The 49,665-nt window shown below is 72.0% G+C and carries 48 protein-coding genes, 1 tRNA gene and 1 riboswitch (1 of these 50 cut by a window edge); of the genes, 25 read left to right on the forward strand and 24 right to left on the reverse strand.

What is annotated here, in order from left to right; translation table 11 throughout:
- Both thrC and ACFP2T_RS03830 read right to left on the reverse strand, forming a co-directional pair.
- On the reverse strand, positions 1-1,179 hold the 5' portion of the coding sequence (gene thrC, locus ACFP2T_RS03825) for a threonine synthase (protein WP_377417264.1). 117 nt of this gene lie to the left of the window's left edge; only the first 1,179 of its 1,296 coding nucleotides appear in the window; it begins with the start codon at positions 1,177-1,179; its stop codon lies beyond the left edge, outside the window.
- 13 nt (positions 1,180-1,192) lie between these two features.
- Positions 1,193-1,307, reverse strand: a riboswitch (SAM riboswitch).
- A gap of 19 nt (positions 1,308-1,326) precedes the next feature.
- Positions 1,327-2,391: a hypothetical protein gene (locus tag ACFP2T_RS03830; RefSeq protein WP_377417265.1), complete on the reverse strand. Its 1,065-nt coding sequence runs from the start codon at positions 2,389-2,391 to the stop codon at positions 1,327-1,329.
- Between the two features lie 211 nt (positions 2,392-2,602).
- Between ACFP2T_RS03830 and ACFP2T_RS03835 the strand changes: the two genes are divergently transcribed.
- Positions 2,603-3,346 carry a dienelactone hydrolase family protein gene (locus ACFP2T_RS03835; protein WP_377417266.1) on the forward strand — a complete coding sequence of 248 codons (744 nt, stop codon included), beginning with the start codon at positions 2,603-2,605 and terminating at the stop codon, positions 3,344-3,346.
- A gap of 10 nt (positions 3,347-3,356) precedes the next feature.
- The gene (locus ACFP2T_RS03840) at positions 3,357-3,635 is read left to right on the forward strand and encodes a DUF6295 family protein (RefSeq protein WP_377417268.1); all 279 of its coding nucleotides are present in this window, start codon (positions 3,357-3,359) and stop codon (positions 3,633-3,635) included.
- Positions 3,636-3,665: 30 nt separating this feature from the next.
- On the opposite strand, the gene ACFP2T_RS03845 is transcribed toward ACFP2T_RS03840, so the two are convergent.
- Positions 3,666-4,562, reverse strand: a complete 897-nt coding sequence (locus ACFP2T_RS03845; RefSeq protein WP_377417270.1) for an oxidoreductase — start codon at positions 4,560-4,562, stop codon at positions 3,666-3,668.
- A 203-nt stretch (positions 4,563-4,765) separates the two neighbouring features.
- Between ACFP2T_RS03845 and ACFP2T_RS03850 the strand changes: the two genes are divergently transcribed.
- On the forward strand, positions 4,766-5,701 hold the full coding sequence (locus ACFP2T_RS03850) for a hypothetical protein (RefSeq protein ID WP_377417272.1): 936 nt from the start codon (positions 4,766-4,768) through the stop codon (positions 5,699-5,701).
- A 3-nt stretch (positions 5,702-5,704) separates the two neighbouring features.
- On the opposite strand, the gene ACFP2T_RS03855 is transcribed toward ACFP2T_RS03850, so the two are convergent.
- Genes ACFP2T_RS03855 through ACFP2T_RS03865 form a run of 3 tightly spaced genes read right to left on the reverse strand, consistent with a single transcriptional unit; the run spans position 5,705 to position 10,397 of the window.
- Positions 5,705-6,421: an endonuclease/exonuclease/phosphatase family protein gene (locus tag ACFP2T_RS03855; RefSeq protein WP_377417274.1), complete on the reverse strand. Its 717-nt coding sequence runs from the start codon at positions 6,419-6,421 to the stop codon at positions 5,705-5,707.
- A gap of 44 nt (positions 6,422-6,465) precedes the next feature.
- Positions 6,466-7,359, reverse strand: a complete 894-nt coding sequence (locus ACFP2T_RS03860; RefSeq protein ID WP_377417276.1) for an ABC transporter permease — start codon at positions 7,357-7,359, stop codon at positions 6,466-6,468.
- Complete coding sequence (locus ACFP2T_RS03865) at positions 7,359-10,397, reverse strand: alpha/beta fold hydrolase (protein WP_377417278.1); 3,039 nt, start codon at positions 10,395-10,397, stop codon at positions 7,359-7,361. The genes ACFP2T_RS03860 and ACFP2T_RS03865 overlap by 1 nt, the downstream gene beginning before the upstream one ends.
- A gap of 401 nt (positions 10,398-10,798) precedes the next feature.
- On the opposite strand from ACFP2T_RS03865, the gene ACFP2T_RS03870 reads away from it, so the two are divergent.
- The 7 genes from ACFP2T_RS03870 to ACFP2T_RS03900 all read left to right on the forward strand — a co-directional run bounded on the left by ACFP2T_RS03870 (position 10,799) and on the right by ACFP2T_RS03900 (position 19,967).
- On the forward strand, positions 10,799-12,091 hold the full coding sequence (locus tag ACFP2T_RS03870) for a hypothetical protein (RefSeq protein ID WP_377417280.1): 1,293 nt from the start codon (positions 10,799-10,801) through the stop codon (positions 12,089-12,091).
- Positions 12,078-15,182: a sensor histidine kinase gene (locus ACFP2T_RS03875; RefSeq protein WP_377417282.1), complete on the forward strand. Its 3,105-nt coding sequence runs from the start codon at positions 12,078-12,080 to the stop codon at positions 15,180-15,182. Before ACFP2T_RS03870 ends, ACFP2T_RS03875 begins: the two co-directional genes overlap by 14 nt.
- Positions 15,179-15,649, forward strand: a complete 471-nt coding sequence (locus tag ACFP2T_RS03880; RefSeq protein WP_377417284.1) for a roadblock/LC7 domain-containing protein — start codon at positions 15,179-15,181, stop codon at positions 15,647-15,649. Before ACFP2T_RS03875 ends, ACFP2T_RS03880 begins: the two co-directional genes overlap by 4 nt.
- Positions 15,650-15,876: 227 nt before the next feature.
- A complete protein-coding gene (locus ACFP2T_RS03885) occupies positions 15,877-16,386 on the forward strand; it encodes a DUF742 domain-containing protein (protein ID WP_377417286.1) in 510 nt (169 codons plus the stop codon).
- Positions 16,364-17,149, forward strand: a complete 786-nt coding sequence (locus ACFP2T_RS03890; protein ID WP_377417288.1) for a GTP-binding protein — start codon at positions 16,364-16,366, stop codon at positions 17,147-17,149. The genes ACFP2T_RS03885 and ACFP2T_RS03890 overlap by 23 nt, the downstream gene beginning before the upstream one ends.
- A gap of 53 nt (positions 17,150-17,202) precedes the next feature.
- Positions 17,203-17,622: a hypothetical protein gene (locus tag ACFP2T_RS03895; RefSeq protein WP_377417290.1), complete on the forward strand. Its 420-nt coding sequence runs from the start codon at positions 17,203-17,205 to the stop codon at positions 17,620-17,622.
- 56 nt (positions 17,623-17,678) lie between these two features.
- Positions 17,679-19,967, forward strand: coding sequence for an AAA family ATPase (locus ACFP2T_RS03900; protein WP_377417292.1), 2,289 nt, complete (start codon positions 17,679-17,681; stop codon positions 19,965-19,967).
- A gap of 173 nt (positions 19,968-20,140) precedes the next feature.
- Here ACFP2T_RS03900 and ACFP2T_RS03905 read toward each other — a convergent pair whose 3' ends face one another.
- The 3 genes from ACFP2T_RS03905 to ACFP2T_RS03915 all read right to left on the reverse strand — a co-directional run bounded on the left by ACFP2T_RS03905 (position 20,141) and on the right by ACFP2T_RS03915 (position 22,568).
- Positions 20,141-20,659: a GNAT family N-acetyltransferase gene (locus tag ACFP2T_RS03905; protein WP_377417294.1), complete on the reverse strand. Its 519-nt coding sequence runs from the start codon at positions 20,657-20,659 to the stop codon at positions 20,141-20,143.
- 315 nt (positions 20,660-20,974) lie between these two features.
- Complete coding sequence (locus tag ACFP2T_RS03910; RefSeq protein WP_377417296.1) at positions 20,975-21,571, reverse strand: DUF4291 domain-containing protein; 597 nt, start codon at positions 21,569-21,571, stop codon at positions 20,975-20,977.
- Positions 21,572-21,728: 157 nt separating this feature from the next.
- Positions 21,729-22,568: a hypothetical protein gene (locus tag ACFP2T_RS03915; protein ID WP_377417298.1), complete on the reverse strand. Its 840-nt coding sequence runs from the start codon at positions 22,566-22,568 to the stop codon at positions 21,729-21,731.
- A gap of 325 nt (positions 22,569-22,893) precedes the next feature.
- Between ACFP2T_RS03915 and ACFP2T_RS03920 the strand changes: the two genes are divergently transcribed.
- Positions 22,894-23,106, forward strand: a complete 213-nt coding sequence (locus ACFP2T_RS03920; protein ID WP_377417300.1) for a hypothetical protein — start codon at positions 22,894-22,896, stop codon at positions 23,104-23,106.
- A gap of 66 nt (positions 23,107-23,172) precedes the next feature.
- Here the strand turns inward: ACFP2T_RS03920 and ACFP2T_RS03925 are convergent, their stop codons facing one another.
- The 4 genes from ACFP2T_RS03925 to ACFP2T_RS03940 all read right to left on the reverse strand — a co-directional run bounded on the left by ACFP2T_RS03925 (position 23,173) and on the right by ACFP2T_RS03940 (position 26,797).
- Positions 23,173-23,646 carry a DUF3263 domain-containing protein gene (locus ACFP2T_RS03925; protein WP_377417302.1) on the reverse strand — a complete coding sequence of 158 codons (474 nt, stop codon included), beginning with the start codon at positions 23,644-23,646 and terminating at the stop codon, positions 23,173-23,175.
- 176 nt (positions 23,647-23,822) lie between these two features.
- Complete coding sequence (locus tag ACFP2T_RS03930; protein ID WP_377417304.1) at positions 23,823-24,839, reverse strand: ABC transporter permease subunit; 1,017 nt, start codon at positions 24,837-24,839, stop codon at positions 23,823-23,825.
- Positions 24,836-25,855 (reverse strand): ATP-binding cassette domain-containing protein, encoded by a 1,020-nt coding sequence (locus tag ACFP2T_RS03935; protein WP_377417306.1) that lies wholly within the window; start codon positions 25,853-25,855, stop codon positions 24,836-24,838. Before ACFP2T_RS03935 ends, ACFP2T_RS03930 begins: the two co-directional genes overlap by 4 nt.
- A 156-nt stretch (positions 25,856-26,011) precedes the next feature.
- On the reverse strand, positions 26,012-26,797 hold the full coding sequence (locus ACFP2T_RS03940) for a DeoR/GlpR family DNA-binding transcription regulator (protein WP_377417308.1): 786 nt from the start codon (positions 26,795-26,797) through the stop codon (positions 26,012-26,014).
- 226 nt (positions 26,798-27,023) lie between these two features.
- Here ACFP2T_RS03940 and ACFP2T_RS03945 point away from each other — a divergent pair, with 226 nt between their 5' ends.
- The 3 genes from ACFP2T_RS03945 to nagA all read left to right on the forward strand — a co-directional run bounded on the left by ACFP2T_RS03945 (position 27,024) and on the right by nagA (position 30,048).
- A complete protein-coding gene (locus ACFP2T_RS03945; protein ID WP_377417310.1) occupies positions 27,024-27,953 on the forward strand; it encodes an SIS domain-containing protein in 930 nt (309 codons plus the stop codon).
- A 68-nt stretch (positions 27,954-28,021) separates the two neighbouring features.
- Positions 28,022-28,930, forward strand: a complete 909-nt coding sequence (locus tag ACFP2T_RS03950) for an ROK family protein (RefSeq protein ID WP_377417897.1) — start codon at positions 28,022-28,024, stop codon at positions 28,928-28,930.
- Positions 28,927-30,048, forward strand: coding sequence for an N-acetylglucosamine-6-phosphate deacetylase (nagA, locus tag ACFP2T_RS03955; protein WP_377417312.1), 1,122 nt, complete (start codon positions 28,927-28,929; stop codon positions 30,046-30,048). Before ACFP2T_RS03950 ends, nagA begins: the two co-directional genes overlap by 4 nt.
- A gap of 62 nt (positions 30,049-30,110) precedes the next feature.
- Here the strand turns inward: nagA and ACFP2T_RS03960 are convergent, their stop codons facing one another.
- Positions 30,111-30,485 carry a type II toxin-antitoxin system VapC family toxin gene (locus ACFP2T_RS03960; RefSeq protein ID WP_377417314.1) on the reverse strand — a complete coding sequence of 125 codons (375 nt, stop codon included), beginning with the start codon at positions 30,483-30,485 and terminating at the stop codon, positions 30,111-30,113.
- A complete protein-coding gene (locus ACFP2T_RS03965; RefSeq protein WP_377417316.1) occupies positions 30,482-30,739 on the reverse strand; it encodes a type II toxin-antitoxin system Phd/YefM family antitoxin in 258 nt (85 codons plus the stop codon). Before ACFP2T_RS03965 ends, ACFP2T_RS03960 begins: the two co-directional genes overlap by 4 nt.
- Before the next feature lie 174 nt (positions 30,740-30,913).
- On the opposite strand from ACFP2T_RS03965, the gene ACFP2T_RS03970 reads away from it, so the two are divergent.
- Together ACFP2T_RS03970 and ACFP2T_RS03975 are read left to right on the forward strand one after the other, a co-directional pair.
- Positions 30,914-31,423 (forward strand): SigE family RNA polymerase sigma factor, encoded by a 510-nt coding sequence (locus tag ACFP2T_RS03970; RefSeq protein WP_377417899.1) that lies wholly within the window; start codon positions 30,914-30,916, stop codon positions 31,421-31,423.
- Positions 31,416-32,810 carry a sialidase family protein gene (locus ACFP2T_RS03975; RefSeq protein ID WP_377417318.1) on the forward strand — a complete coding sequence of 465 codons (1,395 nt, stop codon included), beginning with the start codon at positions 31,416-31,418 and terminating at the stop codon, positions 32,808-32,810. Before ACFP2T_RS03970 ends, ACFP2T_RS03975 begins: the two co-directional genes overlap by 8 nt.
- 229 nt (positions 32,811-33,039) lie before the next feature.
- Here the strand turns inward: ACFP2T_RS03975 and ACFP2T_RS03980 are convergent, their stop codons facing one another.
- Positions 33,040-33,171, reverse strand: a complete 132-nt coding sequence (locus ACFP2T_RS03980) for a hypothetical protein (RefSeq protein ID WP_377417320.1) — start codon at positions 33,169-33,171, stop codon at positions 33,040-33,042.
- A 16-nt stretch (positions 33,172-33,187) separates the two neighbouring features.
- On the opposite strand from ACFP2T_RS03980, the gene ACFP2T_RS03985 reads away from it, so the two are divergent.
- The gene (locus tag ACFP2T_RS03985; protein ID WP_377417322.1) at positions 33,188-34,090 is read left to right on the forward strand and encodes a type I restriction-modification enzyme R subunit C-terminal domain-containing protein; all 903 of its coding nucleotides are present in this window, start codon (positions 33,188-33,190) and stop codon (positions 34,088-34,090) included.
- A gap of 117 nt (positions 34,091-34,207) precedes the next feature.
- Here ACFP2T_RS03985 and ACFP2T_RS03990 read toward each other — a convergent pair whose 3' ends face one another.
- A complete protein-coding gene (locus ACFP2T_RS03990) occupies positions 34,208-35,362 on the reverse strand; it encodes an EI24 domain-containing protein (RefSeq protein ID WP_377417324.1) in 1,155 nt (384 codons plus the stop codon).
- A 338-nt stretch (positions 35,363-35,700) separates the two neighbouring features.
- Between ACFP2T_RS03990 and ACFP2T_RS03995 the strand changes: the two genes are divergently transcribed.
- Positions 35,701-36,480, forward strand: coding sequence for a DUF3105 domain-containing protein (locus ACFP2T_RS03995; RefSeq protein ID WP_377417326.1), 780 nt, complete (start codon positions 35,701-35,703; stop codon positions 36,478-36,480).
- Positions 36,481-36,547: 67 nt separating this feature from the next.
- On the opposite strand, the gene ACFP2T_RS04000 is transcribed toward ACFP2T_RS03995, so the two are convergent.
- The 3 genes from ACFP2T_RS04000 to ACFP2T_RS04010 form a co-directional block, all read right to left on the reverse strand.
- Positions 36,548-36,823, reverse strand: coding sequence for a hypothetical protein (locus tag ACFP2T_RS04000; protein ID WP_377417328.1), 276 nt, complete (start codon positions 36,821-36,823; stop codon positions 36,548-36,550).
- A 97-nt stretch (positions 36,824-36,920) separates the two neighbouring features.
- Positions 36,921-38,213 carry an APC family permease gene (locus ACFP2T_RS04005; RefSeq protein ID WP_377417331.1) on the reverse strand — a complete coding sequence of 431 codons (1,293 nt, stop codon included), beginning with the start codon at positions 38,211-38,213 and terminating at the stop codon, positions 36,921-36,923.
- 10 nt (positions 38,214-38,223) lie between these two features.
- Positions 38,224-38,976: a phosphatase PAP2 family protein gene (locus ACFP2T_RS04010; protein WP_377417333.1), complete on the reverse strand. Its 753-nt coding sequence runs from the start codon at positions 38,974-38,976 to the stop codon at positions 38,224-38,226.
- Between the two features lie 115 nt (positions 38,977-39,091).
- On the opposite strand from ACFP2T_RS04010, the gene ACFP2T_RS04015 reads away from it, so the two are divergent.
- On the forward strand, positions 39,092-40,345 hold the full coding sequence (locus ACFP2T_RS04015) for a DUF4032 domain-containing protein (RefSeq protein WP_377417335.1): 1,254 nt from the start codon (positions 39,092-39,094) through the stop codon (positions 40,343-40,345).
- 57 nt (positions 40,346-40,402) lie between these two features.
- On the opposite strand, the gene ACFP2T_RS04020 is transcribed toward ACFP2T_RS04015, so the two are convergent.
- The gene (locus tag ACFP2T_RS04020) at positions 40,403-42,364 is read right to left on the reverse strand and encodes an NAD-binding protein (protein WP_377417337.1); all 1,962 of its coding nucleotides are present in this window, start codon (positions 42,362-42,364) and stop codon (positions 40,403-40,405) included.
- Between the two features lie 93 nt (positions 42,365-42,457).
- Between ACFP2T_RS04020 and ACFP2T_RS04025 the strand changes: the two genes are divergently transcribed.
- Positions 42,458-42,955 (forward strand): MSMEG_6728 family protein, encoded by a 498-nt coding sequence (locus ACFP2T_RS04025; protein WP_377417339.1) that lies wholly within the window; start codon positions 42,458-42,460, stop codon positions 42,953-42,955.
- 5 nt (positions 42,956-42,960) lie between these two features.
- A complete protein-coding gene (locus tag ACFP2T_RS04030) occupies positions 42,961-44,523 on the forward strand; it encodes an FAD-dependent oxidoreductase (RefSeq protein ID WP_377417341.1) in 1,563 nt (520 codons plus the stop codon).
- Between the two features lie 76 nt (positions 44,524-44,599).
- On the opposite strand, the gene ACFP2T_RS04035 is transcribed toward ACFP2T_RS04030, so the two are convergent.
- Positions 44,600-44,839 carry a hypothetical protein gene (locus ACFP2T_RS04035; protein ID WP_377417343.1) on the reverse strand — a complete coding sequence of 80 codons (240 nt, stop codon included), beginning with the start codon at positions 44,837-44,839 and terminating at the stop codon, positions 44,600-44,602.
- Between the two features lie 66 nt (positions 44,840-44,905).
- Positions 44,906-46,105 carry an L-2-hydroxyglutarate oxidase gene (lhgO, locus tag ACFP2T_RS04040; protein ID WP_377417345.1) on the reverse strand — a complete coding sequence of 400 codons (1,200 nt, stop codon included), beginning with the start codon at positions 46,103-46,105 and terminating at the stop codon, positions 44,906-44,908.
- A 256-nt stretch (positions 46,106-46,361) separates the two neighbouring features.
- Between lhgO and ACFP2T_RS04045 the strand changes: the two genes are divergently transcribed.
- From ACFP2T_RS04045 to ACFP2T_RS04055, 3 genes are read left to right on the forward strand one after another with little or no spacing between them, the layout of a single operon-like run.
- The gene (locus ACFP2T_RS04045; protein WP_377417347.1) at positions 46,362-47,186 is read left to right on the forward strand and encodes a hypothetical protein; all 825 of its coding nucleotides are present in this window, start codon (positions 46,362-46,364) and stop codon (positions 47,184-47,186) included.
- Positions 47,187-47,189: 3 nt separating this feature from the next.
- Positions 47,190-47,498, forward strand: a complete 309-nt coding sequence (locus ACFP2T_RS04050; RefSeq protein ID WP_377417349.1) for a hypothetical protein — start codon at positions 47,190-47,192, stop codon at positions 47,496-47,498.
- Positions 47,495-48,103: a hypothetical protein gene (locus ACFP2T_RS04055; RefSeq protein ID WP_377417351.1), complete on the forward strand. Its 609-nt coding sequence runs from the start codon at positions 47,495-47,497 to the stop codon at positions 48,101-48,103. The genes ACFP2T_RS04050 and ACFP2T_RS04055 overlap by 4 nt, the downstream gene beginning before the upstream one ends.
- A 46-nt stretch (positions 48,104-48,149) precedes the next feature.
- Here the strand turns inward: ACFP2T_RS04055 and ACFP2T_RS04060 are convergent.
- Positions 48,150-48,226 (reverse strand) — tRNA-Thr (locus ACFP2T_RS04060).
- Positions 48,227-48,550: 324 nt separating this feature from the next.
- Here ACFP2T_RS04060 and ACFP2T_RS04065 point away from each other — a divergent pair.
- Positions 48,551-49,642, forward strand: a complete 1,092-nt coding sequence (locus ACFP2T_RS04065; RefSeq protein ID WP_377417353.1) for an ABC transporter ATP-binding protein — start codon at positions 48,551-48,553, stop codon at positions 49,640-49,642.
- Positions 49,643-49,665: the final 23 nt, after the last annotated feature.

Consider the following 49,665-nt stretch of genomic DNA (forward strand, 5'->3'; position numbering starts at 1 on the left):
GACCGTCTCGGCGTCCGGGTCCAGCCGACCGCTCGCCACCAGCTTGCCCAGCACGGCCACGGTGACTCCGCCGGCCGTCTCGGCGAACACTCCGGTGGTCCGGGCCAACTGTCGGATCCCCGACCGGATCTCCTCGTCGTCGGCGTACTCCATCCAGCCGCCGGTCCGGCGTACCGCCTCCAGGGCGTACAGGCCGGCGGCCGGGTCACCGATGTTGAGCGACTTCGCGATACCGGTCGGCCGGACCGGGGTGATCACGTCGGTGCCGGCGTGCAGCGCCGTGGCGATCGGGTTGCAGCCCGCCGACTGGGCGCCGAAGACCTTCCAGCCGTTGGCCGGGGCCTCGACCAGGCCGATCTCGACCAGCTCGCTGAACGCCTTGTCGATCTTGGTGAGCAGCTCACCGCTGGCCATCGGGATGACCACCTGCTCCGGGATCCGCCAACCCAACTGCTCGGCGACCTCGTACCCGAGGGTCTTGGAACCCTCGGCGTAGTACGGCCGGACGTTGACGTTGACGAACGCGGTGTCCTCGAACTCGTCGGTCTCCACCAGTTCGCCGCAGAGCCGGTTCACGTCGTCGTACGAGCCGTCGATCGCGACCACGTCCCCGCCGTAAACGGCGGTGGCGACCACCTTGCCCGGCTCCAGGTCGCCGGGAATGAAGACGATCGACGGCACACCGGCCCGGGCCGCGTGTGCGGCGACCGAGTTCGCCAGGTTGCCGGTCGAGGCGCAGGCGAACCGGGTGAAGCCGAGCCCCCGCGCGGCGGTCAGCGCCACCGAGACGACCCGGTCCTTGAACGAGTGGGTCGGGTTGGCGCTGTCGTCCTTGACCCAGAGCGGCGCCCGGATGCCCAGCTCGGCGGCGAGGCCGGCGGCCGGGACCAGCGGGGTGAGGCCGGGGTTGAGTGTGACCCGGGCGGCCGGGTCCTGGCCGGTCGGCAGCAGGGCGGCGTACCGCCACAGGTTCTGTGGACCGGCCTCGATGTCGGCCCGGGTGACCCGGGCCAGTGCCTCGGTGTCGTAGCCGACCTCCAGGGGGCCGAAACACTCGAAACAGGCGTGCTGGGCAACGAGGGGGTACTCGGATCCGCAGCCGCGACAGACCAGGGCACGGGCGGGGCTCGGGATGACCTCGGTCGTCTGGGTGGGGCTCGCGTCGATGATCGACGTCATGGCGATGGCCGTCCTCTCATCTTTCCCGGACCGCACGGCGCGGCGGGGACGGATTTGGCACCTGCTCCGCGGTGGAGTGGTTGCCGGGGCGTCATCGGGCCGTATCCCTCAGCCCCTCTGGATGAGGTATTAAGTTGTCCGGACAGTCTACGGTCCCGGCCGTCCCGCTGTCCCGGGCACCGGCCCGCTGTGACCAATATCCCGACCGGCACCGGGTGCGGGTGCGGACGCGGGTGCGGGTGCGGGTACGCACGACGGAACGGTCCGGCGCTGGTACGACACGGCCGCGACGGCGAGCGCCCAGCCGTACCCGGCGAACGCCGTCGGGGCCGCCACGCCGAGCAGCCCCCGACCGCCGTCCCAGCGCCAGTCGAGCACGCCGGCGGCGATCAGGACCAGTGCGCCGGTGCCGTACAGGGCGAGGGTCGGTGCGACCAGCCAGACCGGGGTGAGCGGCAGGAGGCGGGGCACCCGTCGACCCGCCAGCCACAGCGTCCAGCGTGGGAAGACCATCCCCCACGGCTGGACCAGACCGGACAGCAGGAAGACGGCGAGTCCGAGACCGGCCCAGAAGGCCACGGCCGCAGACCACGGTGGCCGGTAACCGTCCGGTTCGATCCCGGGTACGCCGAACGCGCCGAGCGTGTGCAGCACGGCGTACGGCAGCAGCGTGGCACAACCGGCGTAGGCGAACCGGCGTACCACGGGCGGCGCCGGGTGCGGCGCCGGATGCCGCCGGTCCGGCCGCCCCGGTGGATGGTTCCGGCCGCATCGGACGCACCCGCCGGACGTACGGCGGCGCCACGAGATCGCGGTGGCGACGAAGAGCGCCGCGACGCCGGCCAGCCCCAGCCGCTGGGCGAACGGCAGCCAGTCGGCATTGCCGTGGCGGTCCTGGACGGCACCGGTCAGGAACAGCTCGATCAGGTTGAGCAGCACCATCGCGCTGCCCGCCAGGGCCAGCCCGGTCACCGCCCAGACCCCGGTGGAGACCAGGCCGGGTGGGATCCGCCGTCCCCACGGTCGTACCGTAGCGGCCGCCATCGCCGATCCGGCGAGCAGGAGCCCCGCACCCGGCGCGGCAAGGTCCGGCAGGCCGACCAGGGAACGCCGCCCGGTCAGCACGGCCACCAGCAGCAGGCCGCCGTACCCGGCCGCGAGACCGCTCGCCGCATAACCCATCCAGTACGGCCAGCGCCGCCACCATGTCATCCCGTCACCCTCGCCGTCGGGGCGGAACGACACCTCCCCTGCCGGAGGGAGCCGCCTCCCCGCTGAAGGGGAGGCGGCGGGGTCCGGCGTCCGGGCCAGGGTAGTTGACCTAGGCTAACGATCACACTGGCACGGACCGGATCGCCGACGACACCGCGCCGATCCCGGCGCTCGGAGATCACTTGCCGGTGCAGCAGACGGGAGCACGACGTTGCAGGACGCGATGCAGGCCGGAACCGTCCGGATCACCGGGGCGGGCGGGGACGAGATCGAGGCGTACCTCGCCCAGCCGCTGGGGTCGGAGCCGCGCGGTGGGGTGGTGGTGATCCACCACATGCCCGGTTACGACGAGGCGACCAAGGAGATCACCCGGCGACTGGCCAGGTACGGGTACGCGGCCATCTGTCCCAACCTCTACAGCCGGGAGGCGCCGGGCGCCAGCCCCGACGACGCGGCGGCCACGGCGCGGGCCGCCGGCGGCGTACCCGATGACCGGCTCGTCGGCGACGTCGGCGGCGCGGCCGACCACCTGCGCGGGCTGCCCGCCTCGAACGGCAAGGTCGGGGTGATCGGGTACTGCTCCGGTGGGCGGCAGGCGTTCCTGGCGGCCTGCCGGCTGCCGCTGGACGCCGCCGTCGACTGCTACGGCGCGTTCGTCGTCGGCAACCCGCCCGAGGGCTCCCCGCTGGCCGTGACGCCGCTGCTCGACCAGGCGGGCACGCTCTCCTGCCCGCTGCTCGGCATGTTCGGCGCGGACGACCAGTACCCCTCGCCCGCCCAGGTGGAGGAGTTGGCCCAGGAGCTGACCCGGCTGGGCAAGCCGCACGAGTTCCACACCTACCCCGACGCCGGACACGGGTTCTTCGCCGTGGACCGGCCCAGCTACCGGCCGGTCGCCGCGACCGAGGGCTGGCAGCGGGTCCGCGAGTTCTTCGACCGGCAACTCGGCGCCTGAGGAGGTCGACATGTGCACGTACGTCACCGTGCGGCGTGAGGTCGAGGGGAGCGGAAAGGGCGCCGGCGGCTGGTTTCCGGTCAGCGACGCGACCGTCTACGTGGACCACCCGACGCACGCCCCGTACGCCCACACCCTCAACATCGACTTTCTGAACCCGGCCGCCGGGCCGGCGGCCCGGGTCGCGGTCGAGCTGACCGAGGAGTCGGCGCTCGCGCTGGTCGAGGCGATCCACGCGGCACTCGCCGCCGCCCCGGCCGGAATGGCCAGCCGCGACCAGAAAGTCTGACCCGGGTACGCAGCCGGTCTCCCGGAACGCTCAGCCGCTGCTCTCGGCGGCCCGGTCGAGGCGGGCGAGGTCGTCGTCAGACAACTCCAGCCTGCCGGCGGCCAGGTTGGCGATCAGGTGGTCCGGATTGCCGGTCCCCGGGATGGCCAGTACGTGCGGGCCCTGTCGCAGCGTCCAGGCGAGTCGGACCTGCGCGACGGTCGCCCCGTGGGCAGTGGCGATGGCGCGGATCTCGTCGCTCTCCTCCCCGCTCGGCCCCGCCTCCCGCCCGGACCCGGCGATCGCGAAGAACGGTACGAAGGCGATCCCCTCGGCGCCGCAGGCCCGCAGGAGGTCGTCGGTGCCGCGCCGGTAGTTGACGCCGTACGGGTTCTGCACGCAGACCACCGGCGCGATGGCCCGGGCCTCGGCGAGGTGTCCGGGCCGGACGTTCGAGATGCCCAGATGCCGGATCAGGCCGGCGTCACGCAGCTGCGCCAGCACCCCGAACCGCTCGGCGATCGGGTCGGGCCCGTGGACCCGCAGGTTCACCAGGTCGAGATGGTCCCGGCCGAGCTGGCGGAGGTTCTCCTCGACCTGGCCGCGCAACTGCTCCGGCCTGGCCAGGGGCAGCCAGGCACCCGACGGATCGCGGCCCGGCCCGACCTTGGTGGCGATGACCAGGTCGTCCGGGTACGGAGCCAGTGCCCGGTTGATCAGCTCGTTGGCGGACCGCAGGGAAGAGAAGTAGAACGCGGCGGTGTCGATGTGGTTCACCCCGTGCTCGACGGCGAGCCTGAGCACCCTGACGGCCCGGTCCCGGTCGCTCGGGCTGCCGTCGGCGTTGTGGGTCAGCCGCATCGCGCCGAATCCGAGCCGGTTGACCGGCATGTCGCCGAGCGTCCAGGTGCCGGCGGAAGCCGCGCTGACCGTCCCCGAATCCGTCACTGGCAAACGCCTCCCTGCTGGACTGCTGACCGATCCGCCGCCGTCGGTGTCGACGTGCGGCGGTGTCTCCGAGAACCACGAACGGTTCATCATGCAGTGATGGTGCTACCCGACGGGCATCGGCTCACCTCGCCGACCGGCCGCGTCCCTCCGCGAATCTGCGAGGGATTCAAGGTCGCCGTCGTCATCGTTAGGGTGGGCGCATGGGAGACACGGCCAACCTGTGGGACCTCGAGGCGGATCCGGCCACCTTGGACGCCCTCGAGAACGCCTGGAAATCTCAGGTCAAGCAGCTTTCCTGGGCGGCGGAGACGATCAGCGGCGCGGCCAACCAGGTGATCGGCTCGGAGTCGTGGACGGGCGAGACGGCCGATCGCTACGACCAGCACCGGCGGAAGCTCGTCGTCGACCTCGACAACTGCGCCGAACTGGCCGGCAAGGTCGCCCGGGCACTCGGCGAATGCGCCCAGGTGCTGCGGCACAACCAGGAGATGCTGACCGCCGAGCGGCAGAAGCTCGCGAAGATCAAGTCGAGCGAGGCCGGCGGGAAGCTCACCTTCCATCCAGCGGACGAGCAGGAGACGAAGCTGGTCAACGACGCGATCCAACTGGCCAACGACATTCGCGCCCGGGTCGACCGGGAGTTGAACCCCCAGGCGGCGACCTTCAACTCGGCCCTGGGTCAGCTGCGCGGTTGGGAGAACACCTGGTCGGCCCGGAACCTGCGGATGCTGAACTACAACATCCAGCAGGGTGGTGGCGGCAACAGCCCATGGCCGTGGAACAAGGATGTCGGCACCGATCAGGGTGACTTCGGCACGCTGGCACAGCGCATGATCGACGGCAAGGTCGACGTCGCCACGCTGCAGGAGGTCTTCGAGGACGGTGCGACCAAGCTGGAGGAGGAGCTCAACAAGCGAGCCGCCCCCGGCGAGAAATGGGAGGTCCATTTCGGCCCCGCCTCGAAGGAGTGGCAGGCCGACGACGGGTTCCCGGTCATCCGGGGAAGGGAAGACTTCGGCAATGCCGTCGTCGTACGCACCGGCAACGGCGTGTCGACCGGTTTCGTCTCAGTTCCGATGCTCAGCCCGGGCGACGAGGACCGCTCCGCGACCAAGGTGGAGATCAGGCTCGACTAGCTCCTACCAGTTCGACAGGGTCAGGTCGACGACCTGCCCGTCGTGATCGGACGGCGTCCGGTCCCAGCGGGTGGCCTCGCTCGCGCCGACACCGCGCGGCAGCACATGGTCGATCCTGCGATTGCTGGCCGAGGTGCCACCCCGACCGTCGTGGATGTCCCCGGCGTTGACGTCGAAGCCCTGCCGGCCGAAGTCACGGATGGCCTGAGCGGAGGGACTGTTGCCGGTCGACAGGGCGTTGAAGTCCCCGGCGACCACCGTGTTGCCCAGGTTCTGGTCCCCGGCCATCGTGCGCAACTCGGTGATCTGCTTGGCCTGGTCCTGCGCGTGCCCGTCGTCCGCCACGCTCAGGTGGGTACTGAACAGGTCGACCCGGTTGCGGTTCGTCTTCAGCAGTTTGTCGGCCGCCTCGGCATCGGTCGTCCGGTACAGCGCCAAGGCGAGTTCCAGCCGCTCGGCGTCCGAGTCCACCGTGGCGGCGAACGCCTTCAGCACGCCACCCATCGTCGAGCTCGCCTGCTGCTGGGCGCCCAGGCAGGCCGCACCGGCGCTCGTGTTGCCGAACGGGGTCGCCACGGGAAGGCGCCCCTGTCGTACCGAGGTCGCGGGCGACGGCGCGTTCGAAAAGCCCTGCACGCCCGCATCGAGCGCGCTCTGGGCGCGTCGTACCTCGGTGCCGAGCTTCCGCACCTCGTTGAAGTCGACCCTGCTCGTCGTCACGCCGCCGATCCTAGTTCCGGCGCGACCGTGATCGATACGTCGACTCAGGAGACGACGTCCTTGCGGGTGAAGCGCCAGAAGGCGAGGCTCCAGAAGACGGTGGCGTAGCAGATCGCCGAGATGCAGCCCTTGACGATGTCGTCGGTCTGTACCGGGGTCGACAGCAGGCCCAGCCAGGCCTGGCTGTAGTGCGTCGGCAGGAAGTCCCGGAGCACCCCGAGCGCGGTGATCTGGTCGAGGATGCTGGACAGGATCCAGAGCAGCACCGCGCCACCGACCGCGCCCAGCGCCGCGTCCGTGGTCACCGACAGCAGGAACGCCAGCCCGGCCACCACCAGCAGTACGACCGCCAGGTAGCCGAGGATGCCGAGCAGCCGTAGCAGACCCTCCCCGGCCGGGATCTGTGCCGCCACCGTGCTGCTCAGCGGCTCCCAGCCGTACCGGAGGGTGCCGGCGAGCATGGCGGTGCCGGCGAGCAGCAGCAGGGCCAGCAGCGAGTACGCCAGCGCGACCACCAGCTTCACCGTCAGCAGCCGGGCCCGGGGCACCGGGACGGCCAGCAGGTAGCGCAGGCTTCCCCAGCTCGCCTCGCTCGCGACCGTGTCGCCGCAGAACAGTGCCACCACCACGACCAGCAGGAACGACGACGAGACGAGCAGCGAGAAGAGGGTGAAGTTGAGCCCGCCGGTGGTGGCCATCTCGATGAGGCTGCCGAACTCGCCCCCGCCGTTGTCGTCGTCCCCGGAGCCCTCGAACTGGAAGGCGACGAGGATGACCAGCGGCAACAGCACCATGAACCCGAGCGCGAGCTGGGTACGCCGCCGCGAGGCCTGCCGGCGCCACTCGGCGGCGATCGCGAGCGTGGCTCCGGGCCGATAGCCGGCGGCGGCGCCCGCCGCGTCCGGCGTACCGACGGTCCCGGTCTCGATCGTCGACATCAGCGGTCCCCGCTTCCCCGAGAGTTCTCCCCGACCAGGGCGAGGAAGGCGTCCTCCAGACGGCGCCGGGGCACCACCCGGTCCACCCCGACCCCGGCCCGAACCAGCTCGGCCACCACCTCGCTCCGGGCGGTGCCGTTGGTGTCCACCACCAGGCCGCCGCCCGAGTCCGGCAGCACCCGTACCCCTTCGAGCCGGTCGAGTACCGCCCGCGCGGCGGCATCGTCGGAGACGTCGAACTGGGTGCTCGGGGACTCGCCGACGATCTCGTCCACCCGGCCGGACGCCACGATCGTCCCCCGGTGTACGACGACCGCGTGCGTACAGGTCTGCTCCACCTCGGCCAGCAGGTGGCTGGAGACCAGCACGGCCCGGCCGTCGGTCGCGTACCGGCGCAGTACGCGGCGCATCTCGGCGATCTGCGGCGGGTCGAGCCCGTCGGTCGGCTCGTCCAGCACCAGCAGCTCCGGCAGGCCGAGCATGGCCTGCGCGATCGCCAGCCGCTGCCGCATACCGTGGCTGTACTTGCGGGTCTTCCGGTGCACCGAGTCGCCGAGCCCGGCGATCTCCAGCGCCTCGTCGAAGTGCGCGTCCGCCCAGGGCCGACCCGTGGCCCGCCAGTACGCCCGCAGGTTCGCAAGGCCGCTCAGGTGCGGCAGGAAGCCCGGTCCCTCGACCAGGGAACCGATCCGGGAGAGCACCGGGGAGCCGGGGACCAGCCGGTGGCCGAAGACGTGGATCTCGCCGGCCGTCGGCTGGGTCAGCCCCATCAGCACCCGGAGGGTGGTGGTCTTGCCGGCGCCGTTCGGCCCCAGCAGGCCGACCACCTGACCCCGGTGCACCTCGAAGTCGATCCGGGACACCGCGACGAAGCCGTCGGCGTACTCCTTGCGTAGTTCGCGGACCACCAGCGGGGTGTCGGCGTACTCGGCGACGATCGAGGTGTCGTGCCGGCGGTGCCGGCGGCGAACCACGGTGACGACCACGACGAGCCCGAGCACGATGGCGGCGATCAGGCCGACGAGGGTCCAGCGCCAGACCACCGCCGGGGTGGCGATCGGCGCACCGTCGACCGTCGGCAGCGACACCTCGGCGCCGGTCAGGGCACCGCCGGCGGCGCCCGGAGCGGCGGGCGCACCGGCCGCCGCCCCGGCGAGCGCGACGGTGTAGGTGACCGGCTCGGCCGGGGTGGCGTACGCCTGGTCGGAGCTGGCGACCACGACCCGGAGCCGGTGTCCGGCCTCGATCCGGCGCACGATCGCCGGCAGGGTGACTCGGACCGGCTGGGCCGCCGCGATGTCGGCGGGCAGGCCGGTCAGCCGTACCGGGGCGACCAGGCCGTTGGAGAGCGCGGCCGGACCGTTCGGGTCGACGTCGTAGAGCTTCACGAAGAGCACCGCCTCGCCGGTCGGCGATGCGGCCCGGATGGAGACGCTCGGCGAGCCGACCACGTCGACCGCGTGGTCCAGCGGTGCGGACTCGAACCGGGCGTGCTGGCCCGGCAGGTCACCCGCCACGCCGTCGAGCAGCGAGGAGAACCCGCCGGCGAACGGCAGCGCCGAGATCGCCGCCGGGTTGCCGTTCGGCGGGTTCGCGATCCGCTGCTGCGGACCGGCGACCCCGATCGTGCTGGTGGCGGCGCCGTCGACGCCGGGATAGTCGGCGACGGAGAACCCGGTGGCGACCAGGCCACGGTCCAGCGCGTCGAAGCCGGCGATCCGGGACCAGGTGAAGCTGGCCGACGGCGCGTCGCCGGCACCCTTGACGTAGTGGTCGAGCCACTGGGCCATCAGGAAGCGCAGCCGGTCCTGGTCGGTCTGCGGGCCCTCGCCGCCGTCGTGTCCTCCGGTGAACCAGGCGACCCGGACCGGAGTGCCGGCCGCCGCGATGCCCCGGGCGTTGGCGTCGGCCTCGGCGAGTGGGAAGAGGGTGTCGGCCGCACCCTGGATGAGCAGGGTGGGCGCCTTGATCCGGTCGAGCACCCCGGCCGGGCTGGACCGGCGGAGCAGGTCCACCGCCGCCGGGTCGCCCCGGCCGGTGGTGGCGATCCGCAGGTACGCGGCGCAGACGTCGGCGGCGAAGCGACCGCAGGCCGGGTCGGTCGGCGTGGCTCCGGGTGCCGCCCCGGGCACCGTGCCGAGCACCGGGTCCCGGTCGGCCGGAGATCCGTTCCCGGCGCCGTCCGGGCCGGAGTCGCCGTCCGCGCCGGAGTCGTCCTCGGAGTCCTCCGAGTTTCCGCCCGGCCCGTTGGCGCCGCCCGGCGCGCCCAGGCCGCCGAGCCCGCCGCCGCCGCTTCCGCTGCCGAAGAAGATGCCGGCCCAGCCCTTCTTGAACACGCCGTCGACCGGCTCCCGACCGGTGGACTCGGGCAGGAAGGAGCGGGCCAGATCGTTCCAGGTGATCATCGGCACGATGGCGTCCACCCGCTTGTCCTGCGCGGCCAGCAGCAGGGCCAGGCCGCCGCCGTACGAGCCGCCGACGACACCCACCCGGGGGTCACCGGCCGCGTCCTTGCGGATGTCCGGCCGCTCGGCGAGCCAGTCGAGCAGCCGGGAGGCGTCCCGTACCTCGTAGTCGGGGTTGTCCAGGTGGATCTGCCCGCCGCTGCGCCCGAACCCCCGGGCGGTGTACGTCAGCACGGCGTACCCCAGGTCGGCCAGGTCCTCGGCGTCGGAGGAGACCGAACGCTTCGTACCGCCGAACCCGTGCGCGAGCAGCACCGCCGGCGCCGGCCGGGCGGCGCTCGCCCCCTCCGGCAGGTAGAACGTGGTGTCCAGGTCGACCGGCTGATCGCCGTTCGGTCCGGACCGGACGGTGATCATCGAGTCCGTTGTGGAGTAGGACGTCCGCTCCGGCCAGACCGCCCAGCCGACCAGCGCCGCGAGCAGCACGACCACGGCCCCGCCGGCCACCACCCGCCGCCGGGTCAGGCGGATTCGCCACCGCCGGGCCGGCGGGGTCGGGCCGGCGGCGTCCGGTCGGTCCGGCCCGGCCGGGCGCAGGGCACGGCGCAGCCGCGCCAGCAGTGGGGAAGGCATGGGCACACCGTACGGCGCCCAGCCTGAGGGTTGGCTGAGATCCGCCGTACGTCCGTCCGGCTGGCCCGTTCGGTGCGGACGGGTGGTCGTCCGCGCCGGGCGAGGCGGTATCCGGCGAGCCATATTCGGATCCTGTGAATTCCGATCTTTCGGTGCACCAGCCATTAATCGATACATGCGACTAGGCAACTATGCACAACGAGTCACATTTTCGGTCACCGGGTGTTACCTGTACCCAAGTGACGCATAACTGACTGCTCGACCTGGATCGTCCGGGTCCTGAGTCCATTAGTTTTCCGGTCCGGTGGACGGGACCGGCGGCCTCCCCACGCCCTCCACCAGATCGCACCCCTTGCCGATGGAGATGGACGATGACAGTTACCGCGCAGCGGTCTCGGCGCGTGTCGAAACGGACCGGTGTGGTGCTGCGAGTGCTCCTCGCGGTCGCCCTGCTGGTGCCGATCGGCGTGCTGTTCAGCTCGCACTGGCAGACCAACGACGAGCGGCGGTCGTACGCGGACCGGGAACGGCACGGCGTCGAGTACCTTCGTTCGCTCGGGCCCGTGACGGTTGCCCTGGTCGACGCGCAGTCGAGCGCGGTGGCGGGTCGGTCGGGCGCCCGGGAGGCGCTGCGGAGTGCGGTCGACGCCACCAGCGCGGTGGACGTCCGGTACGGCGCCGAACTGCGGACCAGCGACCGCTGGGCCGGGATACGCGCCAAGATCGAGGCACTGCCGGACCGTACCCCGACCGATCCGGCGACGGCGTCGGCGGCGTACAGCGAGGCCGGCGACCTGCTGCTGGCCCTCTACGCGAAGGTGCGGGAGAGTTCCGGGCTCGTCCGCGACCCGGAATCGGATTCGTACCACCTGCAGGACGCCGTGGCCGAGGAACTGCCGGAGGCCCTGGTCGCGGCCGGCCGCCTCGCCGACCTGACGGTGATGGCGGCGAAGCGGCCGGCGTCCGATCGGCTGCGCACGGCCAGTGAGATGGCGCTGGCCCGCGACGCCGTGATCGAACCCGCGAGCGACCTGGTCAGCGGCCTGCGGGTGGCAGTCGAGAACACCGAGAGCCGGACCCTGGGCGGTAACCTGCTCCGTCGGCTCGACGGCTATCAGCGCGCGGTGGAGGCGTTGTCCGGCCTCACCGCGGATCCGAGGCGTGCGGATCCGATCCAGGTGAGCACCGCCCGGTCGTCGGCGCACCTGTCGGGGGCGGAGCTTTCCACGATCATCCTGTCCGAGCTGGACATCCTGATCCAGGAGCGCGCCGACGAACTGACCGACCAGGGGTTGATCGCGGTCGGCGCGCTCGCCCTCGCGGTGCTAATGATCGTGGCCCTGGCCGCCGGCATCGTGATCGCGGGCCGGACGACCCGCCCCGGCTTCGCCTACCTGGGTGAGCCCGGCATCATCCCGCCGGGCTCGGCCCAGCCCGGCGCGGTGCCCGAGGTCGGACCGCCGCTGGGCGGGCCACCACTGGCCGAACCACCGCCCGTCATCGCCTCGCCGCTGGCCGGGCCGTCGGTGCTGCCCGAGCGCCGGCCGTACCGGCCGGACCCGGCCGGCGAGCCGAGCCGACGCCCGCTGCCGGACTGGCCGGACCCGGTCCCCGCCGGGCAGGCCAATCCGGCCATGCCGGGAGGCCCGGACGGTCAGCCGGCGCACTGGGGACGTCCCGATGCTGCTCGGTAGGCTGCGGATCCGGGGAAGACTCGCCCTGCTCGTCATCATCCCGCTGCTCAGCACCATCGGCCTTGCCGTTCCGGTGCTGGTCGACCGGATCGACTCGGCCAGGAAGGCGGCCGACACCGCGGACTCGGTACGCCGCGCCGGCCGGGTCGGCACCCTGGTGCAGGAGCTGCAACTGGAGCGCCTGCTGTCGATCGGCTACCTGCTGAACGCCGTCGACCGGTCCGAACTGGTCAAGCAGACCGCCCAGGTCGGGGACCGGCTCGCCGACCTGCGCGCCGAACTCGGCGACGAGACGACCCCGGAGATCGAGACCGCCCTCGGTACCGTGCAGCGGCTCACCGACCTGCGGCTCGGCGTACTCGCCCGGCGGATCAGCCCGGACGAGGTGATCAACGGGTTCGGGCACACCCACACCACGCTGATCGAGTCGTTGCGGCTGACCCGGACCGCGGACGCGAACACGCCCGAGGGGCGTCAGATGATCGCGCTGGACGCGGTGCTCCGGACCGACGAGGGAATCAGCGCCGCCGGCACCCTGATCGTGCTGGTGGTCGGGACGGAAAGCCCGTCCGCCGGCACCGCGTACGTGGCCAACATGTCCCGGTTGCAGGCTAATCTGGCCCGGTTCCGCGGCTTCGCGACACCGGCCCAGAACGAGCTGTACGGACTGGTGGAACGGGCGGTGGCGGCCAGGACCAGCCCCGAGTTCCTCAGCGTCGGCTCACTCAACCCGACCAGCGCGGCCATCGGATTCTCCCTGGACCGGTTGTTCCCGGCCGTCTCCTCGCTGACCACTCTCGGCCAGTTCATCGAGAAGAAGATCGTCGCCGACGTGGTCGCCGAGGTGACCGAACAGCGCCAGCGGGCCATCGCCGGCGCGTACACCGTGGGGCTGCTGGTGCTGCTCATCATCGCGCTGATGATGCTGCTCAGCCTGGCCGTGGCCCGCACCGTCGCCCGGCCGTTGACCCGGCTGACGGTCTCCGCCGACCGGATGGCCCGGGTCGCCGAGGCGGAACTGGTCCGGATCGTCGACGACGAGTCCGAGTCGCCCGACCCGATCCGGCTCGACCCGGTGGACGTACGCGGACGGGACGAGATCGGCGACCTGGCCCGGGCCTTCGAGCGGGTGCAGGGTACGGCCGCCCGACTGGTCGAACGGCAGGCCGCCAGCCGACGGAACGTGGCCCAGATGTTCGGGCACGTCGGACGGCGTACCCAGAACCTGGTCGGCCGGCAGATCGCGCTGATCGACCGGCTGGAGCACCAGGAGACGGATCCGGGCCGGCTCCAGCACCTGTACCGGCTCGACCACGTCTCCAGCCGGCTGCGCCGCAACGCCAGCAGCCTGGTCGTGCTCTCCGGCGGAGCCGGCGGGGACGGGCACGTGGCTCCGCTCCCGCTCGGCGACGTGGTCCGGCTGGCACTCGGTGAGATCGAGGACTACACCCGGGTCGACGTGCAGGTCCGGCTCGATGTCGCGGTGGCACCGGGGGTCATCGGTGACCTCGCGCTGACCCTCGCCGAGCTCATGGAGAACGCCACCGCCTTCTCCCCGCCGCACACCCGGGTGACGGTGCTCGCCGAGGTCATGCCCGGTGGGGTACGACTCAACCTGGTCGACCACGGCATCGGCATGTCGCCGGAGCGGATGGCCGAGGAGAACGCCCGGTTGACCCGACGGGAGCGGCTCGACCTCGTTCCGACCGAGGTACTCGGACTGTTCGTGGTGGGTCGACTCGCCCGTCGACACGGTTGGCGGGTCACCCTGTCCGGGACCACGCCCGGCGGCGGGGTGACGGTGGGCCTCGAGATCGACGACCACCTTCTGATCACCCGCCACCCGGAACCGCCGGTGGTGGCGGCCAGGGCATCGGTGCCGCAGACGCTGCCCGTCCGGCCGGTCAACGTCCCCGAGGCCAGCCCGCCGATGGCCCCGGTGCCGGGTCGGCTCCCGGTGGAGGACCCGATCCAGAGGCCGGACGTCCCGCCGAGGCCGAACCTGGCCCCGAGGCCCGACATGATGCCGATGGCTCCGAGGCCGGACGTAATGCCGATGGCTCCGATCCCGGAGCTGGTGCCGGCGGCGGCCTCGACAGCGCCGGTGTTCGACGCCGAACTGATCAGTCGGGCGACCCGCTCACTGGCATCCGGCCGACCATGGAACGCCTTCCTGACCCGGTCGCCCGAGAGCACCGGGACGGACGTCACGGGCCAGCCGGCCACCGCGCCCCACGGGGAGGCTCCCGGACACCCGGAGCTTCCGGACCTCGGGAGGCGGCCGGACGCACCGGTGCAACCCGACGCCCCGGATCGGCCGGATCGGGCTGGCCAGCGCAGCGGTGCGCCCGGCCAGCCGGCATCGACCGGACCGGCGGTGGGTACCGCCGACAGCGGCCCGGGACCTGCGGCATCGGGCCCCGGCACCGGGCTGCGCCAGCGGGTCCCGGGCGCCCAACTCCCCGCCACCGGCCGCAAGAGCCGGCCCGAACCGACGCCGGCCGACCCGTCGGTGGTCCGGGCCCTGATCGAGGAGTTCGAGGCCGGGGTACGCCGGGCGCAGCGCGAGCAGCAGTCCCGGCCGCCCGCCCCTCGACCGACGCCGGAGTACGAGGGTGGGCGGCTGGAGCCCGGCAGCCCACGGCCGGCGCAGGCCGAAGTGCGGGTGGAGCACGGCGACCCGCAGGCCGGCGCGCAGGCGAAGCCCGGTGACCCCCGGCCCGACCAGGCGGGGTTCCGACCCGATCACGGCACCCCGGCACAGCCGGAACCCGGTGGCTCCCAGCCGGAGCAGGCTGACCCGCGGCCGGCGACGACGGCAGCCCGGTCCAACGGGGTGGGAGCGGCGGAGACCACCGCTACCGGACCTGCCGCCGTCCCGCCGCGACTCAACCGGCGGGTCCCCGGCGCGAATCTGAGCATTCCGGCGCCTGCCACCCCGCCCGGCCAGGCATCACCCACCATCGCGACCGCCACGCCGGACGATCCTGACCGGGCGCGCGAGTTGATCATGCAATTCGAGTCCGGCGTCGCCCGCGCGCTGAACGAAGTCCGTTCAGACAACCGCCACGAAGAGGGAACCCCACGATGAGCACTCCCTTCATCCGTTTGGAACAGGACCAGCAGGGAAACGGCACCGGCGAACTGAGTCAGGAGGCGCGCACCTTCAACTGGCTGCTCGACTCGTTCACGTCCGGCACTGCCGGCGTACAGGAGGCGATCGCGGTCTCCTCCGACGGCCTGCTGATGGCCATGTCGTCGATCAAGGACCGGTCCAACGCCGAGCGACTCGCCGCAGTGGTGTCCGGGATGACCAGCCTGGCCAGTGGAGCCGCAAACTGGTACACCCTGGGGGCGCTCAACCGGGTCGTGGTGGACATGACCGACGGCTACCTGCTGGTCAGCGCGATCAGCAGCGGCTCGGTCCTGGGGGTGGTCGCCGACCGGTCGGCCAACCTCGGCACCGTCGCCTACGAAATGACCCTGTTCGCCGGTCGGGCCGGAGGCGCGCTCACCCCTCGGCTCATCGTCGAGCTGAAGAACTCCGTGCAGTCGTGATCGCGGGTGGTGCGGTGTCCGGTCCGCTCAGCCGTACATCGCAATACGCCCACCGACGGAGCGAGGAGGTGCCGTGACCGAGCGAAGCGAGGGAACCAGCCGGACCAGTCCCGTAAGTCACGGTGCCGACGAGCGCAGCGAGGAGGTGCCGTGACCGAGCGAAGCGAGGGAACCAGCCGGACCAGTCCCGTAAGTCACGGTGCCGACGAGCGCAGCGAGGAGGTGCCGTGACTTGGCCTGCTGCGGACGAGGTGCCGGAGCCGGAACCAGAGCCGGAGTCGGATGTGCTGCCGACGGTCCGGATCCGTCCCTACCTCCGGGCCGCGCTGCCGGAGCCGGAGCCCGAGCCGGAGGCCGACACCGGGGAGATCCCGGTGCTCGACCCGGTGCCGACCGGGTTACGTCCGTTCGTACTCACCGCTGGGCGGGTGTCCGGGATCGATCCGGCGATCGGGCTGGAGACGCAGGTTACCGCCAGATACGAGAGTGGTGCCTGGACCAGCCCGCCGGTCACCCGTCTCTCGTCGGAACTCCAGGACATCGTCGCGCTGTGCGTCGAGCCGATGTCCGTGGCGGAGATTTCCGCACGGCTCCGGATGCACCTCGGCGTCACCAAGATCCTGGTCGGTGACCTGCGGGCCGCCGGCCACCTCGACGTACACGTCTGCGACGTCGAGGATGCCCACGACCCCGACCTCATTATGCGAGTGATCGATGGACTTCGTGCGATCTCCTGACTGGCCGGCGTCCCCGCCGGCCGGCCCATTGGCCAACAGCGCGCCCGGACGCTACGGCAGCCCGGCGGGGTACGGCGTCCAGGCGGGGCGGATGCCACCGCCGGTCGGGTACCCCCAACCCGCCCGCCAACAGCCACGCCACGCCCGCGAGTCGGACGGCGATCCGGTGGCGGCGCACCGGTCCGAGCAGCGACGCGGTTCCACCGCGCCGATCCCGGTGAAGATCCTCATCGCGGGTGGCTTCGGCGTCGGCAAGACCACCACGGTCGGCGCGATCTCGGAGACCGCCCCGCTGACCACCGAAGCGGAGATGACCACGGCCGGGATCGGCGTCGACGACCCCGGCACCCGCTCCGACAAGACGACCACCACCGTGGCGATGGACTTCGGCTGCGTCACCATCGACCGCAGCCTCAAGCTCTATCTCTTCGGTACGCCCGGCCAGTCGCGGTTCGGCTTCATGTGGGACGACCTGGCCCGGGGCGCGCTCGGTGCCCTTGTGGTGGTGGACAGCTCCCGGCTCGACGACTGCTACCCCGCCATCGACTACTTCGAGCGCGCCGGGCTACCGTTCGTGGTCGCGGTCAACGCGTTCGACGGGCAGATCGCGCACGACCTCACCGCGATCCGCTGGGCGCTGGCGATCGGAGAGCACGTCCCATTGGTCCAGTTTGACGCCCGCGAGCGGCTTTCAGTACGCGATGCCCTACTGATCGTGCTGGATCGGGCCCTGGATCGAGCGATCCGGGAGCGGGAGACTTAGCCCGCGACGGTCCGGCCAATTCGGTCGACGGTTGGGCCGGGGAAGGTGACACCATGAGGGGCGAACTGGACGACGCGCTGGCACGGATGGAGCGTCGCGAGGCGTTGCAGCGACGGCGGGCCCAGGAGGCGGCGGCGGCCCGGCCCGGCTCACCCGTCGACGAGGTGATCGAGGCCGTACAGCGGGTTGTCGCCGAACATCGGGCATTGGCGGTCACGATGTGGGTCGCCGACGGCCCGAGCATTTCGGCCATGCACGTCGCCTGGACGGACGGAATGGTGACGGTACGGCCGGCGGCCGAGCCGGCGTTGCCGACCGCCGGCCAGCCGCCGCATTCCTGGCCGATGTCGGTCAAGACAGTGCCAAGTTGGGCAGCGCCCGAGGATCCTCCGGCGCCCGACGCCGCCGCCCGGCTGGCCGACCTGATCCGGCGGGACCCGTCCCTGCTCGGCCCGGACGACCACCAGCCCTGACCGGCCGGGCCGCACCATTGCCGCCGGGGCTGGCTCCTGGCCGGTACTCTCGGCCGGTGACGGGTCCGGATCTCACTCTCACCGCCAATCTGCGTCCGGCTGCCCTGGACGCGCGGCGGGGCATCGTCCGGCTGCACCCGGAGGTGCTGACCGCGCTGGGTCTGCATCCCGGCGATCCGGTCCAGCTCACCGGGCGCCGCACGACCGCCGGGATCGTGGCCCGGGCGGAGCCGACCGCGAGCCGGGCGCTGCTCTACGCCGACGACCTGATCCTCGGCAACCTCGGTGTCCGGGACGGCAGCCAGGTGACGGTCGCACCCACCCCCGTGGTGGCCGCCCGGCGGGTCATCCTCACCGGGCCGCCGGAGATCACCGCCGCCGTCTCGCCGGAGATGCTCCGCCTCGCACTGCTCGGCAAGATGGTGACCACGGGCGACGACGTCTCGCTGCTGCCCCAGGACGTACTTCCGGACGCGGCGGTCCGGACCCTGGTCGAGGCCGCCCGGCGCAGCCTGGCCAACACCGTCGGCTACGCGTGGACGAGCACCCTGCTCACGGTCACCTCGGCGGATTCCACGGCCGGACCGGCCGGTACAGCAGGTGCGGCCGGTACGGGCGCCGCCGGGGCTAGCACCGGACCGGGATCGGGGCGGATCGTCTCCGTACTGGTCACGATGGACACCGTGGTGGGCTGGCAGGACGGCCACCTCACCCACGGCACCGACCCGGCCGAGGTCCGGGCGGTGACCGGGGCCGGTTCTCCGGCCGCACCGGACCCGGACCCGGCGCCGGGGCTGGACGAACTGCCCGGACTGCGGGCGCAGGCGGAGGAACTCACCGAACTGCTGGACCTCGGCTTCCACCACCGCGAGGTGCTGGGAAGGCTGGGCACCACCGTGTCGCTCGGCGTGCTGATCACCGGGCCCGCCGGTTCGGGCAAGTCCGCGCTGGTCCGGGCGGTCGCCAGTTCGGTAGGCGCCCGGGTGGCCGCCCTCTGGGCGCCCGAACTCGCCGCGCTGACCAACGACTCCGCCGCCCGCCGGCTCCGGGAAACCGTCCGGTCCGTCCAGGACAGCCCGCCGGCGGTGCTGCTGGTCTCCGACGTCGAGGCGCTGGCCCCGCGCGACGTCCCCGGACCGATCGGTACGGTGTTCCGCCAACTGCTCACCGAGACGGTACGGACCGGAACCGCGGTGATCTGCACGACGAGTCGCCCGGAGGCGGTGGACCCGTCGTTGCGCGCTCCCGACCTGCTCTCGCTGGAGATCGCGGTCCCGCTGCCGGACGCGGCGCTGCGCCGGGAGCAGCTGACCGTGCTGACCCGGGGTATGCCGCTCGCCGAGGACGTCCGGCTGGACGAGGTGGCCGCCCGTACGCCGGGGTTCGTCGCCGCCGACCTGGCCGCACTGGCCCGGGAGGCCGGGGTACGCGCCGCGTTGCGCCAGAAGGCGGCGACCGCGCCGACGGTGGCGATGGCCGACTTCTCGGCGGCGCTGGAGGTGGTCCGGCCCACCTCGATGGCCGAGTCCTCGATGTTGGAGTTGGCCGACGTCACCCTCGACGACGTGGGCGACATGGTCGAGGTCAAGGAGATGCTGACCGAGTCGGTGCTGTGGCCGCTGAACTATCCGGACACGTTCGCCCGGCTCGGCGTACAGCCACCGCGCGGGGTGCTGCTCTACGGCCCGCCCGGATGCGGAAAGACCTTCCTCGTCACCGCACTGGCGGGTACCGGCCGGGCGAACGTGTTGTCCGTGAAGGGCGCGGAGCTGCTGTCGAAGTGGGTGGGCGAGAGCGAACGGGCGGTCCGGGAACTCTTCCGGCGGGCCCGGGACGCCGCGCCGACGCTGGTCTTCCTCGACGAGGTGGACGCCCTGGCTCCGGTACGCGGGCAGGCCACCGACGGCGGCACCACGGACCGGGTCGTCGCCGCCCTGCTCACCGAACTCGACGGAGTGGAGCCGCTGCGCAACGTGGTGGTGATCGGCGCGACTAACCGGCCGGATCTGGTGGATCCGGCGCTGCTCCGGCCGGGCCGGCTGGAGCGCGGGGTCTACGTGCCTCCGCCGGACGCCGCCGCCCGGGCCGAGATCCTCCGCGCGGCCTCCCGGTCGGTGCCGCTCGACGCCGAGGTGGACCTGGCCACGCTGGCCGAGGACCTGGACGGTTTCTCCGCGGCCGACTGCGCGGCACTGGTCCGGGAGGCGGCGCTCGCGGCGATGCGCGAGTCGTTGGAGGCGACCACGGTCAGCGCCGCGCACGTGGCCACCGCCCGGACCCGGGTCCGGCCCTCGCTGGATCCGAGCCAGGTCGCCTGGCTGGCGGCGTACGCGGCGCAGCGCTGAGGACGTCGTCGAGCGGGCGGCGGGGACGTGGACCTGCAACGGCGTACCATCGCCGTCGATCCGCTACGCGGTGGAGGCGCCCCCGAACGAGAGCCGGCCGGGGGCCGTGGACGACAGTCGGCCGGGGCCGTGGACGGCGGTCGGCCGGGGGCCGTCGGAACCCGGCTCGATCGTCACCAGGCGCCGGCCACGTCCTCGTTGACCCCGAGCCGGATCTCCGCGCGGACCGCCGTACCGTCCGGTCCCAGCACCGCGCCACAGCGGCGCAGCAGGTTGAGTGCCGGAAGGTTGTCGGCGCGGGTCTCGGCCACCACCATCCGGGCCCCGGCCTGGATCGCCTCGGCGAGCAGCAGGCGTAACGCGATCAGTCCGATGCCCTGCCCCCGGGTCGACTTGCCGAGCCACATTCCCGTCTCCAGCGTGCCCGGTTCGGCGTGCCGCCCCAGCCTGGCCATCCCCACCACGTCGCCGTCCTGCACGATCGCGTACATCAGGTTGCCCCTCGGCCCGTCCAACCCGGCGTAGTTCTCCCGGTGGAACGCCCGGAACGCGTCGCGCCGGGCCTGCGACCAGCCGGCCGGAGCCTCGACCGGCGGCATCACCTCGTCGGGCTCGGTCTCGGCGACCGCCACCGACAGTAATGGCTCCAGATTCTGCTCGTCTACCGGCGTCAGCCGGACCTCACGGGTCACGAACCGATGTTTCTCGCCCGGCCGACGCCGCGTCCACCGGTTTGGCAGACCCGCTCCGTTCGGGCCACGCCTTTCAACCGGGTGTCCACCTCGCTGACTGGCTGGTCGTACCGCAACGACGCCGCCCGGTTTCTCCGCCGAGGCCGCCCGGTGCCGGGTACGACCCCGGCCGGCGTGCCGGGGCCGCCTTTCGGCAGGCGACGGTCCCGTCGGTCAGACTCGGGGACCGCAGGCCGCCCGCCCCCCGCGCCGGGTGCGAGTTCCCCGACTCCGCGCGGACCCGACGGGGGGCGGCGCCGCTGCGAACCCACGCGGTCAGGAGGCGCCGATGCTCGTCGCGATCTCCTCCGGCAGCGGGTACGGCCGCTCGCCGGGGAGCAGGGCGGTGGCGCCAGCCCGGTCGCCGTCCCGCAGCCGACTCCCGACCGCGTACGCGATCGGCGTGACATCGCTGATTCCGACGATCCACTCGTCGACGTACCGCCCGACGGCCTCGCCGCTGAGGCCGACCTGCAACGACCGGTGGGGCAACGGCCTCAGGTCCAGCGAGCGTTCCGGATCCCACTGCACGCGTACCGGGCTTGCCTTGAGTTGTCTCGCCCAGGCCGTACGGCTCTCGTGACGGTCACCGTCGTAGTGGCTCAGGCATGCCCGGCGCAGCGCCCACTCGAACCCGCTACGGGTGATCTCGACCGCCAGCACGTGTTCCTGATCGGGCTTGGCGGCCCACCCACACCGGTACATCATCCAGAGGAAGGACGGCTTGATCCAGGTCATCCGCTCCCGCTTGAACGGCGCCACGAAGCGGCCGTGCGCCAGCGCCGGGCGGGCGATCGACGCCGGATAGGCCTGGTAGACGGTGATCGTCTTCTCGGTGTAGCAGGCCCGGACCTGCCGCAGTGGCACTGACACAAGCCGATCTTCGCTGGCCGATCCGCCACCCGCCACCACGTTTCCGAGCCGCGCGCATGCACTCCGCACCCGAGCCCCGCACCCGAGCCCGGCGTCCGAGCCCGGCGTCCGAGCCCGGCGTCCGAGCCCGGCGTCCGAGCCGGGGCGCCTGCGCCGCTCAGTCCTGCTCGAAGCCGCACAGCACGGCGGTCGCGTCGTCGTACCGCTTGAAACCGGAACGACGCTGGCCGTCCCCGGCCTCGGCGAGCCGGACCCGCCGGATCAGCTCACCTGGCCCGGCCTCGCTGAGCACGTCGAGCAGGCCGCGCCAGTCGAAGAGGCCGAACTGCTCGACCGCGACCGAGGCACCGTCGGTGAGCAGCGCGGCCCGCCGGACCCGGTCCGGTCCGTGCAGCGGCAGGCTGCCGGCGACCGCGTGGTACGCCGCGTCGGGATTCGCGGCGGCGACCCAGTATCCGTGCGTCTGGTTCATCTGCTCCCGTTGCAGCGCCACCGCCCGGCGGAACCGGGTCGCCCGGTCCAGCTCGCCACCTGCGCCGGCCACCGTCAGCGCCTTCTGCCGCAGGTCGGCCATTGCCGTCCGCAACCGGTCGTCGGAGACCACCTGTACCCGCTCGCCACGGTCGAGCACCAGCGGGCTGTCACAGAGCACCAGGTAGTCGATGTGGTCCCCGCCGTACCGGAGCAGGCAGACCGTTGCCGACGGGGTGCCGGGATGGTCCAGGTCGCACCTGCCGCCGTGGTCGGCGCGTACCGCCAGGATCGCCGCAGCCAGGTTGCCGGTGAGCGCGGCGGCGGGCCGATCCGCGGCGGCCAGGCCGATCCGCGCGGCGAGTTGCCGGACGTACCAGACCGGTCCGTGTACGCAGCCGGTGTCGAAGCCGTCCGGCACCGTCGCGCCGTCGAGTACGCCGACCAGTCCGCCGTACCGGAAGACGTGGTCCTCGTTTTCGAGACGGCCCGGCGCGGGCTCGGAGGCCGAGCAGACCCGCATCATCGGCTCGACTCCGGCTGGTCGAGGCCCGGCAGTGTCATGGCGGCTCCCGGCGGTGCGACGGGTCGGTCATCTCCCTGTCTACCGCGAATCGACCTCCGGCCCGCCCCGAATCGACCCGGCCGTCGACGTCCCCGGACCGGTGAGGCTCGAATTCCGCCCGCCGATGTCCGGATCGGGCCGGCCGGCGCTGTCCCGACCGAATCGCCCGATCGAATCGCCCGACCGGGTCGCCCGATCGGGCCAGCCGTATCCCGGCAACCTGGCGCCCCCCGGCTGAGCTGGGCGGTAGCGTCGGTTGCGGGGGGCTTTCGCGAGGGGGAACGCAATGTTGGAGCACCTGCACCGGATGGGCCTGCGCGCCGAGCACATGTACATGGCCGGCGGCGTCAGCATCGGGCTGTCGTTCCTGAGCTGGATGCTGTCGAAACAGATGGAGAACGCCGGGATCGACCGGGCCGACCGGTGGGGGATCTTCATCGGCGAGTGGGCGCCAACCTTCATCGCGCTCGGCAACGGGCTGCGCACCTACGAGAAGTGACCCGGGTTCGGCGGCGCGGAGTCCACGCCGCCGAACCCGGACTCACCCGGCGGGGACCATGACTCCTCAGCGGCGGCGGTTACGGCTCCTGGCCGCTCGCAGTCGGCGCAGCCGGGCGACCAGCATCGGCTCGGCGGCCAGCGCGGCCGGGTTGTCGAGCAGTCCGTTGAGGAGTTGGTAGTACCGGGTCGAGGAGAGATCGAAGGCGTCCCGGATCGCCTGTTCCTTCGCGCCCGCGTGTTTCCACCAGCGCCGCTCGAAGGCCAGGATCTCCCGCTCCCGCTCGGACAGTGCGGGGGCACCGGCCGGCGCCGGCACGGGCGGTTCGGGCGGTTCGTCCGAACCGGAGGCGGGCGCGGAACGGGGCTGCGGTACGTAAGCACCCCGGCCCGGACGTCCGACCACGGCAGCGTCATCGCCCACTTCGCCGTCGGCCGCTTCGTTGTCGCCCACTTCGTGGTCGGCCACATCATTCACTTCGCGGTCGGCCACATCATCGTCGGCCGCGTCGTCGTCGGCCGGAGCAGAGGCGTTCCTCATGGTGCTCCTCCGGGCTGGGTGGCACGACCTGCGAACAGCCACATCAGCCTACCGACGACCCGCCAAGACCGCACCGGCCGCCACCCGGCGACGGCCACTCCAGACCCGCGACGGCCGTCGGGGACGGCGCCCCCCGGCCGCCGCCCCCGACACCCCGCCCCCGATACCGCCCTGACTCAGGTGATGTCCCGGCGGCGCATCGACCAGATCGCAGCCCCGAGCACCAGCACCAGCGAGACGGCGAGCAGGATCGACGAGTTCTGCCAGGTGATGTCGAACGTCGCCGGTCGACACTCACCGCTGAACGACGCCTGGCAGGCGTCGAAGTTCCGCAGGGTGACCTTCTTGTCCATCCAGGCCAGCAGGTACGTCGGCAGCAGCCACACCTCGACGAACTTGACCTGGGCCATGCCCAGCACGATGCCCAGGCCGAACTGTCCGACCACCATCACCCCGAGCACCCCACCGAGGGCGAGCGCGGTGTGCCGGCCCAGCGAGGCCAGCCCGAAGCCGAGCGCCCCGGCCACCAGCACCAGGGTCAGGCCACGCAGCCCGGTCAGGCCGATCGACTGCCAGACTCCGGAGGTCATCCGCTCGGTGCTGCCCCGATAGGTGGCGGTCGCCCAGAACGCCGCCGTCCACGCTGCCGCGGCGACCACGGTCACGCCGAACAGGGCGGAGAGCAGCGCACCGAGCTTGGTCAGCAGCACCCGGATCCGTTGCGGTCGCCAGAGCAGCAGGTTCATCATGCCGCCGGTGCTCCACTCGGCGCCCACGAAGGAGGCGCCGGCGATGAACGCGACCAGGGCGAGGACGGCCGTGAACGCGGTGAGCATGCCGGCGAACTCGTCGCGGAACTCGAAGGTGGCCGGCAGGTGCCACTCGGACCGGAAAACCTCCCGGGGTGGCGGCTGGATCAGCGAGCAGTCCTCGGGGAACGCGCCCTCGGGGGCGTTGCCGGCGGCCTTCGCCTTCTCGCACTCCTGCCGGTGCTGCTGGGCGAACTCGATGTTCTGCTGGTACTCCCGGTCCGCCGCGCGTTCCGCCGAGGCGACCTGGGCGGGCCCGATCTTCTGGTTGGTGAAGAACATGCCGACCGCGACGGCGACCAGCACGAGCAGCCCGGCCAGGGTCAGGTAGCGGACGAACCGCCGCTTGCGGAGCCGGCGCAGTTCCGTGGTGTAGAGGTTCACACTCCCCACCCCCCGGCGGCGGAGTCGGACGAGGCGGATCCGGCAGGTCCGTCGAGCACCACGGACTGGTCCACCTGCCGGTTCTGGCCGGGTACCGGAGTGGTGCCGGTCAGTTCCAGGAAGACGCTCTCCAGGTCGACCTCCACCGGGGCCAGCTCGCTGATGAACAGGTCGGCGCCGGCGAGCGTACGGGTGACGGCGGAGGGCTTGTCCACGCCGTACACCAGCAGGTGGTCGTCCTGCATGGTGATCCGCGCACCGGACCGGGTGAGCAGGTCGGCGGCGGCCGGCAGGTCGGTGACCGCCTCCAGCCGGACCCGCAGGCCACCGCCGGAGTGTTGGGCCAGCACCGCGGAGACCGGGCCGAAGGCGACCCGGCGCCCCAGCGAGATGATGGTGACGGAGTCGCAGATCAACTGCACCTCGCCGAGGATGTGGCTGGAGAGCACCACCGTCATCCCGGAGGAGGCGAGGTTGCGCATCAACGTGCGCATCTCCCGGATCCCGCCCGGGTCGAGCCCGTTGGCCGGCTCGTCGAGGATCAGGAGCTTCGGCTCCTTCAGCAGGGCGGAGGCGACGGCGAGCCGCTGCTTCATGCCCAGCGAGTAGGTCTTGACCCGGTCCTTGGCCCGCTCGCGCAGGCCGACCAGTTCCAGTACCTCCGTCACCCGGCGCTCGGGCACCCCGCCGGCACCGGTCAGCAGCGAGAGGGTGTCCCGGGCGGAGAAGTGCGGGAAGAACTGAGGGCTCTCCACGATCGCGCCGACCTGGCGGGCGACCGTGGGCAGCGCCGCCGGGACCTCCTGACCGAGGATCGCCATCCGGCCGCCGTTCGGACGGATCAGCCCGAGCAGCGTACGCAGCGTGGTGGTCTTGCCCGACCCGTTCGGGCCGAGGAAGCCGTGCACCTGGCCCGCCTCGACCCGCATGTCGAAGCCGTCCAGCGCACGCCGGGTCCCCCGACGTCTACTCCGGTAGGTCTTCTGCAGACCCTCGATCTCAAGTACGGCAGCCATATCGGCCTCTCTCCTCATGTCCGATATCGGCGACACCGTACCACCGCTTTGCACGCTACCGCGTTATACGCGCTACCGGCGCGTCGAAGGGCCAGAGGTGTTAGGAGGGGGCCCTTCTTATACAGAAAGCGATAACAAGGGGCCCTTCCTTACATCTCAGGCGCAGACGACGGTGACGCCGGCGTCCCGGAACGACTGCACGGTGGCCGGGTCGGCGCCGGAGTCGGTGACCAGGGTTTCGATCCGTTCGATCGGGCAGATCCGGGCGAAGGCGTGCCCGCCGAGCTTGGACGAGTCGGCGATGATGACGACCCGCTTCGCGCGGGCGACCATCAGGTTGTTCATCGACGCCTCGCCCTCGTGGTGCGCCGCCGCGCCGAGCTGTACGTCGATGGCGTCCACCCCGAGCAGCGCCACGTCGAGGGTGACCTCGCGGAGCAGGGCCCCGCCGAGCGGGCCGACCAGTTCGAACGACTGTGGCCGGACCACCCCGCCGGCCACCACGATCTTCATCCGGGACCGGACCAGCAACTCGTTGGCGATGTTCAGCGCGTTCGTCACCACGGTCAACTGGGCGCCGTCGGCGCTGCTGTTCAGGTCCGGCCGGACGGCCAGCGCCCGCGCCACCTCGGTGGTGGTGGTGCCGCCGTTGAGTCCGACCACCATGCCCGGGGAGACCAGCGCGGCGGCGGCGGTGCCGATCCGCTGCTTCTCGGCCGAGTGCTTGGCCGTCTTGTAGCGCAGCGGCAGGTCGTACGAGACGCCGTTGGCCACCGCCCCGCCCCGGGTACGCGTGATCATCTGCTGCTGGGCGAGTTGGTCGAAGTCACGCCGGATGGTCGCCTGCGAGACGTCCAGGCGGGCCGCCGCGTCCTCCACGCTGACCCGGCCCGAGTCGGTCAGCAGTTCGAGCAGGGCGTTCCATCTCGCGTACCGGTCCACCGCGAACCCTCCAGGTGCGTACGGTGACGAATTGCGTGCACAATAGTGCGCGAAACGCCCGGCCGCAAAACTCTGCTCTGCGCGAAGCTGCACGCGGTTGCCACAAGCGCGGGTTTTCGCGCAGAATGGCGCGCGAAAGACCGTTAAATTGAGCCGTATTGCGCAGGCCGTACCGCGCCCCAGCGGTGCCCTGCCGGTGCGGGAATCTCGCCCGCGAGGAGCTGCGATGGGCCACGTCGACGCGGAGATCAGCAGTCAGCCCGAATGCTGGCGGCAGGCCGCCGCACTGGCCGCCGGATCCACCGCCGTCCTACCCCGGCCCGGCGAGCGGGTCGCGGTGATCGGCTGCGGCACCTCCTGGTTCATAGCGATGGCGTACGCCGCACTGCGCGAGCGCGCCGGTCAGGGCGAGACCGACGCCTTCCAGGCCTCCGAGTTTCCGCTCGACCGCCCCTACGACCGGGTGGTGGCGATCACCCGGTCCGGCACCACCACCGAGGTCCTCGACGTACTCGGTGCCCTGCCCGGACGGCGGCCCAGCACCGTGATCGTCGGCGATCCCGGCTCCCCCGCCGTGGCCCTCGCCGGGGACACCGTGGCGATGCCGTTCGCCGACGAACGCTCCGTGGTGCAGACCCGCTTCGCGACCAGCGCCCTCGCGCTGCTCCGGGCCCACCTCGGCACCGACATCAGCGCCCTGGCCGCCGACGCGGAGGTCGCGGTACGCGCCCCGCTGCCGTTCGACCCGGCCCGGGTCGAACAGATCACCTTCCTCGGCCGGGGCTGGACCGTCGGCATCGCCTACGAGGCCGCCCTCAAGTGCCGCGAGGCGGCCACCGCCTGGGCCGAGGCGTACCCGGCGATGGACTACCGGCACGGGCCGATCTCGATCGCCGCGCCGGGCCGGGTGGTCTGGGCGTTCGGCGAGATCCCGGACGGGCTGGCCGAGGACATCGCGGCGACCGGGGCGGCGTTCGTGCACAGCCGGACCAACGGCGTACACGCGGTGATCGGCGGCTGGGCCACCGGCCGGCCGCCACTGGACCCGATGGCCGACCTGATCCTGGCCCAGCGCTTCGCGGTGGCCCTCGCCACCGGGCGCGGGCTGGACCCGGACGCGCCCCGGCACCTGAGCCGGTCCGTGGTGCTGGCGTGACCGACGCCGTCCCACCGGTCAGCGATACCACCTTCCCGGTCACCGGGGGCGGTGACCGGACCGGCGAGGTGGTCGTCGCGCTCGACGTCGGCGGAACCGGGATGAAGTGCGCCCTGGTCCGGCCGGACGGCACGACCGAACTCACCGAGCGGCACCACACCCGGGCCGAGCGCGGTCCCGCAGCCGTGGTCGAGAGCATCCTCGACGTCGCCGAGGGACTCACCGGGAAGGCCCGAGCCGGCGGGCTGACCCCGGTCGCGGTCGGCCTGGCCGTTCCCGGAGTGGTCGACGAGGCCACCGGCAGCGCCGTCTGGTCGGCGAACCTGGGCTTCCGGGACGTACCCCTGCGGGAACTGGTCAAGGCGCGGCTCGGCCTGCCGGCGGCACTCGGCCACGACGTACGGGCCGGCGGGATCGCGGAGGCCCGGCTCGGCGCCGGACGGGGTACCCGGCACGTGCTCTTCGTCGCGATCGGCACCGGCATCGCCGCCGCGCAGGTGATCGACGGGTCGGCCTTCGCGGGCGCGCACGGCGCCGCCGGCGAACTGGGCCATGTCGTCGTACGCCCGGAGGGGCCGCACTGCGGCTGCGGCCGGCTCGGCTGCCTGGAAGCGGTGGCCTCGGCCGCCGCCGTCGGACGGCGCTACACCGCGCTGAGCGGGATCCCCGCGACCGCCGCCGAGGTGGTCACCCGGGCGACCGCCGGCGAGGCGACCGCCGGCCGGGTGTGGCGGGAGACGATCGAGGCCCTGGCCGACGGGCTGGCCATCGCCCAGGCGCTGTACGACACCGAGGTCGTCGTGCTCGGCGGCGGACTGGCCGAGGCCGGTGCCGACCTGCTCGACCCGCTCGGGGTCGCGCTACGGCAGCGACTGACCTTCCAGACCGAACCCAGACTGCTGCGCGCGGCGCTCGGCGACGAGGCCGGCTGCCTCGGCGCCGCCCTGCTCGCCCTCGACACCCTGGAGAAGACGTGACCGTTCGGGTTGTTGGCAAGGTGGTAACTCCGACCGGGGTCATCCGGCAGGGTTGCGTGGAACTCGACGGCGACCGGATCTCCGCCGTCGCCGAGTACCCGTCGATCCGGGACGGACACTGGATCGTCCCCGGCTTCGTGGACATCCACACCCACGGCGGCGGCGGGCACACCTTCACCACCGGCGACGCCGACGCGGCCCGGGGCGCCGCCGCGTTCCACCTCGCACACGGCACCACCAGCCTGCTGGCCAGCCTGGTCAGTTCGCCGTACGAGCTGATCCGGGACGCCACGTCGGCGTACGCCCCGCTGGTCAAGGAGGGCGTGCTGGCCGGCGTCCACTACGAGGGGCCGTACCTGTCGGCGGTGCGCTGCGGGGCGCAGAATCCGGAGTTCCTCCGCGACCCGTCGCTCGAGGAACTGTCCGAACTGCTCGCGCTCGGCGACGGCACCATCCGGATGGTCACCCTCGCCCCGGAGTTGCCGGGCGCGCTGGCCGCGATCGAACTCCTCGTCTCCCGGCGGGTGGTGGCGGCGCTCGGCCACACCGACGCCACGTACGAGGAGGCCACCGCCGGGGTGATTGCCGGCGCGACCGTGGCCACCCACCTGTTCAACGGCATGCGCGGGCCGCACCACCGTGAACCCGGCCCGGTGTTCGCCCTGCTCGGATCGCCCAATGTGTTCTGTGAGCTGGTCGCCGACGGGATACACCTGCACCAGGGAACGCTCGCCTTCGCGGCGGGGGTGGCCGGTGCTGACCGGGCCGTGCTGATCACCGACGCGATGGCCGCGGCCGGAATGCCGGACGGCAAGTACGAGTTGGGCGGACAGCCGGTAGTGGTCGCCGACGGCACCGTCCGACTGGCCACTTCGGACTCCTCGCCGGGCGCGATCGCCGGCAGCACCCTCACGATGGACGCCGCGCTGCGCCAGGCGGTGGCGGCGGGCATCCCGATGGTGGACGCCTGCCGGATGGCCGCCGGCACACCGGCCCGGGCGATCGGGCTCGGGGGCCGGGTCGGCGCCCTGATGCCCGGCTGGCGGGCCGACCTGGTGGTGCTCGACGACGACCTGAACGTGACCCGGGTGATGCGCGCCGGAGAGTGGATCGAGTAAGCGGACGGACGGAGGGACGACCACGAGGCGGCCGCCCGATGGCTCCAGGGCAGCGGTGCCGGTCAGGCCACGAGGATGGGAACGTCGTACTTCCGCACCTCGGGGTCGCGGCTGACGAGGGTCAGGTTTTCGCATCGCGCCTGGGCCACCAGGATGCGGTCGAAGGGATCGCGATGTATCGGCGGCAGCCGGCCGGCGACGATCGCGTGATCGGAGCTGACAGGCAACTCCCGGAAGCCGCTGTCCCTGATCCGTTCCGGTAGGTCGGCCGGTTCCTTGAGCTTGCCGATCGACTGCTTGATGGCAGCCTCCCAGACGCTGGCGGCACTCACATGCACGTCCGGCTCGTGGTCCAGTCGCTCCTTGAGTTCATCGGAGAGGGTGGGGTCGTCAGCCAGCCACCAGATCACGACATGGGTATCCAGGAGCAGGCTCACCCGGTCATCCCGAATTCATCAGCGATGGCCTCGTTCACCTCGGGTGCGTCCCAGTCCTCCGCCACTACGAGGCGACCGCGCAGCGAGCCACGGCCGGCACGATTCACCCGCTTGATCAGCGGAACGACCTTTGCGACCGGGGTCCCCGCACGGCTGATGATGATCTCCTCGCCGTGTTCGACCCGGTCGATGATGCGCGAGAGGTTTGTCTTGGCATCGTGGATATTGAACTGGGCGGCGGCGTCGCTCGACATGACTCCTCCTTAGCTAGGAGGTTAGTCCACTACTCCCCGATGCGACAACCACAACTGCTGATCTGAGCCCGACTGCTCCCCGGTTCGGGTGCCACCTGAAGTGATCTCCGGTGCGGATGTCACCTGCCCCTGCCGCCCGGAGTCGTTCCATTGACATCGAGCACGGGCAGGGGAGTGCCATTGAACCGGGACCTGGATCTGCGCGAGATATACGCCGCCTCGGCCGGCCGGCTGGTCGCCCAGCTTTACGGAATAACCGGCGACTTCGCCGAGGCACAGGATGCCGTACAGGAGGCTTTCGCCAAGGCGCTGGCCCGGCGTAGCCGGCTGCGCGGGGTGGACAATCCGGAGGCCTGGCTGCGCCGGGTGGCGATGAACGTCGCCCGGTCCCGCCACCGCCGCCGGATGCTGTTCGACCGGATCGTCCGCTCGGGCCGGCTGCGGCCGGTCGACGCCGTACCGGCGATCTCACCCGACCACGTCGCGCTCGTCGCCGCCCTGCAACGGTTGCCGCGCGCCATCCGGGAGACCGTCGTACTGCACCACATCGGAGACCTCCCGGTCATCGAGGTAGCCAACGTCCTCGGTTGCAGCGTGGAGAGCGTCAAGACCCGGCTCGTCCGTGGGCGCCGGACGCTCGCCGAGCACCTTCAGGACACCGAAAGGGAGAAGAACCATGCCTGACCGCGAACGCACGGACGTCGACCCCGCTGTCTTCGACTTCGAGAGTTTCACCGCCGAGGCGCGGCATGCCTTCAAACCACACTTCGCCGACGTGGTACAACGAGCCGGCCGTCGTCGCGGCGCCGCCCGCGCGGCCGGTGCCGCCATCGTCGCGGTCGGCGTCGCCGCCGGTGGGGGCACCACCCTCGCTCTGAGCGGCGCTGGCGGACCTGGGCCGACGCCGAGCGCCAGCCCGTGGGCGACCCACCCACCGGTGTCCGGCTCGTCGCGGACGCCGGCCCCGCAGCCGAGTTACACCGAGGTCGCTCCCGGAAGTTACGACGTGACGGAGCCCGACGTACCGCTCACCGGGCTGTGGACCGAGTTGCAAGCCGGTGACCTCGACCATCTCTACCTGGAGTACCAGGACTGTGAGGGCGACAACTGCACCCGCATGATCGCGGCCAGCGCCGACCGTGGACGTACCTGGCGCAAGCTGAGGATGCCCGCCGGCCTGGCCACCGATCCGAAGTCCAGATCGATGGTCGCGGTGCACGGCAAAGCCCTGGTGGCACGCGACGCACGGGACCGGCAGTCCCGCTATTCGCCCGCGACCTACTGGACCAGCACGGACGGCGGGGTCACATGGCGTCAGCCGAAGGTACGGGATGTCGACGCGCTGCCCGTCGGCTGGCCGCTCCTCGAGGAGTGGGACGCCCTGGCGGCCTTCGACCCGGCGACCGGCAACATCGCGCGCATCACAAGCGAACTGGACGACATGAGGCCCAATCCCGACGGAACCTTCACGGGCACTCGCAAGGGGCCGGATGCCGCCCCGCCGTTGCGGGTGCCGACCAGCGCGGGCATCTGGAGAACCGCCATCGAGCGCACGCCCATACCGAGCCCGCGGCCGACGGGCTTCCAGCCCGACAGTTGGGTCGTCGTGATGGTCAGCCGGGACGGCGGACGGACCTGGGAAAAGCACCGGATTCCCGAGGTGCTCTATAAGAGGGAGGGGGGCGGTATCAGTCCCGGCGGCATGCACTTGACGACCGCCGACGGTGAAACCCTCTACGCGATCGAGGAGCGCGGCGACAGCGTGCAACTGCACGTCAGCACCGACGGCGCGGCGACCTGGCGGACCGGGGCGTTGGTCGACCTCGACGGGCCGCTTCTCTCCCTGCTGCCGACCGCCGACGGTGCAGTGATCATCGAGAGTGCGACCGACACGTTCCGGAGCACCGACCAGGCGCAGACGTTCACCAGGGTCGGCCCGTCGCTCGGCGCCCGGGCCTATCCGGTCCCGGGCGGCGGCTACGCGATCCCGACCAACAACAACGAGGTCAGCCTCTGGCTCTCGCCGGACGGTGCCAACTGGACATACGTGCCCCGGCCCGACGTGCCCTGACCTCGACCCAGACTGCCGCGTCCCGAGTCCCCCTCGGGGCGCGGCGCTCGGGTTCACCGCCCAGGGGCAGGGACCGTCTACCAGGGGCCCCGGTTGGGCGTACGTAGCGGCGCCGAGGCGGGCGGGGTCGACCGTCGGCTGCCCGGACAGCCGGCGACCGGAGCCCTGCACCCGCCCCGGGCCCTTTTCCGCTTCCGGCCGCCGTGTCCCACGGCGACCAAAAGAGGCTCTAGCTGGTCGCGCCGGTCAGCCGATCGGTGTACGACGCCAGCGCGCCGGCCGTCTCGGTCAGGCTGCCCGTCATCAGGCCGAGTTGTTCGGCGGCCCGGGACCACTGCGAATACTTCGTCGACTTCGCCAACTGGCGGATTTTCAGCATGGAGGCGGCCGACCGGCTCACCCACGAGCTGGCCGGCCTGCCGAGCGAGGTCAAGGACGACGGCGAGGAGGCCAAGCGGTTCGACCTGATCATCCTGCGGCTCCAGCGGGACGTGATCATCGGATCCGGCCGGCAATTCGCCAAGCTCCGCGCCGAGGTGCAAGAGATCGCGTCAGCGCTGCTGGAGCAGACCACTATCCCCGCCATCCGCGCCGAGGTGCGGCTGCTTGACGAGGTGGCCGCCGACGAATGGTGGCAGGACGTCACGCTGCCGATGCTCGAACTCGCCCGCCGACGGATCCGCAACCTCGTCCGGCTGGTGCCGAAGGCGAAGCGCGCCGTTATCTACACCGACTTTTCCGACCAGCTCGACAGCATCACCGAGCTGGAGTTCGTCGGGGTGACCGTCGGCACCGACCGAGAGCGGTTCCGCGAGAGAGTACGGGTCTACCTGCGTACCCACTCCGACCACGTCGCCCTCCGGAAGTTGCGGCGCAACCGGCAACTGACCAGCACCGACCTGGCCGAGCTGGAGCGGATGCTCGCCGAGAGCGGCGTCGGCGACAAGCAGGACCTGGACCAGGCACGGCGGGCCTCCGAAGGACTCGGCGTCTTCGTCCGTAGCCTGGTCGGGCTCGACCGGGAAGCGGCCCGGGAGGCGTTCGGCGAGTTCGTCACCGGCCGTACGCTGAACGCCGCCCAACTCGACTTCGTCAACCTGATGATCGGTGACCTGACCGCGAACGGCGTGATGAAAGCGGAGCGTCTCTACGAGTCCCCGTACACCGGGGTTGCGCCACATGGGCCTGAGACGCTGTTCGGATCGGACGAGGTGGACGAGCTGATCACCATCGTCAACTCGGTCCGGGCGAGGGCGGTCCCGGCGACCGAGGTCGCGTAGTCCGCCGCCCCCGAGGTACTGCACGCCGCCAGCACCGCCACCTCTGCTCAGGGACGCCGCAACGGTGGTCGAGGCGGAATCCCGTCACCGCGAGGCTTCGCGTCATGATTGGGGGGCCTACCAGGATGGGAACCCGGTGCCGGCCGGCGGTAGCGCGGGTGGCGTCGGTCCGGCGGCCACGGGCTGGCGCGGTAGCTCGTCGGCCCCGCGCATCCGGTGGTGCAACAGCACCGCACCGGTGAAGACCATCGGGGCGACGAGGGCCCGCAACGGGGTGAACGGCAGGCTGAGCGCCAGGACGCTGGTGGCACCGAACCCGATCACGCTGGCCCGGTGCCGGCAGACCACCCGAAGCTGGCCCCGGAACGTCGAAACGCCGTGGTGCTGCAACGGAATCGACAGCAGCAGCAGCCCGACGAGGAAGCCGTTGAAGACCACCACCGCGCTGAACGCCGCCAGCAGGTTGACGCCGGGGATCAGCAGCAGCGGCGCGAGCAGCAGCCAGCCGAGTTGCAGCACCAGCGTGACCAGCACGGCCTGCCGGACCGCCACCAGGCAGGCCCGCCACAGCGGCGGCGCCTTCCGCACGCTGGCACCGGTCGCCGTGGCGCCGGTCGCCGTGGGATCGGGCGCCGTGCCGCCGAGCCTGCGTTCGAGCCGGCGGGCGAGCAGGACGTAGCACGGCGCACCGAGCACGATGCTCAGCGGCAGGACGAGGTAGCCCAGGGCGGCGTGTACGGCGAGGCGGGCGCCCCACATCAGAACGCTGTCGAGAGTCCCGCGGATCCACTGTGGCCAGTTCTCCGCGAAGGATGTCACCCAGTGCACCAGCACCTCGGCGGTGGCCTCCATCGCGTGCATGATGCCGAACATCGCCAGCGCCAGCAGGACGAGCGGTGCCAGCGCGTAGAGCCAGAGCATCGGGCTCGTGAGGAAGCGGGCCAGGCCACGCCAGAAGCAGCCGATGCCGGCGAAGAAGTTCACGATGGGGCGGGTGCCACGGTAGGCGGCCGTACGGGCCGTCCGGGCCGCCCCGGTGGCGATGGCTCGGCCGGCCTGGCGGACCGCCTCGGCGTTCGGTGACGGCACCTGCCGGGGAATCCACTGCCGGTGCGGGCCGGCCGGGGTGGGTTCCACCGGCGCCAGCGCCGAGGCCTCCGGCGCCGCGACGTGGTGGGGAACAAAACCCGCCAGCGGTACGGAGGGATCGGCGGGATTGGTGGGCCGTGCCGGTCGGGTCGGGATGGGAGGTGCCGGCTCCGGCGCACGCATCTGCCTCGATGACCTTCCGTCTCTCGGGAAGCCCTACCGGTCGAGGACGAACGCCGAAGGCGGCGGTGTCGACGGACCACCGGTCCCGGGTACCGGCGCAGTGTAGTTCCGAGCCGGACAACGCGGGGGACTGCTCGCAATTCGTACCGTGCGAGTTCGACGAACCCCCGACGCGTCCCCGTCCGCGCCTCCGACTCGACCTCCGGTCCTCGATAGGATCGGGCTCCCCGACCCCGGAGGCGTAGGCAGACATGGGCAACCCGGAACCGCCGCAGCCGCAGCAACCCAGCTCGCCGCCGGGACCGCTGCCCCCGCAGCCTGGATACGCACCACCGCCCGTGCCCACGCAGCCTGGATATCCGGCGCCACCGGCACCTCCGCAGCCCGGCTACGGACCGCCGCCGGCACCGCCGCAGGGCTACGGCCCACCCCAGCCCGGGTACGCCCAGCCGCCCGCCCCGGCTCCGGGCTATGGACAGCCGGGTTACGGCCAGCCGGGTTATCCGTACCAGGGCGGGCAGCCGGTGCCACCCGCGCAGCCGGCCCGGCGTACCGGGCTGATCATCGGGATCGTGGCCGGTGGCGTCGCGCTGGTCCTGCTCCTCGTCTGCGGGATCGGTGGCTTCATCTGGTACCGGCAGAGCAACGGCGGAGGTGACGGCGACCTGTCCGCAGTGGTCAACTACCGCGAGACGAACCCGGACGCGCTCTCGGCCACCCACGTCGACGCCCCGGTCAGCTACCCGATGACTCCGCCGGCCGGCGGACCGCACTTCCCGGCCTGGCAGAACTGCAACGGCGACGTCTACACCGCGCCGATCGAGGACGGCAACGCCGTACACAGCCTGGAACACGGCGCCGTGTGGATCACCTACCGGCCGGGCCTGCCCGCGGCCGATGTGGGCAAGCTCAGCACCCGGGTACGCGGGCTGTCGCACATGATGCTGAGCCCGTACCCGGGACAGTCCACGCCGATCTCGCTCCAGGCCTGGGGCTACCAGCTCACTCTCGACGACGCCGACGACGAGGCGATCGGCGCCTTCATCACGGCCTACCGGGTGACGGCCGCGATCGAGCCCGGCGCACCGTGCGGCGGCGGGATCACCACCACCCGGTAGCGGCGGACGGTCGCGCCAGGCGAGCCGGGCGGGCGGCGAGCCGGGCGAGCGGCGGGCCCGGGGCGCGTCACCGCCGGCCGGCCGTTGGCCCAGCCACGCCCTCGGCCTGCCCGGCTGCTGCCGCCCGCCGTCGCCGCCACGAACGCAACGCCAGCCCGATCAGCACCGCGGAGACGACGCCCGGACCACAATGGACCAGCAGTACGCCGGCCAGGCTCGGGCCGCCCCAGTCCTGCCGGTAGGTGGCGGGATCGGTCATGTCGATCACGAACGGCTCGGCGACCGCCCGAACGATCAGATAGAGCCCGAACAGGATTCCGACCACGCGAAGAGCCTTCTTCATGCGGTCGACGGTAGAAGGAGATCCAGGCATCTACATCAACCCGTGGTAGCACCGCCGCCGTCGTACCAGGGTATGTCCTGCCGCTCGGACGGCGGCGTCACCGCGACCCGTTGGCGCCGTCGGAGCGCCGGGCGAACCGGCGGACCGCGTAGCCGAGCGCGCCGACGGCGAGTACGCCGAAACCGGCCAGCACGCTGCCGACCGGCAGGGTGACCGCGAGCAACAGGCAGCCGGCCAGCCCGAGCCCGGCCACCGCCCGGCCCGGCAGCCGTCGCTCCGGGTCGGGGGCGAGGGTCAGCGCGGCGGCGTTGGTGATCGCGTAGTAGACCAGCACGGTACAACTGGAGAAGCCGATCGCGTCCCGTACGTCACCGAGGACGACCACCAGCACCACCACCCCGGCGACGGCCAGCTCGGCCCGGTGCGGCACCCGATGGATCGGATGCACGGCGGCCAGCCCGCCGGGCAGGTCCCGGCGACGGGCCATCGCCAGCGTGGTCCGACCCACCCCGGCGACCAGTGCCAGCAGTACCCCGAGCACCGCCACCGTCGCCGCGGCCCGGACCAGCCAGGCCAGCCCGGTCAGCCCGGAGGCGTCCACCACCTCGGCGAGTGGTGCGGCCGAGCCCGCCAGCCGGGCCGGCCCGAGCACCGCGAGCGCGACCACGGCAAGCCCCAGATAGATCACCAGCACCAGCCCGAGCGCGACCGGTACCGCCCGGGGGATGGTGCGCTCGGGGTCGCGTACCTCCTCGCCGAGGGTGGCGATCCGGGCATATCCGGCGAACGCGAAGAAGAGCAGCCCGGCGGCGGTGAGCACGCCGACGCCCGGGGCGGCACCGACCCCCGGGACGGCACCGGCCGCCTCGCCGAGCCGCGCCGGCCGGAACTCCCCACCGAAGAGCCCCACCAGCGCCACCAGGACCAGGACGGCCAGCGTCACCGCCACCAGCCACCGGGTGACCCTGGCCGTCTTCTGCACACCCCGCAGGTTCACCCCGGTCACCGCCAGCACGGCGGCCACCGCGACCGGCCGGGCGTACCCGGGCCACAGGTACGCCCCGATGGTCAGCGCCATCGCCGCGCAGCTCGCCGTCTTGCCGACCACGAAGCCCCAGCCGGCGAGGAACCCGGCGAACGGGCCGAGCCGTTCCCGGCCGTAGACGTAGGTGCCGCCGGACTCCGGATACCGGGCGGCGAGCCGGGCCGAACTGGTGGCGTTGCAGAAGGCGACCAGGCCGGCGACGGCGAGCGCGACCAGCAGGCCCGACCCGCTGCCGGCGGCGGCGGTCGCCGGGCCGAAGACCACGAAGACCCCAGCACCGAGCATCGACCCGAGGCCGATGACGACCGCATCGGGTACGCCCAGCCGGCGCTCCAACGTCTCCATCCGCCCGACCCTAGAGGTCGCTGGTGAACACTCCGTGCCGGTGCACCCCGCCGGCCAGGGCCGGCAGTGGTACGTCATCCCACGGCACCCGGGCGAGCAGCCGGTCGAGGAACAGTCCGAGCAGCAGACCGGCGATCGAGTCGGTGATCCAGTGCCAGCCCAGGTAGGTGGTGGTGCAGAAGACGATGGCGGGCGGTACGACCCGGATCGCCAGGTACACCCCGGCCGGGGCGTCCGGTCGGCCGAGCGTACGCAGCAGCGCGGCGAGGAGCAGCGCGATCACCCCGTACCAGACGATGGCGTTGGCCACGTGTCCGGACGGGTACGCGGTGCCGCCGGCCGGATCGCTGAACAGCTCCTCCGGATGCGCCAGCTCGGTGTTGTGCGGATAGCCCCGGTCCAGCCACAGCTTCATCGGCCCGATGGTGAACGAGGTGAGCACGAACCCGCCGACCGGCACCAGCAGGGGCCGGACGGATCGGGTACGCAGGCTGACCAGCGCACCCAGCCCGAAGGCGATCGGCATCAGGAACCAGCCGCCCTGGCCGAGCGAGTTGAACACCCGCGCCACCCAGTACGCCGGATCCGGCCGGTGCGCGTCGACCCAGTCCCGGACCGCCAGGTCGAGCCCGAGCAACTGGCCGGCGGCGAGCGCGGCTGTCAACCCGACCACCGCCGCCAGCAGTACCCCGTCGAGCCACCAGCCGGCCGGATGGACGGGACGCAGTCGCGGCCAGCGCCGTACCGTCGTGGTTTGCCGCATCCGACCACGCTACCGGGCGGCCCGGCGGCGGCCGGTGGAGGCCGGCGGCCGGCGCTCGCCCCGGCGTCGCAGGTCGGAGGCCCACGGCCCGTCCGCAGGGTCGCCGGGGCGGTGTGTGTCCGCACACGTGAGGCGGCGGTCGGCGCCCCGGACCGGCATGCTTGTTCCCGTGCGGATCACCTCGGCCCTCGTCGACCCGGCGTTGCTCGACCTTCCCTGGTCGACCCCGCTGGAGCAGTGGCCCGCCGATCAACTGGTCGCGCTGCCGCAGGGCATCTCGCGGCATATCGTGCGATTCGTCCGCCTGGCCGGCACGGTGTACGCGGTCAAGGAGACCGCCGAGCGGGTGGCCGAGCGGGAGTACGACCTGCTCCGCGCGCTGGAACGGATCGACTTCCCCTCGGTGGAGGCGATCGCCATCGTGGCCGACCGGCAGGCCGCGGACGGTGAACCGCTCGATCCGGTGCTGGTCACCCGGCACCTCCAGTTCTCGCTCCCCTACCGGGCGCTCTTCTCGCACACGCTGCGCCCCGAGACGATGAACCGGCTGCTCGACGCGCTGGCCGCGTTGATCGTCCGGATGCACCTGACCGGCTTCTTCTGGGGCGACTGCTCGCTGTCCAACACGCTGTTCCGGCGCGACGCCGGTGCGTTCGCCGCGTACCTGGTCGATGCCGAGACCGGCGCACTGCACCGCCAACTCTCCAACGGGCAGCGGGACGAGGACCTGGAGATCGCCCGGGTCAACATCTTCGGCGAGGCGCTGGACCTCCAGGCCGCCGGGCTGCTGCACGAATCGATCGACCCCGAGCTGGTCTGCGAGGAGGTCGTCCGGCGCTACGAACGGCTGTGGCACGAGATCACCTACGAGCAGCAGATCGAGCGGGAGGCCCGGCACGACATCGAGGGCCGGATCCGTCGACTCAACGACCTCGGCTTCGACGTCGCCGAGGTGGCGATGTCGCTGGTGGACGGTGGTCGCTACCTGGTCCGGCCCAAGGTGGTGGACGCCGGGTACCACACCCGCCGGCTGCTCCGGCTGACCGGCCTGGACGCCGAGGAGAACCAGGCCCGGCGGCTGCTCAACGACCTGGACACCTACCGGGCCGAGAGCGACCTGACCGACGAGCAGCAGGCCGCACACCGCTGGCTGACCGAGGTCTTCGAGCCGGTGGTCCGCGCCGTGCCACCCCACCTGCGCGGAAAACTCGAACCGGCCGAGCTGTTCGTGCAGGTCATCGAGCACCGCTGGCGACTGTCCGAACGGGCCGGCAGGGACGTCGGGCTCGCTCCGGCCGTACAGTCCTTCCTCGCCGACGAGCTGGTGCACCGCCCCGACGAGCAGGCCGTACTCGGCGCGGCACTGTAAGGAAGGGCCCCTTCTTATCGTTTTCTGTAGAAGAAGGGCCCCTTCTTAACAGGGTGCCTAGCGGGGTGGCTCGGGGCGGCGAGTGGGTGGGATCGGTTGCGAGCTGCGGCGTGTGGGGCGGGCGGGTGAGCCGCGAGAGGTGCCACGACCGGACTGGAGTTGCTGCTCGGCGGGGCGGTCGCGCTGGGCCGCCCGGCTCGACTGCCGGGGTACGCCCGGCCGGACGGCCCGGTCCGGCTCCTCGGTGCCGTACGGCGCGGGTGGCGGCGGCGTACTCGCCTCGCGGAGCAGTCGGTTCAGCCCGGCCCGACGGACCACCACGGTCAACCGGTCCCCGGGCCGGAGCCGCTGCTCCGCCGGAAGTGTCCATTCGGTACGGGGCTGACCGGCCCGGGTCACCGCGATGACCCGAACCCACTCCGCCTGGCTCACCACCCGCAGTTCCTGACCGGCCAGGTTCGCGCCGGCCATGATCGGCACCTCCGCCACCAGCAGCGCGTGCCGGGCGATCGGGATGGTCGCGATCACCGCCCGGTTCAGCAGGGCCGCCGAGAACGAGGGAGCGGCGAGGTACGAGACACTGCGGGAGACACCGATCTTGAAGGTCTTCTGGATCCGCTGGGCGAAGTCCCCGTCGAACAGCCGCAGCACCACCCGCAGGTCGGAGCGGAGCGCCCGGCCGTGCAGGGCCGCCTGGAGGTTGCTGACGTCGTCGGTGGAGACCACCACCAGGGACTGGCAGGTACCGACCGAGGCGGCGTCGAGCGTCTCCTCCCGCGCGGCGTCACCGATGATCAGCGGAACGTTGAGCCGGCGGGCGACGGCGGCGCCCCGGGCCTCCGGATCCTTGTCGATCGCGACCACCTCGACCCCGAGGTCGTTGAGCTGCCACATCACCCGGGTGCCGACGTTGCCCAGACCCACCACCACCACGTGCCCGTTGCGCTCGCTCGGCAGCGCGCCGGCGTCGAGCGCCAGCCGGGCCTTCACGATCCCGTCCACCACCGCGGCGGTGATCAGCGGAATCAGCGCGAGGCCGGCGAGGTTGAGGACCACCTGGAGTACCTGCGCCGCCGCACCCTTCTCGACGTCCGGGTCGGCACCGACGATCGTGGTCACCATGGTCAGGTAGAGCGCGTTCCCGATGCTGGTGTGCTCGGCGAAGGAGAGCAGGAAGCCCAGCACCACGACCACCCCGAGCACCGAGATGGTGGCCATCCCGATCTTGCGGGTGGCGAACGACCGCATCGCGCGGAACAACACGGACAGCCGTCGGCGGGGCCCCCGGCGGGACCGCAGCAGCCACCGCCGGGTGGCCAGTTCGGGTCCGACCTGCCCGGTCGCCTCCGCCAGCACCAGGTCGGCGCCGGACTCGTCGGCGGGCAGCACCAGCGGATGGTGCGGGTCGCGGGTGTCGGCCAGGCCACAGACCACGTGTTCCGGCCGGACGTCGGCGCGCGGGGCGACGTGCAGGGTCCGGCCGCCGTGCCGGAAGTACGTCGGCGCGACCTCGCCGAGCGCCGCCGCGACGAACGCCGGCGCGGCCATCGACGCGTCGGAGAGGACCGCGCTGTCCGGGAAGAGTTGGCGGATCCCGTTGCCGAGGTTCATGTTGAACATCCGCAGCACGACCCGGAGGTCCGGCTCGACCTCCTGGGCGCAGAGCGCGGCGTGGATGTTGCCGACGTCGTCCTGGTGCAGCAGCGCCAGACCACTCGCCCCGACCAGCCCCGCCGCCCGGAACGTCTCCTCGTCGAGCCGGTCCGCCCGGATCGACCGGACTCCCCGGATCGACCGGATGTCCGGCCCGTCCTGCCGACGCTGGTTCGGCACGATGACGGTGACCCGTACGCCGTTGCCCTGCGAATCGTTGCCCAGCAGCTCCTCGACGAGATGGACGGCGAGCGCGTCCTGGCCGCAGACCACGTAGTGCGGGCGGGTGTCGCCGTTGGTCCGCAGGCCGTCCCGCAACCGGGTCTCGAACGCGCGCCTGGCCCGGGTCCGCCACAGATCCGCCATGTCCGGATGGTAGTCAGTGTGATCACCTGACGCAGCCACCGAATTTCCGGACAATGTGGGCATGACGGCACCGATTCCGGGTAGCGCGGGCTGATGCAGACCTTCCTGCCGTACCCGGACTTCGGACGGACCGCCCGGAGTCTGGACCAGCTGCGGCTGGGCAAGCAGCGCGTGGAGGCGATCCAGGTGTTGCGCGGGTTGATCCGTCCCGGATACGGCTGGCGGCACCATCCGGCGGTGAAGATGTGGGCCGGGTACGAGGAGGCACTGGTCCGGTACGGGCTGGACATCTGCGTGCAGTGGTGCTCGACCGGCCGGGCGGACACCTGCGCCGACACCCTGGTCGCCGATCTCAGCGCCGGCTGTGGGCTGGAACAGGTGCGCCGCCAGGACGAGTTGGCGGCGGCCGGCGAGTTGCCGCCCTGGCTCGGCCGGGAGGACCTGCACCTCAGTCACCGCTCCTCGCTGCTGCGCAAGGACCCGGTCCACTATGGCCCGATTTTTGGCGACGTTCCCGATGTGCCCTACGTCTGGCCCGCCTCCGACCGCCCACCCGGATGCCTGCCACCGCCGCCCGTCGGGAACGGGTAGCCCGGATGGAGCCCTCCCGCTGGTTGTCCCGGCTGACCGGCGTACGCCCGGAGCTGGCCGAGCCCGGCGGCGGTGGCCGGGAGCGGGTGCGGGACGGCGTCGACGCGCTGGTGGTCGGCGGCGGGATCGCGGGCATCTCGGCGGCGGTGGTGCTCGCCGAGCGCGGCGTACGGGTCACGGTGCTCGAAGGACGGTCGAGGCTCGGCGGCCGGCTCTGCACCCGACCCGAACGGCTGGCCGACGGTACGCCCCAGCCGGTCGACCACGGCTTCCACGCGTTCTTCCGGCAGTACTACAACTGGCGGTCGATCCTGCGCCGGATCGATCCGGCGCTCCGCCTCCTCCGACCGGTGGCCGGCTATCCGGTGCTGCACGCCGACTGGCCGACCGAGGAGTTCGGTCGGCTGCCGGCCGCGCCGCCGTGGAGCCTGCTGGCCCTGGTCGCCCGGAGTCCGAGCCTGCGCCTGCGGGACCTGCGCCGGATGGACGGCCGGGCCGCGCTGCCCCTGCTGGCGTACCACCCGGTGCGCAGTTACGCCGAACTCGACGGTACGACCGCCGAGGAGCTGCTCGACGCGCTGCGCCTGCCGGACCGGGCCCGGGCGATGCTCTTCGAGGTCTTCTCGCACTCGTTCTTCAATCACGAGGCCGAGCTGTCCGCCGCCGAGCTGGTGGCGAGCTTCCACTTCTACTTCCTGGGCAATCCGGAGGGCCTTGCCTTCGACGCTCCCGACCGGGACTACGACTCGGCGGTCTGGCGGCCCCTCGCCGGGTACCTCGGCCGGCTCGGGTCGCGGATCCACACCGGTACCCAGGTGACGACACTCCGCGCCGACGATGCCGGCTGGTGCGTGGAGACCGGCTCGGGGCAGCGCCACCGGGCCCGCTACCTGGTGTTGGCCGTGGACCCGCCGGCCCTGACCCGGCTGCTGGCGGGCTCGCCGGAACTGGCCGCCACGGCGCCCGTACTCGCCCGACGGGTGGCGGGGCTGGGCACCGGTCCGCCGTACGCGGTGGCCCGGTACTGGCTGGGCGGGGACGTCGCCGCCGACCGGGCCGTGTTCGGCGGGGTGTCCCGGCAGCCCACGCTGGACTCGGTGACGCTGTACCACCGGCTGGAGGCGGAGGCGGGCCGCTGGGCGGAGCGCACCGGCGGCTCGGTGCTGGAACTGCACGCGTACGCCTGCCCGGTGGGTGTGCCCGCGCCGGAGCTGGCCGAACGGATGCGGGCCGAACTGGTCGGTCTCTGGCCGGAGGTCGCCGGCCTGCCGGTGCGGGAATCGCGGTCCCGGATCGAACGGCGGGCCCCGGCCTTCAGGCCGGGTGACCATGCCGACCGTCCCGGCGTGGTCACCGACGCGGACCGGCTATATCTGGCCGGCGACGGGATCCGGACCGAGGTTCCCAGCGCGTTGATGGAGCGGGCCGCGGTGACCGGACTGCTCGCCGCGAACCACATCCTGCGCCGGGAGGGTGCCGGCACCGAGCCGGTCTGGTCGATCCCCCGGTACGGCCTGCTGGCCCGGCGACGCGCCGACCAGGGCGGACCGGGCGTGCGCCGGTCATGAACCGTCCACGGCCGACCGGGCGGGCGGCATCCGGGGGAGCGTCCGTCGGCTTCCGGTGGGTGGGGCAGCATCCGCCCTAGCGCTCACCGCCGGCCGCCGCCCAGCCGACGGCGGCGAGACAGAGCAGCAGCACGATCCCGGCCCGGCTGGTGGCGATCCGGGTCACCGCCCAGGCTGTGGAACGCATCCCGGGCAGCGTGGCCTTCGTCTTCCGGTAGTCGGTCCAGGCCCGCCGGGCGACCGCGTACCCGATGCCGGCGAACAGGCCGAACGCCACTCCGAGCAGGAGTGCTGCGGCGGGTACGGGCCGGTCCACCCCGCCAGTTTGTCCGCAGGAGGCCGGAGATCGGTATCACCTGATGTGATGACGGAGGCGGGCCGGTCAACGCGTCGAGGGATCGGCGGGCAACCGGTCGACGATGTGCCGGGCGATCTCGAACGAGCTGGTGGCGGCCGGGGACGGCGCGTTCAGCACGTGCACCTGCCGATCCGCCTCCACGAGCAGGAAGTCGTCCACCAGCCCGCCGTCGGGGCGTACGGCCTGGGCGCGTACCCCGGCACCGGCGGGCACGATGTCCGCCTCGGTCAGCTCGGGTACGAGCCGGGCCAGGCTGGCCGCGAACCGCTTCCGGGACAGCGACCGGGTCACCTCGGTCAGTCCGTACCGGTAGTGCCGGCGGGCCAACGCCCACAGACCGGAGTAGCTGGCCTGGTCCCAGACGTCGCGCGGGTCGAAGCGGCGCCAGGAGTAGCCCTCGCGGGCGGTGGCGAGCACCGCGTTCGGCCCGGCGTGCACGCTGCCGTCGATCATCCGGGTCAGGTGTACGCCGAGGAACGGAAACTGCGGGTCGGGCACCGGATAGATCAGCCCGCGCACGAGGTCCCGCCGGCCGGGGACCAGCTCGTAGTACTCGCCACGGAACGGCACGATCCGGGCCGGCGGGTCGACGCCGGCCAGCCGGGCGATCCGGTCGGCGTGCAGGCCGGCGCAGTTGACCAGTACGTCCCCGGTCACCTCGCCCGCGCTCGTGCTCACCAGTACGCCGCCGGGCCGGGCCCGGATCCCGGTGACCCTGGTATCGAGCCGCAGCTCGGCGCCGCCCTCGGCAAGCAACTCGGCCAGCCGGCGACATACCGCGCCGAAGTCGACGATCCCCGTCGAGTCGACCCGCAGGGCGGCCACCGCCGAGACGTGTGGCTCGTACTCGGCCGCCTCGATCGCGCCGATCAGGGAGACCGGGAGCCCGTTGGCGACGGCCCGTTCGTGCAGCGCGTGCAGGCGGGGCAGCTCGGTGGCCTCGGTCGCGACGATCAGCTTCCCGCAGATCTCGTACGGCAGCCCCTGCTCGGCGCAGAACCGTGCCATCGAGGCGCTGCCGGCCCGGCAGAGGGTCGCCTTGAGACTGCCCGGCCGGTAGTAGACCCCGGCGTGGATCACCCCCGAGTTGTGTCCGGTCTGGTGGGCCGCCCAAACCGCTTCCTTCTCCAGCACCGTCACCTGGTCGCCCGGCCGATCGGTCCGGAGGCGGTGTGCCACCGCCAGGCCAAGGATCCCGCCACCCACGACGACGTACCTGGTCACAGCGCTCCTCTGGCCGCCCGCATCGGCATCGATGGTATGCGGCCGGGCGATCGTGTCGTGGCCTCCGCCGAAACCCGACCACCTGCCGGGCGGGCCGTCGGTTGTTCCGGGCGAGCAGATCGTCGATCAGTTCCCGGCGCAGCCCGACGACTGTCAGATTTCCGACGATTCTTCCATGATGGAGATTAATCGGACGAATATCGGTAGTGGGTCTGTATCGCCCGATTTATAAACCTCTTCGACTATGGGGGGAACGATGCCGACCCATGCTCAATTGCAGGCCGAATCATGGTGGAGCCGCGAGATTCTGACCCCGGAACTCGACTGGCTCGGCGACGAACTGTGCCGCCGCACCAAGCGCCCGCGCGGAGCCTTCGGCAACAAGGGCGACAGCAACCACCTGCGCGGCGCCCACCGGTCGCAGGAGTGGATCCTCAAATCCCGGTACGCCACGTCCCGGACGTACACCGTGCAGTCCGGACTTACCGCGGTCCAGCAGCGGCACCTCGCCGGGGTCGACTTCACGCCGGGATCGACCAGCCAGATGATCGCCCAGTGCAAGCGGATCTACGCCGCCATGCGCGCCGGCCAACTCGAAGAGGTACGCGAGTTCTACGGCAACGTCGACGGAAACAAGGTCGTCGACGGCTGGGACAACGTACGCAACCGGGCCGCGAGCAGCGATTCGAGCCACCTCTGGCACTGGCACCTGACCCTCGACCGGCGACACTGCGCCAACAAGCACCTGATGGAGCGGATCCTGGCGATCGCGCTCGGAGACCCTGTGGAGGAAGACGTGGACGACGCGACCATAGACAAGATCGCAACGCGTACGAAGACCAAAGTGATGGCCGACACCGGCATCCAGCAACTGCTCGCCCGGGTACAGCAGTTGACCGTCGACCAGGCCACCCTGCTCGACGCCGCCGGTCGGGACCCCACCGACGAGAAGGCCATCGTCGACGGCGTACTGGCCGGGCTCGGCACCCGGGACATGGACAGCGTCGCCGCAGCCCTCAAGACCGCGTTCGGTGATCGGGCGGCAGAGCTGGCGGCGAAACTGGTCACTCCGGCGAGCTGACGTGTGGGCGAACTGGCAAACTTCCTGCCCGCCGGCGGGTTCGGCGCTGTCGGGGTCGGCAGCCTGCTCGTCACGGTCGTGGCGTACCTGCTCAACGCCAACCGTGCCGATCGCAAGGAGTACCAGGAGGCGATCGACCGGGCCGAGAAGCGCGCGGACGACGCCGCGCGCCGAACGGACGCCGCCGAGCAGCGGGCCGAAGGACTACAGCAGGCCGTCGACGAGGCCCGGACCGCCCGGCGGGCCGCCGAGGACCGCCTCGCCCTCGCCGAACGCGAACTGGCCCGCTACCGAGCGGACGGTATGGCATGAGCGATGAGACGGTGCAGTTCCGGCAGCGGATGGACCGCCGTATCCGTCGCCGGTTCATCATCGTGGTGGCGGCGACCGCGCTGATCGCCGCCGGGGCCGGCTGGGGCTGGGCGAGCCTGGGCGAACAGGCCGCGGTCGAGCGGGGCCGCGCGGACACCGCCGTCTCCGGCGCCGAACAGCTCTGCCAGCAGGTACGCCAACTCGGCGGCAACTGCGTGGTCGATCCGGCCAGCCTGCGCGGCGAGCGCGGTCCGGCCGGACCGGAAGGTCCACCCGGGCCACCTGGCGTACCCGGTCTGAACGGTCGCGACGGCCAGGACGGTGATCCCGGGCCGCCGGGTCCTACCGGCGCGGAGGGGGCGCCGGGAGCGGACGGTGCGTCCGGTCCGGAGGGTGCACCCGGACCGGAGGGACCTGCGGGCGAACCCGGGCCGTCGGGTGAACCGGGTCCGTCGGGCGAACCGGGTCCGTCGGGTGAACCGGGTCCACCCGGCCCGATCTGCCCGACCGGTACGACCCTGCGCATCCTCACCGTGACGACGACCGAGGGACCGCAACAGGTCGCCGCCTGCGTCGCCGACAGGCAGACGCCGGAACCCGAGTAACCGGCGCCCCGCCGTCGGTCGTCGCGTTCAGCTCGGCGGGGGTATTTGGAGCCCCCGGCCGGGCTCGAACCGGCGACATCTCGCTTACAAGGCGAGTGCTCTGGCCAACTGAGCTACAGGGGCGCGATTGTTCGTGGTCAGCATAGCCACCGGGACCCTGCTACCACGTCCGGCACCGATTCCGAAACCCGACAGTCGACCGCCCCCGGAGCCAGTGGCGGCGGATCATGCCTCGATGCCCGAAATGTTCGTCAGATAGGTCCCAACCACGGGTCCCCACCTTGGCATGTGAGAAAAACCCGTTTACCGTGGCGTGACGCGGATGACAACCCGATGCTGCCCTGCGGCCGCCCGGGCGCCCTCCACGGACCGGTGCGGTAGCGCACCGGTCGTTCTTTCACTCGGATCGTCCGGCACGTTCCTGCCGGTGGAAGGAAGCGCTTCACCATGGCTACGGTCACGTACTCGAAGGCCACCCGGGTCTACCCGGGTACCGAGCGCCCAGCGGTCGATCACCTCGACCTGGAGATCGGCGACGGCGAGTTCCTCGTCCTGGTCGGCCCCTCCGGCTGCGGCAAGTCCACCAGCCTGCGGATGCTCGCGGGGCTGGAAGACGTCGACGACGGCTCGATCTACATCGACACCCGCGACGTCACCCACCTGCCGCCGAAGGCCCGCGACATCGCGATGGTCTTCCAGAACTACGCGCTCTACCCGCACATGTCGGTCTACGAGAACATGGCGTTCGCGCTGAAGCTCCGCAAGACCTCGAAGTCGGAGATCGACCGGCGGGTCAAGGAAGCCGCCGCGCTGCTCCAGCTGGAGGACTACCTCAGCCGCAAGCCCAAGGCTCTCTCCGGTGGTCAGCGTCAGCGGGTCGCCATGGGCCGGGCCATCGTCCGCGAGCCGCAGGTCTTCCTGATGGACGAGCCGCTGTCCAACCTGGACGCCAAGCTCCGGGTGCAGACCCGTACCCAGATCGCGACCCTGCAGGCCAAGCTCGGCGTCACCACCGTCTACGTGACCCACGACCAGGTCGAGGCCATGACCATGGGCCACCGGGTGGCGGTCATGCTGGACGGCGTGCTGCAGCAGGTGGACACCCCCCGTGCGCTGTACGACGCTCCGGCCAACGTCTTCGTCGCCGGTTTCATGGGCTCCCCCGCGATGAACATCAAGACGGTGGCGCTGACCGACAACGGGGCGATGTTCGACACCCTGGCCATCCCGCTGACCCGGGAGCAGATCGCCGCTGCCCAGGCCGAGGGCGGCACCGGCAAGGTGACCGTGGGCTTCCGGCCGGAAGACTGCGACCTGGTCTCGGAGAGCGAGGGCGGCCTGCCGCTGGTCGTCGAGCTGGTCGAGGACCTGGGCTCGGACGCCAACGTCTACGGCCACGCCGCGATCGACGGTGCCTCCGAGCGGTTCGTCGTGCGTACCGACCGGCGGCACATGCCGAACATGGGCGACACCGTCTACGTCAAGCCGCGTACCGGCCGGAACCACGCGTTCCACGCCGTCACCGGGAACCGAATCTAAGACAACGAAGGGGCGGCCACTTC

The organism is Plantactinospora solaniradicis (genome assembly GCF_042658085.1).
Lineage (GTDB): Bacteria > Actinomycetota > Actinomycetes > Mycobacteriales > Micromonosporaceae > Plantactinospora > Plantactinospora solaniradicis.

Bases quoted from the DNA above. Each gene is read 5' to 3' on its own strand.
- ACFP2T_RS03830 (WP_377417265.1), bottom strand. From the start codon at position 2,391: ATGACATGGTGGCGGCGCTGGCCGTACTGGATGGGTTATGCGGCGAGC.
- ACFP2T_RS03840 (WP_377417268.1), top strand. From the start codon at position 3,357: ATGTGCACGTACGTCACCGTGCGGCGTGAGGTCGAGGGGAGCGGAAAG.
- ACFP2T_RS03850 (WP_377417272.1), top strand. From the start codon at position 4,766: ATGGGAGACACGGCCAACCTGTGGGACCTCGAGGCGGATCCGGCCACC.
- ACFP2T_RS03860 (WP_377417276.1), bottom strand. From the start codon at position 7,359: ATGTCGACGATCGAGACCGGGACCGTCGGTACGCCGGACGCGGCGGGC.
- ACFP2T_RS03865 (WP_377417278.1), bottom strand. From the start codon at position 10,397: ATGCCTTCCCCACTGCTGGCGCGGCTGCGCCGTGCCCTGCGCCCGGCC.
- ACFP2T_RS03875 (WP_377417282.1), top strand. From the start codon at position 12,078: ATGCTGCTCGGTAGGCTGCGGATCCGGGGAAGACTCGCCCTGCTCGTC.
- ACFP2T_RS03880 (WP_377417284.1), top strand. From the start codon at position 15,179: ATGAGCACTCCCTTCATCCGTTTGGAACAGGACCAGCAGGGAAACGGC.
- ACFP2T_RS03890 (WP_377417288.1), top strand. From the start codon at position 16,364: ATGGACTTCGTGCGATCTCCTGACTGGCCGGCGTCCCCGCCGGCCGGC.
- ACFP2T_RS03895 (WP_377417290.1), top strand. From the start codon at position 17,203: ATGAGGGGCGAACTGGACGACGCGCTGGCACGGATGGAGCGTCGCGAG.
- ACFP2T_RS03915 (WP_377417298.1), bottom strand. From the start codon at position 22,568: ATGATGCGGGTCTGCTCGGCCTCCGAGCCCGCGCCGGGCCGTCTCGAA.
- ACFP2T_RS03920 (WP_377417300.1), top strand. From the start codon at position 22,894: ATGTTGGAGCACCTGCACCGGATGGGCCTGCGCGCCGAGCACATGTAC.
- ACFP2T_RS03925 (WP_377417302.1), bottom strand. From the start codon at position 23,646: ATGAGGAACGCCTCTGCTCCGGCCGACGACGACGCGGCCGACGATGAT.
- ACFP2T_RS03935 (WP_377417306.1), bottom strand. From the start codon at position 25,855: ATGGCTGCCGTACTTGAGATCGAGGGTCTGCAGAAGACCTACCGGAGT.
- ACFP2T_RS03945 (WP_377417310.1), top strand. From the start codon at position 27,024: ATGGGCCACGTCGACGCGGAGATCAGCAGTCAGCCCGAATGCTGGCGG.
- ACFP2T_RS03965 (WP_377417316.1), bottom strand. From the start codon at position 30,739: ATGTCGAGCGACGCCGCCGCCCAGTTCAATATCCACGATGCCAAGACA.
- ACFP2T_RS03975 (WP_377417318.1), top strand. From the start codon at position 31,416: ATGCCTGACCGCGAACGCACGGACGTCGACCCCGCTGTCTTCGACTTC.
- ACFP2T_RS03985 (WP_377417322.1), top strand. From the start codon at position 33,188: ATGGAGGCGGCCGACCGGCTCACCCACGAGCTGGCCGGCCTGCCGAGC.
- ACFP2T_RS03990 (WP_377417324.1), bottom strand. From the start codon at position 35,362: ATGCGTGCGCCGGAGCCGGCACCTCCCATCCCGACCCGACCGGCACGG.
- ACFP2T_RS04000 (WP_377417328.1), bottom strand. From the start codon at position 36,823: ATGAAGAAGGCTCTTCGCGTGGTCGGAATCCTGTTCGGGCTCTATCTG.
- ACFP2T_RS04005 (WP_377417331.1), bottom strand. From the start codon at position 38,213: ATGGAGACGTTGGAGCGCCGGCTGGGCGTACCCGATGCGGTCGTCATC.
- ACFP2T_RS04010 (WP_377417333.1), bottom strand. From the start codon at position 38,976: ATGCGGCAAACCACGACGGTACGGCGCTGGCCGCGACTGCGTCCCGTC.
- ACFP2T_RS04020 (WP_377417337.1), bottom strand. From the start codon at position 42,364: ATGGCGGATCTGTGGCGGACCCGGGCCAGGCGCGCGTTCGAGACCCGG.
- ACFP2T_RS04025 (WP_377417339.1), top strand. From the start codon at position 42,458: ATGCAGACCTTCCTGCCGTACCCGGACTTCGGACGGACCGCCCGGAGT.
- ACFP2T_RS04030 (WP_377417341.1), top strand. From the start codon at position 42,961: ATGGAGCCCTCCCGCTGGTTGTCCCGGCTGACCGGCGTACGCCCGGAG.
- ACFP2T_RS04045 (WP_377417347.1), top strand. From the start codon at position 46,362: ATGCCGACCCATGCTCAATTGCAGGCCGAATCATGGTGGAGCCGCGAG.
- ACFP2T_RS04055 (WP_377417351.1), top strand. From the start codon at position 47,495: ATGAGCGATGAGACGGTGCAGTTCCGGCAGCGGATGGACCGCCGTATC.
- ACFP2T_RS04065 (WP_377417353.1), top strand. From the start codon at position 48,551: ATGGCTACGGTCACGTACTCGAAGGCCACCCGGGTCTACCCGGGTACC.